Below are 56,659 nucleotides of genomic sequence, written 5' to 3'. Positions count from 1 at the left end.
CCATTGATGCAGTCACGCCATTGGCCATCGATGAAGTTCTGCTCCTTGAGCAGGTCGGTACGGGTAAGAGTCAGAGACATGGTCGAGAGTCCTTATGTAAATGCATGAAGGGACGCGATTACGCGCCGTGTTAACTTCCCGGTAGTGGAAATGAACAGCGTGGTGTTATGTTAGTCCCGCCTGCTCAGCGGAAATTTGCATATAGCAGTGCGGAAAGCAGCAGAAATTGTGTATTTCGTGCGCGTTTGGCATGTTCTGCCGTGCGCGGGAGGAGGGAATTGTGCGGCTAATTCTTGCGCGATCCCGTCCTGCACGGTAGGGATCAAGTGTCCTGATCGTCGTCTGCGATGTGATGCTCAATAACGGTCATTCATGACCGTTGAAGAGCTTTTCGATCGGATAGTGGTTCTTGACGAAGGGCGATTGGATCACGATGTAGCTGAAGTACTTCTCGATGTTGATGCTCTGCCGAAGCACGTCCTCGGCGATGCTGTGGTAATGCGCTACGCTGCGGGTGACGAACTTGAGCAGGTAGTCGAAGCCGCCGCTGACCAGGTGGCATTCGACAACCTCGTCGATGTTGCGGATGGCGGCTTCGAACTTGGCGAAGTCTTCGCGGCGGTGGTCCGACAGCGTCACCTGGGTAAACACCACCTGCATGTCGCCCAGCTTTGCGAGCTGTACATGGGCGCCGTAGCCGGTGATGTAGCCAGCCTTCTCCAGGCGCTTGACCCGGATCAGGCAGGGGCTGGGCGACAGCCCGACCGCATCGGCCAGGTCGACGTTCGTGACCCGGCCGTTGCGCTGCAGGTGACTGAGGATGCGAATATCGATCCGGTCCAGTTTGAGCGCGTCAGGAATCATGGGTGCTTGCCATTTCGTGCATGTCGTCCAATACGAAGCTTATGCTAGCAGGCAATTCCCGATTTGGTACATCGGGATTTCCTGACGTGCCTAGATGATTTTATTTGACAGCCTGACGTACCTCGGTCTGGTCAAGCACCTCGTCCAGTGTCTTCTTCAGCCGATCGAACAGCAGCTCGAAGTCGGCCGCGGTGTAGCACAAGGCTGGCGCGAAGCCGAGGACGTTGTCTCCGAACGCACGAAATATCAGGCGGTTGCGGTATGCCACTGCGGCGATGCGTTCGTGCAATTTGAGCGCGGGGTCGAAGCGATCCTTACTCGACTTGTCGGCCACCAGTTCGAGTGCGCCCAGCAGGCCGCGGCTGCGCGCCTCGCCCACCAGCGGATGCCCAAGCAGGCCGCGCAAGCCTTCCTCGAAATGCGGCGCCTGGGCGATGCCATTGGCCAGCAGTCCGCCTTCGGTGTACAGGCGCAGCACTTCGAGCCCGATCGCTGCGCTGACCGGATGCGCGGAATAGGTATGGCCGTGGCCGACAGGCACGCCGGCGGGCATGCCGTCGGCAATTCCGGCGTAGACCGCATCCGACATCAGGACCGCCCCCATGGGCGCATAACCCGCGGTCAATCCCTTTGCGACTACCATCAGGTCGGGCTCCACGCCTTCCGCTTCGCAGGCGAACATCGGGCCGGTGCGGCCGAAGCCGGTGATGACTTCGTCGACGACGAACAAGATGTCCAGTTCGCGGCAGGCATCGCGCATTGCCTTGAGCCAGCCCTTGGGCGGCACGATCACGCCGCCGGAGCCCTGGATCGGTTCGCAGAAGAAGGCCGCGACGTTGTCCTGGCCCAGTTCGCGGACCTTTGCGCGTAAGGCTTCCACCGACGTGCGAATCACCGTTTGCGCGTCGGAGCCGGCCGGGTTGCGGTAAGGGTAGGGCGAAGCAATCTTGTGCTGATTGGGCAGCGGCACATCGAAATTGTTGTGGAACACCGCCAGCGCAGTCAGGCCGGAACCCTGCGCGGACGAACCGTGATATCCACGCTCAAGCGAGATGAACTGCTTCTTTTGCGCACGGCCGGTCGAGTTGTAGTAATGGGTGATGAAGCGGATTGCGGAATCATCCGCATCCGAGCCGCCGAGCGTGAAATACACGTGACGCAGGGAAGCGGGCGCCAGTTCGACCAAGCGAGCGGCGAGGCGGATCGCAGGCTCGGAGCCATAGTGGAAGTAACCGGTCGCGTAGGGCAGCTTTGCCATCTGTTCGGCTGCGGCCTTGACGACGCTCTCCTGACCGTAGCCGACATTGACACACCACAGGCCGGAAAATGCGTCCAGCAGTTCATTGCCTTGCGCATCGCGCAGGTAGGCGCCGTGTCCCGATTCAAGAATCGTGACACCCCGCTGTTCATGGCTTCGGTAATTGACGAGAGGGTGGATCAGGTGGTCCCGGTCCAGCGCGACGAGAGCGTTATTTTCCATGATTGGAATCCGTTGATATCAAAATGAATATGCGCGATCGAGGCGGGCCGCGGTCATCGGCGGCTAGGCCTGCGCGACACCGCAATGCCAGCTACATCATGGTAGCCACAGGAGCGCAGTGTTAGCTTTCGGACTCGGGGGGGCGAAATCCTCGGAAATTGCGTATTTGGAGGGCATTCGGCATTTTCTGCTGCGAGGCGGTTGACGGGGTGCTGCCGCGTTCGATAGGCCGCCACGATCAGGGGCGGTCGCCCGTCATCTTGCCGCCCAGTCCAGATATGAACTGTTGAAGCTGTTGACGCATGATGGCAAGTGCCGTTCACAAGCGAATACATGCCCTCATGCGATCAATCGTCGGCTAGGGGCGGGCTTTCCGGCTGCGTACTGTGTACAGCTGACCGCCGGGATCGTGGCGCGGATGCCGCGACCGCATGCAAGCCGTTGGCCGGGTTGGTTTCCAAAGCCAGATTGACGACCATCGCGCAGTCGAACGACTGCGTGAGCCAGGTGCGTGCCTTCCCGGCTACCGACAGCGCGTTACGCTTTTCGATGCGGCCGATGCCTTACAGCAGATGGGGGCGGATGACCTCGTAGATGGCCAGCCGCTTCAGGTAGGAGAAGGCGTTCTTATTGAATACGCGTCGAATCTGTTCCAGCGAACGCTGGCGCCCTTCCTCAAGCGTGAGATGGCGGTTTCCCATCCACTGCTCGTAGACCGTCATGAAGATTTTTTCGCCAGCGAGCTTGTCGGCTTGGCGCTTTTGCTTGCGCCCGGTGCGTGGATTGATGCTCCTGGCGACCACTGAGAGCGTTTCGTCACGGAGTTGCCGTGCCTCGCGCAGCGACAGCGCCGGGTAGCGACCCAGGGAGATGCGGACGCGTTGCCCCATCCAGGTGTGGCGGAAGTGCCAAGCCTTGACGCGAGCGGCTGAGATATGAGGGTGGAGACCATCGAAGTTGGCAATGGTGTATGGTTTGCCGGTAGCCTTGGCCTACAGGACCGTCATGTCAGCGAGCATGTGTCCAACTCCCGAGAAGTGAGTTGAATGCCATGTTCGTTCCCGGGCTCTCGCGCTCATCCAGCCAAAATGCGCAACGACCACTTACCGCATTGACGTACCACTTTATGAACCGTTTTGTACCGGCTGTCAGTGGATTTCGCTGGATGTCAATGAATCGGGAAAAGGTAAAAAAGGCTAACCCAATAAGTGACTTACAAGACGCCTTGGATTTCAGCGGAAATCCTCGGAAAGTCGAGGTGGAGCGGGCGATGGGAATCGAACCCACGGCTCTAGCTTGGGAAGCTAGGGTATTACCATTATACGACGCCCGCTCTGGCGTGCTGAGTCGCGAATTCTAGCATAGCTTCGCGACCATGCGTCTATCGCCTGGGTACGATTCTGGGCTGAGAGCCTTGAACCGCGCCGTGAATCGTGGAGGCCCGCCGGAGATGGTACCGAGCGAGTGCTCCGCTCGCGTGCAGAGTGCAAACTGCCAAACTGGCATACTTAACCAAGGTTAGGGTACGGGCCACGTATCCATGTTCTGAAATTTGACCGCGCTGTGCCCCGTCACCTGGCCTGGGCCTGATTCGCATCCGTCTTGAGAGAGAAAGTCATGAGAACCGCCATTGGACAATTCGCCGTTGCCGCAGACGTGTCTGCCAACGCGCAGACGTGCGTGCAATTGATGGCCAAGGCACGTGCTGCTGGCGCTGACCTGCTCGTACTTCCCGAGGGCGTGCTGGCGCGCAATATCGCCGATCCCGACCTGGTGCGCCGCGCCGCGCAACCATTGGACGGCGAGTTCGTGACCACCTTGCGCGAAGCGAGTCGAGGCAACAACCTCACGACGATGATGACGGTACACGTGCCCGCGACCGCCGACGGCAAAGTGTGGAACGTTCTGATCGCACTGCGCGACGGTGAAATCATCGCCGAATACAAGAAGATCCACCTCTACGATGCGTTCTCGGTGAAGGAATCGACGAATGTGGTCCCGGGCAACGAGGTGCCGCCGCTGGTCGACGTCTGTGGGCTCAAGGTTGGACTGATGACCTGCTACGACGTGCGCTTCCCAGAGCTGGCACGACGCCTCACGATCGACGGCGCCGACGTGTTGGTGTTACCGGCGGCGTGGGTGAGGGGGCCGCTCAAGGAGGCGCATTGGGAAACCCTGTGCACCGCGCGTGCGCTGGAAAACACGTGCTACCTGGTGGCGTCGGGAGAATGCGGACCCCGCAATATCGGCGCAAGCATGGTGGTCGACCCGCTGGGCGTGATTGTCGCTCGTGCCGGAGAAGCCCCCGCATTTCTGCTTGTCGACCTCGATCCAGCCCGCATCGCCGAAGCGCGTCGCGTGCTGCCTTGCAACGAAAACCGTCGTTTCGCGGCGCCGCAACTCTAGGGTGTTCCAGGCCGACGGCGCGCGCGGCGTTGGCCGCTACTGGTCGCTATTTCGCTATTTTGTTATCGGCCGCTGGATCATCACCCTGATCCGCACAGCAAGCTGACTGAGGCTGTCGGCCAGATCCGGCAGAGCCGACATTACATCAATCGCTTGCGGGCTTCGACCAGCAACCGTGCCGCCAAGGTGCCCAACGCTGTCGATGGCGCGTGACCATCGGGCACGCGCGGCACGCACGCCATCCACTCGGTCAACTGTTCTGCCGGCATCGGGCGCGCAATCACATACCCTTGGGCGATATCGGCGCCGAGCACTACAACCGCCTCGAGCATTCCCTCGTCCTCGATGCCTTCCACGACGACGGCCTTGTTCAACGAGTGTCCCAACTGGATCAACTGATAGGTGAAGCGCAGTGTCTCCAGAGGATCGCGACCGACGGCGCTCACGATTGTCCGGTCGATCTTGACCAGGTCGAACGGCACTTCGCGCAGGCGCGTCAGGCTGCTGTATCCCGAGCCCAGATCATCCTCGGCCAACTGGATGCCCAGGGCTTTGAATTTCGTCAGTTCCTGCGAAACGTCCACGCCGAGCGGAAAGGCATCGGTCTCCAGCACTTCCAGCGTCAACTGGTTCGGCGCGGCCCCGCTTTTTTTCAGCGCCCGCTCCGTGACCTTGAAATAGCGGATGTCGCCGAGCGCGCTCGATGGCAGGTTCACGGAGACATTCAGCGCGAACCCCGCCTGCAGCCATTGCCGGCTCTGCGACAGCGCTTGCTCGAGCCCTCGCTTGTACAGTGTCAGGAAATCCTCGGAGGACAGCGCGGGGAAAAACTCGCCGGGTGCCAGAAGGCGATCTCCGTCCTGCAACCGCGCCAGTGCCTCGACCTTGGTCACTTGCCCCGTGGTGAGATCCAGCAGCGGTTGGTAGTGCATCTGCAGCGCATCAGACCCGAGAAGCTTGGACCACCGCCGCCGAGCGGTGTAAGGCACAGTGCTCGTATTCCCGGCGAGACGCTCGGTGCCGGCAATGGCGAAGCCCAGAATCGTCTGCAACAGCGAAACGAAGGCAATCTGATCGGCCCCCGTCAGTGCGCCCGGCACGGGGCAGTACAGGTTCAGAATGGCCGCCGTGGGTTCGCCGGGCTGGCGCAGTGGAATCGCAATGCACGAATGAAAACCCACCGGCAAGGCAGCCGCCCGCCAGGGCACCATCTTCGGATCGGTCGCAATATTGAGCGAGCGCACCACATGGCCGCTGCGCCAGGCACGTCCCGTGGGGCCCTGACTGCCGGCCGCATTGCCCACCGTGATGGGCGCCGTTTTTTCGATCCCGGCGAGATAGCGCTCGATCGTGCTGCCGGCCGCCAATTCGAAGCGAAATACACCCTGGCGATCAGGACGACCCACCGCGCAGCCGGCGATCTCGTCGTGTTCCCCCAGGATTTGCACCACCTGACTGATCAGGTCGGTATAGCTCTCCGTCTTCCATGCCAGCAGCGTGATGCGTTGCAGTACCTCATGACGCGAGATCTGCAGGCGCTGATAGGCCTCGGCCTGCCAGGCGAGATCCTGGTTCATGCGCCGGCTCAGCATGCATAGCGCCTCGCCATGTGCCGACGTATCGATGTGCTTGAAGATGGCTTCGCCGAGAACCCCTCTGGCACGAACGAGATCTTCCCAATTCAGTCCGACGATGGCATGCATGCGGCCGTTTCGGATGGCTTGCGCCCGATGATCCGCGGCGGTCAGCTCAGGTGCCGACAGCGCGCAAAGTCGCCGCCTCTGTCGCGACTTGGCATACCGAATTTCTGCCGGCGTCAGGTGATCCAGGATGCGTTTGGATGCCGGCAGGCCAATGAGTCCCTGGTGGAAGTGACTGACGATATCCGTGGCATGGTGCTGCATCGCTGCGCAAAGCGCCGCGAGCTGTGGCGTCCCGGCCAAGCCGTACATCTCCCGTCCCTCGCCCACGGGCGCAGTATCCTGAAGCGGGTGCCAGAACTCCCCGACGTTCGCTGAAACATTGGAGGCGTGCATCTCGTCGTCTTGCGTGATCATGAACGTCGGCGGATCTGTGGTTTGCCTTTTGGGGGGGGATTAACGACCGCCAGTTGAAATTCTGCAGGTCTCGTTCAGCGTCGAGGATACTGTACGGCCGGCCGCCATGCTACCGCAGTTTCACCAGCGGATTCGAAAGCGCATCGTCAACACCTGCCCAATGGTGACCCGCCATGCGAAAGGAAGGTGCATCGGGCACGACAGGCCGATGACGGTAGGGGTATGATGCGCACCCGTTCTTACGCCGACATGCCGATGCGTGGCAGGTCGTGACGTGCGGCTGCGGCGACGAGACGTCGGCGGCGCCGACGTTCGGTCAGCACCAGGCAGGAACGTAGGCGGATCGGCAGTAGGATCTGCCGTACGGGGTCAATTCCAGGCGTTCCCCCACTCGGCAAACCAGCTCTCGCGCGAGCAACGCGTTAATGATGGCATCCGAAGGAAGGTCGTCGTCATTGCGGATGACGCGATAAATGGCAGCCAGGATGGCCTGCTTCGACAGGGTGAGCATTCGTGCTCCTGACATTGAGTGAATCACTGCGGGCCATGAATGCCAGCGCAGATTTCACGAGTGGCGCGGTGGGGACAGGCGCCAGACTTGAACGTCGGTTTGTCACTTATACGCGTGTTCCTCACGTAGCGCAATGCTTTGTGCCGCCGGGCGCCCACCGCCTGAGGCATCCGGCGGCGAGACCGCTCAGTCGATATGCGCGGCAAAGCCAATCTGTCCGGTGGCCACGTCGTCCTTGAGCGTGAGCGCCGGAATATCGTACGCGCCATGATTCTGCCGACGATACGGAATCGGCGCCGTGGTGGCCAGCGTGTCGAGGCGCTCTCCCAGCTCGCGCTGGATCTGCGCGAAGCGCTCGCCGTCGACGCGGCCCGTGCGGAAGGCGACATAGGGCGGCAGCACGTCGAAGCCCGGGTAGAACAACATGCCGTGCTGAATCGGGAACAGCACGTCGTCGATGGGACCGTTGATGCCACGCGCGCTGTAATGCGAGTCCCAGCCGCCCGTCGTCACGACAAGCATCGCGCGCTTGCGCGCCATCGACCCTTCGCCATAGCGGTCACCCCAGTGCGTGTCCGAGTGCTCGCCTACGCCATAGGCGAAGCCGTAGGCATATACGCGATCAAACCATCCCTTCATGATCGCGGGCATCGAAAACCACCAGAGCGGGAATTGCAGAATCACGGTGTCGGCCCAGCGCAGCTTTGCCTGCTCGCGGGCGATGTCGGCGCTCTGCGTGCCACTCGCGAAGGCACGCTTCGAGTCGAGCGATGCATGAAATGGCTCGCTCGCGTTGCGTGCCGGGGCGTCGGCCTCGTCGATGGTGCTCTTCCATTGCATTGCGTACAGATCCGACACCTGTACGTGGTGTCCCGACGCTTCCAGTCGCTGCACGGCAAAGTCGCGCAACGCGCCGTTGAGCGAGCGCGGTTGCGGGTGGGCATAAACGATCAACACATTCATTTTTCAAACTCCGTTGCCATCGGGCACATAGGTTTCAGTGGATGAATGCAGATTAGGCCCGTGCACGGTATATTGGAAATGAATTCCTGATATGCCAGGTATAACCATGAATAATTTGCGTCGTATCGATCTGAATCTCCTCGTCACGCTCGATGTGCTGCTGGCAGAGCAGAACGTGACGCGTGCCGCTGAGCGGCTCTACATGTCGCAGCCGGCGGTCAGCGTGCATCTGGCGAAGTTGCGCGACTTGCTCGGCGATCCGCTGTTGCTGCCCGGGCCGCGCGGCATGCGCCCGACCACGCGCGCCGAGGCGCTGCGCGAGCCGCTGCGTGACGCGCTCGAGTCGCTGTCGCGTGCCGTCTCGCCCGCTGCGGCCTTCGATCCGGTCAACGCTGAATTGACCTGGCGTATTGCCGCCACCGATTACACGGAGTCGACCCTGGTATTGCCTGTGCTTCGCCGTCTGCGAGCGGAGGCGCCCCACACGCGCGTGGCCGTGTTCGATCTGTCGCCGTCGCGCGTTGCGAGGCAGACGGAGCAGGGCATTGTCGATATCGCCTTTCACACGACAGACGGGGCGCCGCAGGGGTTGCGTCGCAAGGCGCTGTTCACCGAGCGCTATGTGCTGGTAGGGCGTCGAGGGCATCCGAAGCTCAAGCGACGCCCCACGCTCAAGCAGTTCTGCGATCTTGAGCACGCCATGGTGTCTCAGGACGGCGGCGGCTTTCATGCGAGCACCGACGATGCGCTCGCGAAACTCGGCGCGTCGCGACGCGTTGTGCTGTCGGTGCCGCACTTTCTCTTTTTGCGATCCGCGCTCGCCAGCACGGATCTGGTGGCCATGGCTCCCGAACGGCTCGTGCGCGACGATTCGGCGTTACAGGCGACGACGCCGCCCGTCGACCTGCCAGGTTTCGAGATCTCGATGTACTGGCACGAGCGCGTGCATCGCGATCCGGCGCATCAGTGGCTGCGGGAGTGCATCGCGAGCGTTGTGTGACGCGCAGTGCGGGCGGACTAGCGAGTGATGCGCGGCATACTCCGGATAGCGCGGGGGCGACCCATCCGGCCAGCCAACGAGCGACACTATTCCGACGACACGCGGTACTGGCCAAGACGGGGTGGGCGGGCGAGCGATGGCGGTGCGGGCCTGTCGCGTTTCGGCGTCGGCCAACCGTCTGCACGCGTCGTCGTCATGATGGCATTGCCCAAAGATGCGGCGGATGCGCTAACGTATGGACTCTGCGTCTGTCCGCATCCCTCACGAGGAAGTCTGGCATGTCTCATCCCTTCGATCCGGAGCGCTATTTTCACCGCATTGGTTACTCCGGCCCGCGTGAAGCGACGCTCGATGTCCTGCGCGCCGTGCATTCGCTGCATCCGCTGGCCATCCCGTTTGAAAATCTCGATCCGATTCGTGACCAGCCGGTCCATGTCGATCTGCCTTCAGTCGTTGCCAAGTTGCTCGACGGCGGACGCGGCGGCTACTGCTTCGAACAGAACGCGCTGTTCGCCAACGCGCTCACGCATCTCGGTTTCGCCGTCACACCGTTGATCGGTCGCGTCGCATGGGGGCGTTCGTTCGACGTGGAAGCACCGCTTACGCACATGTTGCTGCGCGTCGATCTCGACGGCGAGGCCTGGCTGGCCGATGTGGGCTTCGGCTCCGTCACGTTGACTGCACCGCTGCGCCTGCACTCGGCGCAACCGCAATCGACCTTGCTGGAGACGTTCCAACTGGAGACGGTTCGCGCGGATGACGGCGCGCCGCCAAGCGAGTATCGCCTCAGCGTGTGCTCCACGGATAAGTGGTTGCCCGTCTATCGCTTTACGCCGCGGCCGGCCGAGTGGATCGACTACAAGCTGGGCAATTGGTACACGTCGAGCGCACCCGATTCGATCTTCCGGAATCAGCTCATCGTCTGCCGTGTGCTGCCGCAGGGACGCATTGCGCTGCTCAACACGACGCTGACGGAGCGCTCGGCGCAAGGCGATGTCGTGGCGGAAACCGACATTGCGTCGGCCGCGCAACTCGCGCAGGTCCTGCATGAACGCTTCGGCCTGACGCTTGACGGTATCGACACGGAGGCCTTGTACGACCGCGTGCAGGCATGCGCTGCGAAGGCGGCTGGCTGAGCGGTGCCGATGCCATGAACGCACCGTAAGCCCCAAACGACAAGGCCGCCTCCCGAGGGAGGCGGCCTTGTTGTCTTCGTCCCGCCGCTGTCGGGGACAGGCGCCGTGTCAGTGCGCCGAGGTCGTGCCGGGCCACAGGCGCACGGCGAGCGCGGCGAGCGCGGCCAAGGTGGCGAGCGACGCGACCCCCGTCCAGCCCCAATGTGCCAGGGCCTGAGCACCGAGTGCCGCGCCGATCGACATGCCGATGAACACGCCGACGAACAGTACCGCGTTCAAACGGCTGCGCGCGGCGGGCTCGATGCCGTACACGATGGTTTGATGCGAGACCAGCGCCACCTGGACGCCCAGGTCGAAGCCGATGGCGGCCAGACCGATCAGCCACAGTTGGGCATGCGCGCCGAGCATCGGTGCGAACAGCATGGCGGCAAAGGACACGGCCACCAGACCGGCGCCAAGACGAGTGACGATCTGCGGCCCCTTGCGGTCTGCGATGCGACCGGCCAGCGGCGCCCCGAGCGCGCCGGCCGCCCCCGCCAGACCAAACGCCCCCGCGGCTGCCGCGCCCAGATGGAATGGCGCCTGATGAAGCATCACGGCAAGCGTCGACCAGAAGGCGCTGAAGCCGACCGACAGCAGACCTTGCGCCAATGCCGCGCGACGCAGCGCCGGATGACGATGCCACAGGCCGACCACCGAGCCGAGCAACTGACGATAGCTCATCTGCGTCGTCGGATGGAACGACGGCAGGCCGCGCCACGCCACCGCGCCGAAACCGGCAACACTGATGGCGGCAACGACATACATCGCCCGCCAACCGAAGGTCTGCGCCACCACCCCTGACACCACCCGCGAGAGCAGAATGCCAAGCAACAACCCGGTCATCACGGTGCCGACCACCCGGCCCCGGATCGATTCGGGCGCGATCGCGGCGGCGGCGGGCACGATGTCCTGTGCCATCGTCGCGCTCAGGCCGATGGCCAGACTGGCGGCGAGCAGCGTGCCGATGCCGGGCGCCACCGCGGCCAGCAGCAGCGCGAGCGTGAGAATCGTGCTCTTGACGAGCACGATGCGGCGCCGGTCGATGATGTCGCCGAGCGGCACCAGCAGCAAAATGCCCAGCGCATAGCCAAGCTGAGTGAGCGTCGGCACCCAGCCGACGGTCGTGTTGGCCGCGTGGATGTCGTCGGTCATGATGCCGAGCATCGGCTGGGCGTAGTAAAGCGAGGCGACGGTCAGGCCGGTGCCCGTCGCCAGCAGCAGGATCAAGCGGGCGGACAACTCGGGTTGCGGCCGGGCGGCAGCTTGACTCGCGCCGGTTGCGTTGGATATTTGAGCGGAACTCATGAGGCGAGGCTCCAGTAGGAAGGTACGGGGCGTAGTGTCGCGCTTGGTGCGGCGCAACGGTAGACCTATAATCCGTACAACCTTTATACGTGGTGCGTATGACCGAATCCCTTTCACCCCCATCCTTTGCCACCGATGCGCCCGCCGGCCGAAGTGGCGGCGCCGACCGCGTCGAACTGATGCAGACGTTCGTGCGCATCGTCGAGGCTGGCAGCCTGTCGGCCGCGGCGGCGCTGCTCGGCACCACGCAGCCGACCGTCAGCCGGCGTTTGCAGATGCTCGAGCGTTCGCTGGGGCTTCGGCTGCTGCAACGCTCGACGCATCGCATGAAGCTCACCGAAGACGGCGAGCGTTGCTTCGCACGGGCGAAGGAGCTGGTCGCGAGCTGGGAGGCGTTCGAGGCCGATCTGCGCGGCACCGGTAACGACCCGGAGGGCACCTTGCGCGTGCTTGTGCCCCATGCGTTCGGTCAGGACATGATGATCGGGCCGCTCGCGGATTTTCTCGAGCGCTATGTAGGGATGAAGGTGCACTGGTTCTTGCAGGACCGTGAGCCGGATTTCATTGCCGAAGGCATCGACTGCGCGATCCACGTGGGCGAGCTGCGTGATCCGTCGAATGTGGCGATTTCGTTGACCGATGTGCCACGCATCGTCGTGGCGTCGCCCGATTTGCTGCGCGGGCGGGCGCTGCCGTCGCACCCCTCGGATCTGGCGTCGTTGCCGTGGCTCTCGCTCACCACGTTTTATCGCAGCGACATCACCCTCATGCATGAGCAAACGCACGAGACGGCTCGCGTCACATTCGATCCGCGCATGAGTACAGACAACCTCTATGCATTGCGCAGTGCCGCAATATGTGGGCTGGGTGTGGCGGTCTGTTCGGCATGGGTGATGGCCGAAGATGTGGCGCAAGGGCGTTTGATCCAACTGGTGCCGCCATGGCGCTCGACGGCCTTGCCGATGTACCTGATCTATCCATACGCGAAGTACTATCCGGCCCGGCTGCGCCGCTTCATCGAAGCGATGCGCGTGGCGATTCCCGCCGTCATCGACGCCGAACAACGCAAGATTCGCTGATCGCGATCAGGCCAGCCGCAGTTGTCCGGACTTGCCTTGCAGCAAGGCGTCGTTACGCTGGGCGGCGTCGCGCAGGTAGTCCCACAGCACCGTAATGCGCTTGAGCGTGCGCAAATCCTCGTGGCAGTAGATCCAGAAGCTGCGCGTGACGACCACATCCTCAACGAGCAGCGGCACGAGCCGGGCATCCTGTGCGGCCATGAAGCACGGCAGGATCGCCAGCGCTTCGCCTTGCAAGGCCGCCTGGTATTGCGCGATGACGCTCGTGCTGCGCAACACGACGTTGCCGCCGGGCACGACGTCTTCCAGATAGCGCAGCTCGTTGCTGAACGAGAGTTCGTCGACATAGCTGATGAACCGGCGTCCGGCCAGATCCGCGAACGTCGCGACATCGCCGTATTGCGCCAGGTACCCGGGCGTCGCGTACAACTGCAGACGGTAGTCGCACAGCTTGCTGCAAACGTATGGCCCGCGCTGGGGTCGTTCGATGGTGATCGCCAGATCGGCCTCGCGCTTCGACAGGCTCACGAAGCGTGGCACCGGCAGCACGTCGAACGCGATGGCGGGGTATTCGCGTTGAAAGCGCGAGAGGACGGGCGTGACGAAATACGTGCCGAACGCTTCCGTCGAGCCGATGCGAACGTGGCCCGAGAGCGTTTGCCCAAGCCCCGCCACTTGCTCGCACGCCGATTGCAGCGTGGTCTCCATTTGCTCTGCGTACACAAGGAGTTGCTGCCCTTCGTGCGTCAGCGCAAAGCCCGCGTTGCGCGATTTGTCGAACAACAAGGTGCCGAGCGACTGCTCCAGTGCGCGCACCCGTCGGGAAACCGTCGTGTGATCGACCCCCAGGCGCTGCGCCGCCGCGCTCACGCGCTGTGTGCGCGCGACTTCCAGAAAGTAGCGAAGGTCGTCCCAGTCGGGACGCGGCTCCGTGACGGAAGCGCTGGCGATGCCCGACGCTCTTGCTGTGGCGGTGCGAACCATCTCCTTGTCTCCTATGTGTATTTATGCACAAAGTAGATGCAGATATTCGCTATGTAAAGCAAATTCGCACAAATACAATTCATGAGCGCTGCGCATAGCCGGCGACGACGAATGCATATAAGACCTGAAGGAGACGAAGCGATGAAGATCAAGCCGTGGCTGCTCGCGTTGGGACTCGGTGCGGGTTTGGCGTTGGTGTCGATGGCCGGCATGGCGCAGTTGCCGGACCGTCCGGTGAAGGTGGGGGTGCTCACCGACATGTCGGGGCCTTATTCGGCGATGGGCGGCGCAGGCTCGGTCGTCGCCGCGCACATGGCGATCGACGATTGTCTGGCGGCCGAGTGCAAGGGCATGAAAATCGCCCTGGTGTCGGCCGATAATCAGAACAAGGCCGATGTCGCCGCCAACAAGGCCAGGGAATGGTTCGATCGTGACAATGTCGATGCGATTGCCGATCTGACCAACTCGGCGGCGGCCCTGGCGGTGCAGAAGATCGCGATGGACAAGCAACGCGTGACGTTGTTCTCGGGGCCGGCAACCACGCGTCTGACGAACGAAGACTGCTCGCCCACGGGCTTTCACTGGATGTTCGACACTTATTCGCAGTCGGCGGCGACCGCGCGCGCTGTCGTCGGCGACGGCGGCAAATCGTGGTATTTCATCACCGTCGACTATGCCTTCGGACATTCCCTGGAGAAGGACGCCGCCGATATCGTCAAGACCCTCGGCGGCACGGTCGCGGGGCAGTCGCGGCATCCGCTCAACGCGTCCGACTATGCGTCGTTCCTGTTGCAGGCGCAAAGCTCGAAGGCGCAGGTCGTGGCGCTCGCCAATGGCGGGCAGGACACCGTCAACGCGCTCAAGCAGGCGCGTGAATTCGGCATTGTGCAACGCGGGCAGAAGCTGGCGGCGCTGCTGGTCTTCCTGTCGGACGTTCACGCGCTGGGCCTGAATACGGCGCAGGGCCTGATGTTTACCGACGGCTTCTACTGGAACTTCGACGACGCCTCGCGCGCCTGGTCGGCCCGCTTCCAGAAGCAGTACAAGAACCTGAAGCCGACGATGGTGCAGGCGGGCGTGTATTCGAGCGTGCTGCATTATCTGCGCGCAGTGGCGGCGTCCCAGAGCGTGGATGCCAAGGTGGTCGCGCAAAAGATGCGGGAATTGCCGATTCGCGATCCGATCATGCACAACGCCTCGATTCGTCCGGACGGGCGCGTGATCCACGACATGTACCTGTTCCGCGTGAAGTCGCCCGCCGAGTCGAAAGGCCCGTGGGACTACTACACCAAGGTCGCCACGGTACCCGCGACGGAAGCCTTCCAGCCGTTGTCGAAATCGACCTGTTCGCTCGTGAAGACGAGCACGGCGGCGAAGTAAGTCGTGCTTGAGTGGTGCTTGAGCGGTGCGTGAGCGACGCATGATCGTCGCGGCGCACACCTCGCGTCGATTGCCTATCTTGTAATTGCCGGCGGTGTTGCGTGCGCATTCAGCGCAGCCCGCCATCCGACGAACGCGGAAGTCTTTCGAACGGTTTTAGCCCTTTCGTCCTCCAGCCCTTTCGTTCTTTACTTCTTTAGTCCCGAATCCTCGCATTCGTATCGATCAGGAGAGCGTGTCATGTCCCTACCCACCATTCCGCTGCTTATCGACGGCAAGCGCGTCGAGTCGAAGTCCTCGCAGTGGCGCGACGTCGTGAACCCGGCCACGCAGGAAGTCGTCGCGCGCGTGCCGTTTGCCACGACGGAGGAACTCGATACCGCCGTGGCCTCGGCCAAGGCGGCCTACAAGGGCTGGCGCAACACGTCGCAAGCGAACCGCATGCGCGTGATGCTGCGCTTCCAGCAACTGCTGCGCGAGCACACCGGCGAACTCGCCGAACTGATTACGCGTGAGCACGGCAAGACGCTGCCCGACGCCGAAGGCGAAGTCGGACGCGGCCTCGAAGTCGTCGAACATGCTTGCTCGGTTGCCTCGCTGCAGTTGGGCGAGTACGCACAGAACGCGGCAGGCGGTGTCGATGTCTACACGCTGATCGAGCCGCTGGGCGTGTGCGCGGGGATCACCGCGTTCAATTTCCCGGTCATGCTGCCGTGCTTCATGTTCCCGCTGGCGGTGGCGACCGGCAACACGTTCGTGCTCAAGCCCTCGGAGCAGGATCCGAGCGCATCGCTGCGTCTGGCCGAACTCGCACTCGAAGCCGGCCTGCCGCCGGGCGTGCTCAATGTCGTGCACGGCGGACCGGACATCGCCAACGCCATCTGCGATCATCCGGACATCAAGGCCGTGTCGTTCATCGGCTCGACCCATGTCGGCACCCATATCTATCGTCGTGCCTCGGAGGCGGGCAAGCGGTGCCAGGCGATGATGGGCGCGAAGAACCATTGTGTGATCCTGCCGGATGCGGATCGCGAGCAGGCCATCAATCATCTGCTGGGGGCGGCATTCGGCGCGGCGGGGCAGCGTTGCATGGCGACGTCCGTGGCGGTGCTTGTGGGCGAAGCGCGCGAGTGGGTGCCCGAGCTGGTGGCGCGGGCGCGCGCCCTCAAGGTCGGCCCCGGCACCGACCGCACGGCCGATCTCGGCCCGGTGGTGTCGAAGCAGGCGCGCGCGCGCGTCGAGCGGCTGATCGGTGCTGGCGTGGAAGAGGGCGCGAAGCTGTTGCTCGACGGTCGCGGCCATGCCGTCAAGGAAGCGCCAGAAGGCAACTTCGTCGGCCCGACGATCTTCGACGAGGTGACGGCGGAGATGTCGATCTACCGCGACGAGATTTTCGGACCGGTGCTGTGCATGACGGGCGTCGATACCCTCGATGAAGCGATTGCCTTCGTCAACGCCAACCCGAACGGCAATGGCGTGGCGCTGTTCACGCAGGACGGCGGGGCGGCGCGTCAGTTCCAGAACGAGATCGACGTCGGACAGGTCGGGATCAACCTGCCGATTCCGGTGCCGGTTGCCTGGTTCAGCTTCACCGGTTCGCGTGCGTCGAAGCTCGGCGATCTGGGGCCGAACGGCAAGCAGGCGATTCTGTTCTGGACGCAGACCAAGACCGTGACCGCCCGCTGGCAAGCGCGCGGCACCGGGCCTGCGGGCGTGAACACGACGATCACGCTCAAGTAACGCGCACGTCGCTTTCTGAGATTCGGAGAATCGGAGACACACGATGGCTACGCAAACGCAACAAGCCGCTTGGCGCGTCGCCTTCATCGGGCTCGGCAACATGGGCGGGCCGATGGCGGCGAATCTGGTGAAGGCCGGGCACACGGTGCGCGGCTTCGACTTGTCGGGCGAGGCGCTCGCGCGACTGACGGCGGCGGGAGGCGTGGCGGCGACGTCGATTGCCGACGCCGTGCGCAACGCCCAGGTGGTCATCACGATGCTGCCGGCGGGCGAGCATGTCCTCGCGGCGTACGACGGCCCGGACGGTGTGCTCGCGCATGCCGCGCCGGACGCCGTGCTGATCGACAGCAGTACGGTGCCGCCAGAAATTCCGCGCCGGCTGGCGACGCTCGCGCGCCCGGGCACGGCGCTGCTCGACGCGCCGGTCTCGGGCGGCACGGCGGGTGCCGCGGCGGGCACGCTCACGTTCATGGTCGGCGGCGATGCCGCGCTCGTCGAGCGCATGCGGCCGCTGCTCGGCAACATGGGACGGGCGATCCATCACGGCGGGCCGCTTGGCGCGGGGCAGACGCTTAAGCTGTGCAACAACATGCTGCTCGGCATTCTGATGGCCGGCACGAGCGAGGCGTTGCGTCTGGGCATCGCCAACGGGCTCGACCCGAAGGTGCTCTCGGCGGTGATGCAGCAAAGCTCCGGGCGCAACTGGACGCTGGAGGTGTACAACCCGTGTCCGGGGGTGATGGAGAATGCGGCATCGTCGCGCGGGTACACCGGTGGCTTCGCGACCGATCTGATGGCGAAGGACTTGCGCCTCGCTCACGGGGCGGCGACCGCCAGCGACGTGGCGACCCCGCTCGGCGACCTGGCGCGGCGCATCTTCGAAGTGCATCGGGCCAACGGTCATGGCGCGCTCGACTTCTCGAGCATTTTCCAGGACCCGGTCACCCTGGCGCAGGCATTGGCCGTGACGTCATGAGCGTGCCGCATGGTCAATGAAACACCCGTCGGCTTCGCGGCCGACGGGCGTTTTCTCGGGGGCGTGGCGAGGATGACGGGCTGATGGCGGGCGCGCGCCTGCGGCTAGGCGCAACGTTGCCATCGCCATCCGCCATTTCAAACCGGCCGATATGGGCGTATCATCCCGGCGCAACGGCTTCCCCCACGGCCAGTCTTTGCGCGCTTGCGAGCGCCTTTGTCCCTCATGATCGTCCGACCCAATCTGAACTGGCTGCGCATGCTCTTCGTCGTGCGCGGCTCGATCGTTCCCAAGATTGCCCCGCAGCTCATTTTCACTACGATCATCTCGATCGCCGTCACGCTGGCCCACGGACGCATCTTCGAATGGAAGATTCCGCTCACGTTCGTGCCGTTCTCGCTGATCGGCATCACACTCGCAATTTTCCTCGGCTTTCGCAACACCACGAGCTATGCCCGTTACTGGGAAGCCCGGGTGCTCTGGGGCAGTGTGCTCAACGAGACGCGTGCCCTGGCTCGCCAGTCGATGACGCTCGTGTCCGACACCTCGGAATCGCCGCGCTTCGTTGCGTATCTCATCGCTTTCGTCCATGGCATGCGGCATCAGTTGCGCGGGACCGACCCGCAAGCCGACTTCGAACGGCTGCTCGACAAAGTGGACGTCGCGTGCCTGGCGCGCAAGCAGTTCAAGCCGATCGCGATCCTGCTCATGGCGGGGGATTGGCTGCGAGAGCGTCGTGCGCGCGGGCAGATCGAAGCGCCGCTCGCGCAGGTCATGGAGATGCACCTGGATCGGCTTGGCGAAGCCATCGGCGGCTGTGAGCGGATTGCCACTACCCCCATCCCGTTCACGTACGGCGTGATCCTGCACCGCGTCACGTATCTCTACAGCGTGCTGCTGCCGTTCGGACTGGTCGATTCGATCGGTCCGATGACGCCGGTGGTCGTGGCCTTCATCTCGTACACCTTCTTCGCACTCGAAGCCGTCAGTGCCGAAATCGAAGAGCCGTTCGGGCTGGAGCCGAACGACCTGGCGCTCAACGCCATGTCCGAGACCATCGAACAATCGCTGCGGGAAATCCTCCATCGTCAGCACACGGCCCGCCTGCGCCCGCGCAACGACCATCACATCATCACCTGACGATTCGATACTAAAGTACTTGCTTTACTGTTGTGAGCGTCTATACTCAAGCACATGCTTGACCATGACATCGCCCTCGATCTGACCTTTCAGGCGCTGGCCGACGCGTCGCGCCGCGCGATGCTTGCGCGGCTGGCGCAGGGGCCAGCGTCGGTGAGTGCGCTCGCGCAGCCGCTGGCGATGTCGTTGCAGGCGGTCATGCAGCACCTGGCCGTGCTCGAGAGCGCGGGGCTGGTGCGAACGGAAAAGGCCGGACGCGTGCGAACGTGCCGGATCGAACCCCAGGCGCTGAGCCTTGCCGAGCGATGGATTCACCAGCGCCGTCACGAGTGGGAGGGTCATCTCGACCGTTTGGGCGAGTATCTGGCCAGCCTGCCGCCAGAAGGAGGAGTTCATGAGGACAGCCAGTGAAGCAGCACCTGCGCAGCCGCGCCCGTTGAGCGTTGGTCGGACCTACGCGGCCACCCGCGAAACCGTATTTCTCGCCTGGACCCGCACCGAGGCCGTGAAGCGCTGGTTTTGCCCGACCGGCTACACCGTGCCCGAAGCGCAGATCGATGCCCGCGTGGGCGGCGCTTTCGACCTGCGCATGCAGTCGCCCGAAGGGGAATCGCATTGGATTCGCGGGCGTTTCGTCGAGATTGACGCCCCGGCGCGTCTCGTGATCGACATGGAAGTGACCGACGCCAAGGGGCAGGCGCTGTTCGGCGCGCGCACGACGGCTGAATTCACGGAGGTGGCGCAAGGCACGCGGTTGGATGTGGAGCAACGCTACACCGTTCACGATCCCGCGTTCGCCTGGATGCCCGCCGGGGCCGGCGAGGGCTGGGCGCAGACACTCGACAAGCTGGGCCGCGAGGTCATGCGCGAGGCCGAGGCGCCCACGCAACGCAGCGTTGTGCATGCCACCTTTCGCATCGAGCGTCAGTACGCCGCGTCGCCTGCGCGCGTGTATCGTGCGCTGACCGAGCGCGACGCCAAGGACCGCTGGTTCGCCAGAAGCGATGGCCTGACCTTGATCGAGCGCTCGATGGACGTGCGCCCCGGCGGCCGCGAGGTGGCGAAAGGGCGCTGGGCAAGCGGCATGGTGTCGACGTTCGACGCGCTGTACTTCGATGTCGTGCCCGATTCGCGGCTTGTCTACACCTACGAGATGCACCTGGATGCGCGCAAGATCTCCGTGTCGCTCGCAACGATCGACCTACGTGCGCGTGACGGTGGCACGCACCTCGTCATGACCGAGCAGGGCGCCTTTCTGGACGGCTACGACGACGCGGGCTCACGCGAACGGGGCACGCAGCAGTTGCTCGATGCCCTCGGTGCCTCGCTCGGCGACTGAGCCCCCCGCATCGACGTTCCCCTTCCTCCTCCAAGGCCGCTGTACCCCGGTTTCCGGGGAACAGCGGCGCTTGACGCGCCTCGGTGATTCCCCGGTCGCGCCGCGCGCGCGGTCTGTTTGCACCGCTTCGGTGCGTCGATTCCCATCGAAAGCCGCAATAGTTCCTCGACAAATATCGTGTTTTTCATCTCGGCGGCGAGTTCTAGACTTCCTTCCATCGACGGCGCAATTGAAAACAAAGTCGTCGCAAACTAGACAGGAGTTAGGAAAATGAACCGCAAGAACATCGCAATCGCCCTTATCGCCGCCGTGGCTTCGCTCGGTGCCGTTGCCAGCAACGCTGCCGAGAACGGCAACAATTATCCCGAGATCGCCTCGCAAGGTCAGCCGCTCACGCGTGCCGCCGTGCTGGCCGATCTGGCACAAGCCCGCACGCAAGGGTTGATCCCGAACGGTGACGCCGACTATCCGGTCTACGTCGCTTCGGCTTCGACCAAGAGCCGCGCCGATGTCAAGATCGAACTGGCCCAGGCACGTGCGCAAGGGCTCGTACCGCAGAACGACGTGGACTATCCGATCATCGCCTCGCAAGGCCCGAGCACCTCGCGCGCCGACGTGAAGCAGGAGCTGGCGCGCGCCCGCGCCGCCGGTGAACTGAACGTCAGCCAAGGCAGCTGATCGCCGGCCGGCTGACGCCGCAGGCTGAAAAGCCGTCCCGAGGGAAATCCTCGGGACGGCTTTTTCGTGTGTCCGATAATTCTCGCCCATCGCCCATCGCCCATCGCCCATCGCCCATCGCCCATCGCCCATCGCCGCTCAGACGCGTCGGTCGTCGGCTGCGGGTGTGTCCGGGGCGACGGGCGCCGATGCGTCAGTGGAGGTCGGTGCCGGTGCCATGTCGGGCACTCGCTCGCTGTCCCAGCCGAACGTGACCTGTCGCTGCGCATGACGTTGTGCGCGCTCGCGTGCCATCTGTTCCTCGAACTGACGGCGGCCTTCCTTGGCCGTGGCCACCATGGCCTTGCGATCCTGGTAGGTGGGATACATTTCGTCGGTCAACTGCCGATTGGCGCGACGAAATGCCATCGCGGCCTCTCGCGCCTCGGCCGCCGGCCAGCCCAGGGTTTCAAGCACCGAACGCGCACTGCGCAGCGATGACTCGAAGAGTTCCCGCTCGATGTGCTTGACACCGCGCTCGCGAAGTTGGAACAGATGGCCGACGTTGCGCGCCCGCGCCACGATCGGCACGTCGGGAAAGTGTTCGCGCAGCAGGTCGACGATTTCCAGCGACTGATCGACGTCGTCCACCGCGACGACCACCGCGCGCGCATGCGCCACGCCGGCAATGCGCAGCAGATCGAGTCGCGTGGCGTCGCCATAGAACACCCGAAAGCCAAATTGGCGCAGGCTCTCGATGGTGTCGGGATCGTGATCGAGCACGGTCACCGACACGCCCTGCGGCACCAGAGTGCGGCCGACGATTTGCCCGTAGCGTCCGAAGCCGCAGATCACGACGCTGGCCGACTGGGGCTCGGCGATCTCGGCCATGCGCGGCGATCCTTTCACGCTGTAGCGCGGCAGCACCCATTTGTCGATGGCCACAAGCAGTAGCGGTGAGACCAGCATCGACAGCGCAACGGCGCCGATCAGGAACGACGATACCCCTGGCGGCAGCACCTGCGGGCCCGCCGATTGGAACACCACGAAGGCGAATTCACCGCCCTGTGCGAGCAACAGCGTGAAGATCGGTCGCTCCTGGTAAGGCAGTTGCATCCACCGGGACACACCGTAGATGGCCAGTCCCTTGAGCGCCATGAAGCCGACGACGACGGCGATCATGCGCAGCGGTTGCGCGAGCAGCACACCAAAGTCGATGCTCATGCCCACGGCAATGAAGAACAATCCGAGCAGCAGCCCCTTGAATGGTTCGATGTCCGTTTCCAGCTCTCGCCGGTATTCGCTCTCGGCGAGCAGCACGCCTGCAAGGAACGCGCCGAGTGCCATCGACAGGCCGACCCATTGCATCAGCGCCGCGATGGCGACTACGAGCAACAGCGACGCGGCGGTGAAAATCTCCGGCGTGCGACTGTTGGCGATCCAGCGCAACAGCGGGCGCAACGCCAGCCGGCCGCCAAGGATAATCGCGGCGATCACGCCGACGATCTTCAGGGCTTCGAACGCGCGCGCCGTCCCCGTCATGACCTGGCTGTCGAACGAATTGCCGAGCAAGGGCAGCAGCGCGAGGATCGGGATCGCCGCAACGTCCTGGAACAGCAGAATCGAAAAGCCCGCCTGACCGCTCGGGGTGCCGAGCAGATTGCGCTCGGCCATCACCTGCAAGGCGATCGCCGTTGACGAGAGCGCGAGGCCGAGGGCGGCAACGAGGGCGATGCGCCACGGGGCGCCGAGCGCCACGCCCGCCGCGAAGAGCAGCACCGCGCAGCCGACGACCTGCGCCGATCCCCACCCGAAGATCGGGCGTCGCAGATTCCACAGGCGGCGCGGTTCCAGTTCGAGGCCGACGAGGAAGAGCATGAGCACCACGCCGAACTCGGCGAAGTGCAGTATGTCTTCCACGCGCGCGACAAGACCGAGCCCCCAGGGGCCGATGGCAATCCCGGCGGCGAGATAGCCGATGATCGCGCCGAGTCCCAGCGCACGCGAGAGCGGCACGACGATGACCGCCGCGGCGAGGTAAATCAGGCTGGCTAACAACCAGGCCGGCACGTGTTCCATCAGGCGACCCTCCCGGCGTTGGCGTTGGCGCTCTCGTTGCTGTCGCCCGCGACCTCGACTGCGCCGGTGGCGCAGCGCGGCCGGTCCGTGACCGGAATGTCCGGACACTCGGGCGCGCCTGCCATCGCGATCAACTCAGGCCATTGCGGGTAGGTGACCAGCTTGCCGGCGAACGCGCTCACGTGGGCGTCGAGGGCAGCGTCGTCGCTGCGTCGCGCGCCATAGAACACGTGCGGCGGCAGGAATCGCATGTTGCACAGGCGCGCCATCTGCTCGTAGGCGGGCAGGAACGCCGAAAACTCGTGCTGGTTGTAGCCCTCGGGGCGATAGCTCGCCTGTGGCCCGCCGGTGCTTGCCACCAGCCAGAGGTCCTTGTTCGCGAGCGCATGTCCGTCGTGGCCGTACGCCCAGCCCCACGACAACACGTCGTCGAGCCAGAGCTTCTGCAACGGCGGCATGCTGTACCAGTAGATCGGGTGGACGAGCACGATCAGGTCGGCACGCGCCACCCGCCGTTGTTCGGCGGCGACGTCGATGCTGAAGTCGGGATAGGTCGAGTAGAGGTCGTTGACGTCGACCCCCTCGATGCCGCGCGCGGCGTCGAGCAGGCGACGATTGACGCGCGAGTCGCGCCAGCGCGGGTGCGCCACGATGACGTAGACGGCTCGCGTCGGCACGTCGTGGCGGGAGGCGTCATCGGTGTCCGGGGCTGCCGCCAGGGCAGAGGTCGGGACAGGGGTGGCAAAACGGGAAGGCGCGCGGGCAGTCATGCGGGGGAGCATACCGCATTCGTCCGGCGCCTGACATCACGGCGGGCACGCCCTTCGGCATCACGTCGGCATCATGTCGGGCATGACGTCCCACGCCGCGTCCGATGTTTCCGCACATTGCGCGCGGACGCCACGCAACGTTAAAGAGTGCGATGGCGAAAGCCGTTAAGACTGGATAAGCTCAGCGTAGTTGTCGTGGCGCGCGGCAAGCCGGCCGGCGTGTCGCATGTCAACGGACGAACCCCCCATAACCTTCGCGCCGGTGAGGCATTCGTGCACACGCCGGCGCAGCATCGACATGTCGCCGCAATCCTTTCGTACTACCGTCAATCTGATCTATCACGGCCGCAACGTCGCGCTCGCGCTGTTGCTCGTCGCGCTGATGTACAACCAGACGTTCTGGATCGTCGTGAGCGTTGCCGCGGCGGCGCTGTGCACCGGCGCGTTGCGCGAGGCGGCGCGCATGCCGGAGCAGGACGATCTGCCGCCGCGTCCGCTGGTCATCCAGGTGCTGCGCATTTCGGTGCCGTTGCTGCTCACGATGTTCGCGCTCGGCTACGGCGCCGTGTGGCTCAATCGCAATCTTGGCTGAGTCAGGCGCGCTCAGCCGGTCCCCGCGCTCGCGTGGGGTGCGAGGCGGGGCGGTCGGCGATGGCATTTACCGCGGCGTCGGCTGCGCGGCGCCCGGTTGGTGCAGCAACGCATTGCGTCGCGCATACAGGAAATAGATGCCCAGGCCGATGACGAGCCACACCACGAAGGCGATCCATGTGGTGGCTTGCAGGTGCGCCATCAGAAACAGGCACAGGCCGGCGGAGATGAGCGGCACGACCGGGGCACCGGGCACGCGGAACGCGCGCGGCAGGTCCGGACGCGTGCGACGCAGTACCAGCACGGCGACCGACACCAGCGCGAACGCCGACAGCGTGCCGATGTTGATCAGCTCGGCGAGCACGCCCAGCGGCACGAAGCCCGCAATGACGGCGAACACCACCCCGATGATCCACGTGCCGGCAAACGGCGTCTTGTGCGTCGGATGGATGTGTGAGAGCAGCGGCGGCAGCAGACCGTCGCGCGACATGGCATACGTGATGCGGGTCTGGCCATAGGTCATCACCAGGATCACGGTCGTCATGCCGAGAATCGCGCCCAGATCGACGAATCCCGCGATCCAGTTCTGACCGGCGTATTGCAGTGCCAGCGACACGGGGTGATCCACGCCCGCGAACATCGCGAAGGGCACGATGCCGGTCATGATTGCCGCGACCGCCACATACAGCAGCGTGCAGACGATCAGCGAGCCGATGATGCCGATGGGCAGATCGCGGCCCGGATTGCGCACCTCTTCCGCCGCCGACGTCACGGCGTCGAAGCCGATGAAGGCGAAGAACACGAGTGCGGCGGCGTTGAACATGCCGCTGGTGCCGAAAGGCATGAACGGTGTCCAGTTGGCCGGCTTCACGTGCCAGACGCCCACCGCGATGAACAGCAGCACGACGCCGATCTTGATCGCCACCATCAGGTTGTTGATGCGGGCGGACTCACGCACGCCGTACGACAGCACCCACGTGATGAGCAGCATGATGACGACGGCCGGCAGGTTGATGAAGGTCGTGACACCGGGCACGCTGCCGGGGGCCGCCGTGATGGCCGCGGGCAGATGCAGGCCGAAGCCTGCCGCGAGCGACTGGAAGTAGCCCGACCATCCGACCGAGACGGCCGACGACGCCAGTCCGTACTCGAGCATCAGGTCCCAGCCGATGATCCACGCGACGATCTCGCCGAGCGTGGCATAGCTGTAGGTGTAGATCGATCCGGAGACGGGAATCGTCGAGGCGAATTCGGCGTAGCACAGGGCCGCGAAGCCGCAGGCCGTTGCCGCGATGATGAACGAGAGCGTGAGCGCGGGGCCGGCGGTGAGGGCGCCGGTGCCCGTGAGGACGAAAATGCCGGTGCCGATGATGGCGCCGATGCCCATCAGGACCAGATCGACCGGGCCCAGCACCTTCTTGAGACTGCCGGTACGGCTCGCGACCAGCATGTTCTCGATGTTTTTGGTTCGAAAAAGACTCATGACCTGCAAAAGGTTCCTGCAACGTATGCCCTTGGCGTACGCGGGGCGCGCGCCATCGGGGAATCCACGGGAGATGCCTCCCGCGACCTGGCTGCAAGGGCACCCTGGGCTTGTGGCCGCGCGTTCCCATGCCTGGCGGAACGCCACAGGGCGGGTCGTTCGCCCTCGTTGCGCTAACGTTGCCGGTGCACACGGCACCGGCATGTCGGCCATCGGCGGCGCGCCTGGGTGGCGCGCACCGGATGCGGCATGACGATAGGCAACCACGGCGCGCGCTGCGCGCACCGGGGCGGGACGAACACGATCGAGACTTACGGAGGATCCTGCCGGACTGCCGAGTGCACTGCGACTGTCGACGCGGCACACCGGAGAAGGGTGGGTCTGCAATGTGGGTGCCCGTTCGACGCCGGGGCGTCGTTCGGGCGAAGGCTCGCTGTCCTGCGGTCCGGCCATCGGCGCCTGATCGGCACCTCCGCCTGGCCGGAATTGCTCGCATTTTAAGCGCTTTTCACAAAGTGCGTGCAGTGATTGCTGAATTTGGGGTCATATCGCCGGGGCAACGGGGCAGCGAGGTAACGGGACAACGGGGCAACGGGGCACGGCCGCCGCCGCGCCGCGAATGGGCGACGCATGCGGCCTGCCGCATCAGCGATTTTGCCCTCCGGGGCCACCGCCCCCGGGACCACCGCCGGGCGGACGTCCGCCATGACCACCGCCATGTCCTCCCCCCTGTCCACCAGCGCCGGGCAGACGCGCGCCAGGCCCCCCGCCGCCGCCGGGCGGTCGCGGGCCGGGACTCGCACCGTGGCCCGGTGGACGCGGTCCCGGTCCGTATCCGGGGGGACGGGGGCCTGGGCCTGCGCCGTGTCCTGGCGGACGCGGGTTGGGGCGGGAATCGTGCCCCCCGGGCGGGCGAGGGCCCGGACCGGGCGAATAGTATCCCGGCGGGCGCGTTCTGGGCGGCGGGCGATTCCAGTAGCGCTGATCGTGATACCAGGGCCGGCCGCGGTAATAGTTGCCCCAGTAAGCGCCGATCGAGAACGTCACGATGGGCAGCCCGATCATCGGGCCGTAGTTGAGCACGGGCACCGGATTGCCCTGATACGGGTAGCTGAGCAGCGCCGCGTAGATCCAGCCGCGCGCGCCGGGCAGGCCGATGTCGCACCACGAGTAGTCGGACAGACAGCCGTAGACGGTCACCGGCGTGCCCGCGCCGGCCTGAGCGACGACCGGGTAATCGATCGCCGGGCCCGCCCGCACATTGGCCGCGGCGTTGGTCACCGCCTGCCCCGACTGCGCCGAGGCCGCCTCAGGCAGCGCGACCAGCATCGTGGCGCCCGCGAGCACGAGCGATAAAGTCCATGTCTTCATGTCCGTCTCCTTGTCGTGACGGCGGGGCGCCCCGCACCGCTGGCGCGCGGGCGGGATGGCACCTTCAAAACGCGTCGATCAGTACAGCACGACCGAGCGGATCGATTCACCGCGCTTCATCAGGTCGAAGCCTTCGTTGATCTGGTCCAGACGCAGCGTGTGCGTGATCAGGTCGTCGATATTGATCTTACCCTCCATATACCAATCGACGATCTTTGGCACGTCGGTACGACCGCGTGCCCCGCCAAACGCCGACCCCTTCCATTCGCGCCCCGTCACCAACTGGAACGGACGCGTGCTGATTTCCTGACCCGCGGCGGCCACGCCGATGATGAACGACTGGCCCCAGCCCTTGTGGCAGCATTCCAGCGCCTGACGCATGGTCGTCACGTTGCCGATGCACTCGAACGAGTAATCGGCGCCGCCGTCGGTCAGTTGCACGAGGGTGTCGACGACGTTCTCGACCTCGTTCGGGTTGAGGAAGTGCGTCATGCCGAACTTCTTGGCGAGTGCCACGCGCCCCGGGTTGATGTCGACCCCGATGATCTTGTCCGCACCGACCATCTTCGCGCCCTGGATCACATTCAGCCCGATGCCGCCGAGGCCGAACACCACGACGTTCGCCCCTGCTTCGACCTTCGCCGAATAGACCACGGCGCCCACGCCGGTCGTCACACCGCAACCGATGTAGCAAATCTTGTCGAACGGTGCGTCCGAGCGCACCTTCGCGACGGCGATTTCCGGCACGACGATATAGTTCGAGAACGTGGAGGTGCCCATGTAATGGAAGATGGGTTTGCCGTCGAGCGAGAAGCGCGAGGTTGCATCCGGCATCAGGCCGCGGCCTTGCGTGCTGCGGATCGCCTGGCACAGGTTGGTCTTGCGCGACAGGCAGAACTTGCACTGGCGGCATTCGGGCGTGTACAGCGGAATGACGTGATCGTCTTTCTTCAGCGTGGTGACACCCGGTCCGACATCGACGACCACCCCCGCGCCCTCGTGGCCGAGAATGGCGGGGAAGATGCCTTCCGGATCGGCGCCGGAGAGTGTGTAGTAGTCCGTATGGCAGATGCCGGTGGCCTTGACCTCGATCAGCACCTCGCCGGCGCGCGGCCCTTCCAGATCGACTTCCTCGATGGTCAGGGGTTTGCCGGCTTCCCAGGCAATGGCGGCTTTGGTTTTCATGGCGATATTCCTCGTTGCAACGTCGTTCGGGGGAGCTCCTTCGCGACGTACCATACCGCGTTCTCACGACACGTGCGAGTCTTGACACGCCACGTCAGCGGAAAAAGCGGGGCCGGGAGCAATAATCGCGGCTTGACGGCGCGTGTCAGCGTCGGGCACCGCTGCCCAGCGGCGCCACGATGTGATAGAAGCCCCCCATGTCGACCGGCCGTGCGAACCAGAATCCCTGCGCTTCGTCGCACCCCAGTTCGGTGAGCCGCTGGGCCTGCGCCTGGGTCTCCACGCCCTCGGCCGTCACCCGCAGGCCGAGCGAGTGAGCCATGGCGATGACCGCGCTCACGATGGCATGGCTGGGAGCATGCGTGAGCATGTCGCGCACGAAGGTCTGGTCGATCTTGAGGCGATTGACGGGGAAGCGGGTCAGGTAGGCCAGACTGGCGTAGCCCGTGCCGAAGTCGTCGACGGCGATCTCCACGCCCATGTCGTGCAGCGAGCGCAGACAGCCGACCGCGGCGCGCGAGTCGCCGAGCAGCACGGTCTCCGTGATCTCGATCTCCAGGTGGCGCGGCTCCAGCGCGTGCGCGTTCAGGGCGCGCTCGACCATTCCCGCGACGTCCTGCCGCGCGAACTGCTGTGCCGAGACGTTCACGGAGATACGCGGCAGATGGCCGCACCGTCGCAGCAATCGGCTTGCTTCGCGGCAGGCCGTTTGCATCACCCATTCGCCCAGCGGCAGGATCAGCCCGGAGGTTTCCGCGATGGGAACGAATTCCGCCGGACTGACGGTGCCCAGCGTCGGATGACGCCAGCGCAAGAGGGTTTCTGCGTGGCGAATCTCGCCATTCGACAGGCTGACCTGGGGCTGGTACACGAGATGTAGTTGCGCGCGCGCCTGATCGTTCACCGCGACGCGCAGCAGACTTTCGAGTTCGTTGCGCCGCCGCGTCTGCGCGTCCATCTCGCTGCTGAACACGCGCAGGCCGCCACCGGCGGCACTGGCAATGCCGAGCGCGATGTGGGCGCGGCGCAACAGCGTCTCGGGCGTATGGCCGTGTTCCGGGTAGCTGACCGCGCCAATGCTTGCGTCGAGCGCGACGGTGTTCTGGTCGACGTCGGCCCACTGGGCCAGCCGTGCCTGAATCCGGGCGGCGAGCAGACGCGCGCCGTCGCCCGTTTCGTTCGTCACGATGACGAAACGGCTGCCGCCAAGGCACGCGAGGGCGTCTTCGGGACCGCTGGCGTCGCGCAGGCGTTCGGCGGCGATGCGCAGTGCCAGCTCCGCGGTCGGCGGGCCGAAGGTGCTGCGCAGTTGGCGCAGGTGATCGAGTTCGATCAGCAAAACCGTCAGGCCGACCTGCTGACGCGCACAACGATGGATTGCCAGTTCGAGCCGTTCGTTGAGCAGGGTCTGGTTGGGCAGTTGGGTGACCGGGTCGTGATGCGTGACATACCAGAGCCGGGACGCCACCTGGACCTGTTGCGAGAGGTCGAGCACGATGCCCACCCAGCGGCGCTCTCCGGGCGCATGTTCGACGCAGGAGAGCGCCAGGCGCACGGGCAGCCAACTGCGCACATGCGTAAGCAGATGCCATTCGTCGTCGTACGGTACGGCTTCGGTGGCCGACAGACTGGCTAGCGCGGGCAGGCGGCGACGCGCCAGCTCCGAGGGGTCGAGCAACGACAGGAAGCTGCGCTTGCCCAACAGGTCGTCCGGCCGATAACCCGTCAGACGCGTGAACGCACCGTTCATCCGCTCGAGCATGCCGTCGTCCGTGCAGACGAACATGGCATAGGGGGCGCTGTCGAGCGCGGCACGGCTCAACTCGGCTTGTACGTCGGAGACCCGGCGAGGCACGGGATCGTTCATGCCCGGATCTCACGAAAGCCGACCGGGCCGCAATGCTGGCACGTCATGCAACACCTCCCTGGCGTCGCGATTTTTCTCTCGAAAATCGAGGGATCGGATCGCCAAAATTCTTTTGATTTTCAAATGGTTGTGCATAACATTCTGCCACGACGAAAGGGCGCGCGGGCAAGGGAAAACGTGGGGGGCGGAGGGGTTCCGAAAACGCGCGGGCACGCGCATGCTATGGGCTTGCGGCCACCCGAGTGCGAGCGATGAGCGGCGACGGCGAGCGACGTTGACGTGATCGTCGCGGCGGGGATCGACGGCGCGTTGATGTGGCCTGCGACCGATCCGTTCGGTATGATGCGGCCTGATTCCAGCGGGCTTCACGCAGCGTCGGTCGAGCATGGCGTGATACCCCCGCAACCCCTGACATTTCGGCAAAAGGACGACAGCGTTGCATAGCGTCTCGACATCGACGAGCGGCATGGCCCGGGGCTTCTGGCGAAAACGTCGGATGCCTCAACGACTGCGCGCGCTCCTGGCATGCCTGCCGTGGCTCGTGTGCTGGGCCGCGTTCGGCAACGCGCTCGCGCAGACACCGGAAGCGGCCGTCGCGCCCAACGCGCGGGACGCCAACGTCCGCCAGGTGGTGCTGGGCATCATCAGCTTCACCCGCTGGCCGACGGCGCCGGCCAAAGTGCGGCTTTGCGTGGTCGGCAACACTGACTATGCGCATGATCTGCTTGCCGGACCGTTACCGAGCATTGGCGCGCCGGTCGAGGCGACCCGCGTCCTGGCGACGGAGCCCGCCATTGGTTCGTTATGCGACGCGTTGTATCTCGGCACCGTGAGCGACGCCGAACGCCGGCAACTGCTTGCGAACCTCGCTGGTCACCCGGTTCTGACGATCAGCGAGCGCAACGACTCGTGCACGCTCGGGGTCATGTTCTGCCTGAACGTCGATCCCGAGCGCGTGACGTTCGACATCAACCTCGACATCGTTGCGCGCAGCGGTGTGCGTGTGCACCCGAACGTGCTGAAGTTGGCGCGAAAGCCGGGGACACCATGACGACCCAACGCCCGCCATCCCCCCCTATGCCTCCCGGTTCCTCGTCTGTTGCCGGCCTGCTGCCCGCCGACCTTTCGGCCGATGTATCGACCGAAGGCGAACGCGAGCCGCCGCTCGCGACACCTCACGTCGCGGCGTCCGCCCCCGCGCGCGATCGCCGGCCGTCGCTGCAACGGATGTTGCGTCGTACCCACCTGCGCCTGGCCGTCTCCGCCGTCGTGCTCGCGGCCGTCTCGCTGTCACTGGTGGCGTGGATCGCGTTGCGCGTATATGCCGAGAACAATTTGCAGCTCATCGGACGCTCGCTTGCCTATACGACTGAAGCGGCCGTCGTGTTTGGGGACCGCGTGGCGGCGCAGGAGGCGATCGCGCTCATCGCGAGCGACGAGGACCTTGCGCAAGTGCGCGTCCTGGATGCGAACGATGCGCAGTTCGCGCTGTGGCGCCGTCCTGACGGCGGCGCCCTGACGCAGGTCGAGCGTGCGGTCGCGAGTGTCGCACTCCCCGGCCCCGCGACGCTGCCGATTCGGCATGACGGAAAGGTCGTTGGCAGTATCGAGGTGCAGGGGCAGGGACATCAATTTTTCCTGTTCCTGCTGACCGGCATCGGCGGCGTGCTCGCTTGCCTGCTGGTGACGTTCGCGGTGGCGAACGTGCTTGCCAAGCGCATGCACCGCGACATCGTCAAGCCGCTGCGAGCGTTGGCGGAGGTAGCCCACGCGGTGCGTCGTGAGCGTGCCTTCCATCAGCGGGTTGCGCCGACACCGCTGGCCGAATTGAAGGAACTTGGTGACGACTTCAACGCGCTGCTCGACGAATTCGAGGGTTGGCAGAACCATCTTCGCGCGCAGAACGCCACGCTTGCGCATCAGGCCAATCACGATCGGTTGACGGGACTGCCTAACCGGGCGTACTTCGAGTCGCGCCTGGCACAGGCACTGACCGACGCGCGCGAGATGGGCACGCACGTCGCGCTGCTCTATCTCGACAGCGACCGCTTCAAGGAAATCAATGACCAACTGGGGCACGGCGCGGGCGACGCCGTGCTCGTGAGCATTGCCGAGCGTCTGCGCCAGCCGTTGCGCGAGGGGGATCTGGTGGCGCGTCTGGGCGGGGATGAGTTCGCTGTCATGTTGGTGGGAGTGCGGCAAACGTCGAACGCCGTGCGACTCGCGCAGACCCTGCTCGCGGCGATGGAAAAGCCGATCACCCTGCCCGATGGCCGTGAAATCGTCACGTCGATGAGTATTGGTGTAGCGTTGTACCCGACTCACGCCGTGGACGCCGCCGCGTTGCTGCGCACCGCGGACGCGGCCATGTATCAGGCCAAGCGGGCGGGGGTCGGCACCTGGCATGTGGCGGACATTCCCAAGGGAGACGCCGAGGTGCAACGGGCAAGCTGACGGGCCACCATAACGATAATTGACTACCGGATGACACAACGCCATGGGGAATTGCTTTGGACTTCGATGTTAGTAAGCACGATATGTCGTCTCACCTTGCGCACCGCGCATTCGCGGCTCAGGGCGCTCGCGTTGCGCGCACCCTCATTCGATGCGAGGGGTTGGCTCGCCGACTGATAGGGTTGGTCTGCCTTCTGACGTTCGCCGCACTGGCGGGCTGCCAGACCACGCCGGTGCATGGCCTGACAGCCGAGCAGGTCGCCGCCTTGAAATCGGAGGGCTTTACGCAGACCGATGAGGGCTGGGAGTTCGGCTTATCCGACAAGGTGCTGTTCGATACCGACGAGTTCGTGATACACGATGCGGCGCGCGAGACGGTGGCGCGAATCGGCCGCACGCTCGTGAAGGTTGGCCTGAATCGCGTGAGCGTCTACGGTTATACGGATTCGGTGGGCAGTGACACCTACAACGAGCAGCTTTCGGCTCACCGCGCCGACGCGGTGGCCGACGTGCTGGTCGAAGCGGGCATGCAGCGCGCGGGCATCCAGACGATCGGCGCAGGCAAGCGCAATCCGGTTGCCGATAACAGCACGCCTGCCGGCCGCGCTCAAAACCGGCGCGTTGCCATCGTGATCTCAACGCGCTGAGCGACGACATAGCGCGTTTCGTTCTGCCAAACCCCGGCGGTGCCACGGCACCCCCGGGGTCACGTCAACCGTTTGCCAACGGCCACAATCAGGCACAATGGCGGCTGCCGCCGGACGATTCCGGCCGAATTGCCCACGTTGTCCCGATGCTCCCGACGTTTCTGATTCCCCGCGCTTTCTCTGCCGACGGTATGCCCCGAGTACCCCGTGCGCTACCTGTTGCCCTGATCCGTGTGCTGCTTGCCGTCGTGGTGATGGGGGCGGCGGCGATGGCCTTCGCGCAGAACGCGCGTGTCGGCGCGTGGGCGACGGCACCGCAAGCGGTGGCGCAACACCCGGGGGCGCCGTCGTTCAATCGGGCGCCGGCCGTGGGCGGGCGTACGGTGCGTCAGATTATTTACCCGACGCTCTCGGGCAACGACGTTCGCGTGCGGTTTTCCAATGCTTATGGCACGCAACCGCTGGTGATCGAGCGGGCCAGCCTCGCAGTGGCGCTGCGTGGCGCAGCCGTCGATGCTGCCAGCCTGCGCGCGATGACGTTCGGCGGTCAGCCGATGGCGCGGATCGCGCCGGGCGCCTCGCTCGAGAGCGACCCGTTGCCGTTCGTGGTTCGCGCCGGCACGCCGCTGGCCGTCAGCGTGTTCACGCGTGAAGCCAGGCCGCCGACGACGTGGCACAAGATTGCGCAGGAGACGGCGTTTTTGAGTGGCGCTGGAGATTTTGTCGAGGCGACGCAGGCGTCGGCGTATCCCACTCGCTTTACGAACACGTTATGGCTGGCCGGCGTCAGCGTGGTGCCGGATCGGCCCGCGCAAGCCATCGTTGCCATCGGCGACTCGATCACCGACGGCATGCGCAGCACGTTGAACGCCAACCGGCGCTGGCCCGATGGATTGGCGCGGCGGCTCGCGAATGCCGGACGCTCGGATATTGCCGTGCTCAATCTGGGCATCAGCGGCAATCGTCTGCTCCACGATTCGGCCTGCTACGGCGAGCGGCTCGTCGCCCGCTTCCGGCGCGACGCGCTGGAGCAGCCGGGGGTGCGCACGATCGTCGTGCAAATCGGGATCAACGACATCAATTTCGGTTATGTGCCACCCCATGCCGGACTCGACTGCGACGTCCCGCACGTGATCGTGAGCGCACCCGAAATGATCGCGGGGTATCAGTCGCTGATCGCCGCGGCGCGCGCGCGCCACGTCCGCATTCTCGGCACGACCATCCCGCCAGGCAAACTGCCGCCCGAGCGCGAAGCGGTGCGTGAAGCCGTCAACCAATGGGTGCGCACGAGCGGGGCGTTCGACGGTGTCATCGATTTCGACGCCGCGCTGCGCGACCCCGCCCAGCCGACGCGCATGCAGCCGCGTCTCGATAGTGGCGACGGCACCCACCCCAGCGATGCCGGCTACGCCGTCATGGCCGACGCCGTGCCGCTGTCGCTGTTGTTCGGCGCCACGAAATGATCGCAAGCCCGTGCGTGGTCAGCGCTCGCGTCGTACGCCGACGGTGATCTGCTGCAAGCGCTCGACGTCGGGCGAATGCAACCAGTCAGGATGCGCGAGGCAGTGGCGGAACAGCGCTGTCGCGTCGTCGCCCCAGTACAGCGCGCCGTCGAATGCGAACGTCGGCACACCGAACACCCCGGCGGCAATCGCCGCGTCGGTGTTCTCACGCAAGGCGGCCTTGACCGCGGGGGCTTCCGCGAGGGCGATGGCCTCGTCGGCGCCCAGCCCGAGGCGTTCGCTCAGATCCTGCCAGCCCTGCGCGTCGGTCACGTCGCGCCCTTCCGCCCAGATGAAACGGTAAATCGTGCGCACGACGTCATGCGTTGCACCCAGGGCTATCGCCAGGCGCAGCACACGGATCGGATGAAATGGATGCACGGGCGGCATGCGGTAGGCAATGCCGTCCTGCTCGGCGCGGAACTGCGCCATGCGATAGGTGAAGAGGCGTTTGTGCGGTGTTTCCGCCGGCCCCTGCGTTTGCAGATGCGCGAGGATCGCACCCAGCACGATCGGCTTGAGTTCGATGTCGAGCGAGCGCGGCAGCGTGTCGAATCGCTCGAATTGCAGGTACGAGAAAGGGGAGGCGAAATCGAAATACCACTGGGCACGGCGGGTGGGGGTGTCGGCAGTTTGCGACATGAGGCACGGTCTCCGGGGTAGAGGTTCTGATCGACGCTTCTCGGTGGCTTTGCAGAGTGTAGCGGTCCGGCGCCGAGGCTTGCATGGGAGACATCGTCCACGAACCGACCGGAAGCATGCCTAGTACAGGCTCTATCACGGGCCTAACGAGGGCCTAACGAGAGCCTAACGAGGCTTAACGAGGCTTAACGAGGACTCAACACGGGGACCTAATATGGACCTAACACGGACCTAGGGCCCTAACACGGCGCGGACGCGGGGCGAATGTGGGTCGAAGGCTAGCCCAAAGCGGATCGGACACGGTCATCGATTCAGGGTGTTCGGTGCGCACGGGTAAATTATCGTATTTTTGGATAATTCGTATCTGATATAGCGATTTTTATTATTGAAGCGACGTTCGTAGACTTGTAGTCATTCCAGAGGAGTGGCCGCAATGACAACGAAAACCGATACGACTCACCCCCCCACGGCCAGCCGTCATAACGCGTTGGTGCCGGACCGGCAGAATCCGTGGGCCGGTCTGATCCTCTCGACCGTCATCGCGTTTGTCGCCCTGTTGCTCGGGCGCCAGATGCCGCTGGTCGGCGGTCCGGTGTTCGGCATTCTGCTCGGCATCGTCGTTCGCAACGTGTTCGCCCCCGGTGCACGTTATGAAGCGGGCATCCGGTTCGCTTCCAAGTACGTGCTTCAGTGGTCGATCATCGCCCTCGGCTTCGGCCTGAGCCTGTCGCAAGTGGCGCATACGGGGCTGGAGTCTCTGGCCGTCACGGCCGTGACGGTCACCGCCGCAGGGTTGTCGGCCTGGGGGCTGGGCCGCGCGCTGGGTGTCGGCGGCAAGCTCAAGCTGCTCATCGGCATTGGCACGGCCATCTGTGGCGGATCGGCGATTGCCGCCGTCACCCCGATCGTCAAGCCGGACGACCACGAAACGGCGTTCGCGATCTCGACCATCTTCCTGTTCAATATCGCGGCCGTGGTGCTATTCCCAATGCTCGGCCACCTGCTGCATCTGTCGGATCTGGGGTTCGGCATGTGGGCGGGCACGGCGATCAACGATACGTCGTCGGTGGTGGCGGCCGGCTACAGCTACAGCAAGGCCGCGGGTGATTACGCGACCATCGTCAAGCTCACGCGTGCCACGCTGATCATCCCGATCTGCCTGACGCTGGCCGCGATCGTGGCGTACCGCGCCAAGCGTGCCGGGGCCGGCAACTTCAGCCTCGCCCGCATCTTCCCGTGGTTCATCCTCGGCTTCCTGGTCGCCTCGGGGGCTCGCACAGCGGGCTTGGTGCCGGCCGAGCTGCAACCCTGGATTCACGACGCCGCGGAGTTCCTGATCATCGTCGCCCTCACGGCCATCGGCCTGTCGTCCAACCTGCGTCGCATGGCATCGACCGGTGTGCGTCCCATCTTGCTGGGACTCGGCGTGTGGGCCGCCGTGTCGGTGAGCAGCCTCGTGGTGCAACTGATGATGGGCCAGCTCTGACGCGCCCAGCGGTCGACGGTGGACGTCGTGCCCGGGTAGGGCCGATCCGGCGGGCAAGCCGGGCTCCGTCGCCTAAAATGCAATCACGGACGGCCGACGGTCGTCCGTGATGCCTTTTCGGGAGGCGGTCATGACAACTTCATTCGGTGAGATGTGGTACACGATCGGCGCGCTGGCCGTGATCCTGCTGCTGGCCGGGATGGTGTGGGAGCTCGGCCTGTGGTGGACGCGCCACCCCGATCATCGCGCGGTGCAGCGCGTCGAACACGCGTGGGAGAGGATTCGTCACCCGCGACACTGATGCGCTGATGGCTGGATATCCGGCATCTCAGCGCAGTCGAGCGAGATTCAAGCACGGCGGCTGACGCGCGTCAGCCGCCGGAGTGGCGTTGACCGGGCGGCTCAGTCGAGCTTCAGGTGCCGCGGCACATTCGCGTCCCAGCGCTCGAGATCCTCGAGCGGATAGGGCTTGCTGCCATGCAGCGCGCGCTTGATGCGGCTCTTGCCGCTCGGGCGGGGGACGTTGGGGAGCGAGGCGCCGGCCGGCGTGCCGGCCAGATCGAGGTAGTCGCGCTTGAACTCGGCCTGGGTCATGCCCCACTTCATCAGAAACTCGCGACTGCCGCGATTTTTCACGACACGGCCTGTCGAGCGGCAGCCGAAGTGATAGACGACGCTCTTGCCCACGATGCGGAACGTACGGCAGCCGACGAGCCACAACTTCATCAGGAAGTCGTCGTCGCTGCTCATGCCCGGCCCGAATTCGATGCTGTAGCCGCCCACCAGATGCCACAGACTGCGGCTCACGAGCGTGGGTTGCGTCGGCACGCCATTGACGTCGTCGCGGTTCAGCGAGGCGGCGAAGGCGAGCAGGGCGGCTTCGTCAAACGTTTGTGTGGTCGTGCCGAAATCCTGCGATACGACCTGTTTGCTGGCCCCGGCGTTCGGTTCGATCATCACCGACGAGAGGTAATAGATCGGCGTGTCGAGGGCTCGCGCGGCGTCGATGAGCGCGGTGTCCCAGCCGGGGGTGACGAACATGTCGTCGTTCAGGAAGAGCAACTGGTCGTGCGATGCCAGCGGCGCGAGCTGATTCAACGCCAGGCAGACCCCCACGTTGCCGACGCTGTGGGTGTGACGCAACCCCTGTTCCCGAACCCATGCCAGCGTGCCGTCGCTCCCGTCGTTGACGTGAACGAGGATCTCGTGCGCTTCGCCGGAGTGACGGCGAACGCTATCGATGCACAGCTTCAGAAAAGGCAGGTTGTTCCAGGTGGGAATCAGGATGCTTAGCATGAGGGGGCGGCGGGCGGTTATTTGCGCTCAGGTGAGGTGGCCGCAGTTTCTGCGCTTTTCGATCTCGCCGGGCAGGCAATGGCGGCGAATATCGCCAGCATCGTCGCATAAAACGCGGTCGTGACCTTGAGATTGAATGTCTCCACGGTCAGCCCAAAGATGAAGAACGCCACGGCGGTGAGCAAGCCGAGCAGACCGGTGCGGCGGGCTCGTTTGTCTCCATGGCGAATACACAGGATGAAGAACCAGGCCGGCACCAAATACACGGCAAGCATGGCGATAAGGCCGCCGATGCCATAGTCGACCGTGTAGGCAAGGATCTGGTTGTGGACTTCGCCACGTCCCAGTTCAGCCGCCGTTGGCGTGATGATGCCTTTTTCTGCCATCGGCGCCATGGCATCGTGGAAGCCGTGCGCGCCTAATCCCATGGCGGGGTTTTGGCCAATGAGGATAAGGGCTGCCTTGTACAATTCCAGCCGGATGCCAACCGATGAATCGGGTTGCCCCTTTGCCATGTTCGACAAATCGAGCGAAATATCCGTGAACATTCGAGTGCGAACGGTCTGCGAGAGGCCGATGGGCAACACAATTGCGGCACACAGCACGACGATCGCCGCCCAGCGTGCGTTTCGATTCAGCGCTTTACCGCCGATCCAGATGCACAAGATGACCATCACCGGTAGCGCAATCCAGCCCCCCCGCGACAGACTGGCCCACGACGCATAACCGCCTGCCAACGCGCCGGCCAGTTTGATGATGACCCCCATCACGTGGTCGCGTTTGAGCCAATTGATCGAGAGCGCCGACAGCACCCCCAGCAGCAAGGCAATGTCACCGAAATGAATCGGATTCAGGAAGCTACTCTCTGCCCGAGCCGCGAATTCGATGACCGTATACGACGCCATCACCGCTGCCGCGAAGGCTCCGATGGGCAAACCGAACGACACCCAGGCGGGTAGGTTCTCACTCAAACGCCGCAACGCGAACATGAGCACGATCGCGATCAGAAACCGGGAGGGCGAGTCAAGCGTGTTGCCGGCGACATGCCCGTGGATCAACTCGCTCAGCATCACGGCAGCAAACGGCAGGCAGAGCGCGATGGTGAGGGCAGTCAGGGCGTGACGCGGCACGACCGTCGCCGAGGGCCTGGGCAATGGCGTTCTCGCGTCGGCGACAAGCACGTAAAGACTGCACGCGAGCAGAAGGAACATCACGACGTTTCCCCCGCGAGGTACGACTAGCGTCGCAGCGGGAAAGAGAAGAAGCAATGCACCTAGAATCGATGTAACCGCTCGCCGTCGAATGCTGGACGGCAACGTCGAAGTGAGGGGCATGAGGTACTGAGGGCAGCTCTGCTAAAAATTAGCGAGAAGTATGCCAGAAACAGTCCCCGACGGTCGGGTTTTGCGTCCTCCGCCTGAAATCGGGTTGCGAGCGACGCTTGTCCCGAAGACTACAGATTCATTGCCCCCAGCACGCCGCACAGATGCAGCGCCACGTGAGTCCAGGCGGCTTCGTCGTACGACTGCCCTTCGCGGGCCAGTTGCTGTGCCTCGTGAAACGCGCGCCAGAGGGCGGCGGCGCTCGACGGGGTACCGCCGCTCAACTGATATTGACGTTGCAGGGCCTCGGCCAGCCACGGTTGCTCATGGGCACAGGCCTCGGCGTAGGCTTCGACGGCGACCCGGGCATACGGGTCGCCCGCAGGGTCCAGCACGACTGGCTGACGGGCAACCGAGCGCGGGACGGCGGAGAGAACATGGCGCTCGGCGGCGCTGTGGCGGGTGGCGTAATGTTTCATGAATGAGGGTCTCGTCTCGTTGGCCGCGCCAGGGCCGCTGGCGCGGAATCGCTTACGTGGACTCAGTCGCTTTCCATCTCGCGGATGAACAGCATGGCGGCGTGCTTGGCCTGATCGATGCTGGTGAACGTCCGGCCATCCATGGGCCACACATCGACCAGCACCGCATAGTTGCCCGGCTGATCGGCCTGCATGATGCGTATGTAATGCTGCCGGAACACACAGCGCGCGAGTTCCACGGTCGGATGCGGTCGGCGGAAATGGGCGGTTGCCATGACAGTCTCCAGAAATTCGGCCCTCCGGCCTCGTCGGGCCGTTGCAAGAGATCGAGCAAATCCCATGCCAATCCTTCTGGGCTGATTAAGTCCATGATTTGTAAGGGCCTGGGCAATGCTCGCCGTCGACACACGGCGTAAAACGTTACGGAAACGAAACACGACGGGAACGCAAGGACGTAACAACACGTCCCAATGCCAGCCACCAGCCACCAGCCACCAGCCACCAGCCACCAGCCACCAGCCACCAGCCGCCAGCCGCCAGCCGCCAGCCGCCAGCCGCCAGCCACCCGCTGCTCGCACTGCCCTTCCGCATGCGGTTTTTCTGTTCCCGCTAAAATCGGGGCAGCGCCAGCCCTCACGCCCCCAGTTACCGCCGTCTTCGCCCCCTGTCACGCCGCATGAATCTTCGCTTTCTCGAAACCTTCGTCTGGCTTGCCAAGCTGCGTAACTTCCGTCTCACGGCCGAACGTCTGCACACCACGCAGGCAGGCGTGTCCAGCCGGATCGCGTCGTTGGAGCAGAGCTTCGGGGTACGGCTGTTCGATCGCAGCGCCCGGGAGGTCACGCTCACGGCGGCGGGGCAGAAGGCGTTGGCGTACGCGGAGCGCATCGTCATGCTCGGTCAGGAAATGAAACGCGAGCTGACCGACCCGGACATGCCGCCGGGCGTGCTCAAGATCGGTGTGGTCGAGTCGATCGTGCATAGCTGGTTCCCGGACCTGGCCGCGCGGATTCACCGCGAATATCCGCAGCTCGAGATCGAGGTCACCAGCGAGACGACTATCAATCTCTGCAAGCAGCTCGAAGCCGGCACGCTCGACCTCGTGCTGCAAACCGACGTGCAGCACGGTGCCGGCATCGAGAATTTGCCGCTGGCCGAATTCCCGATGCGCTGGGTGGCGAGCCCGAAGCTCAATCTGGAGGGCGAAACGCTCGACGTGGCCGATCTGGCGGCGTACCCGCTGGTGAGCTTTTCGCGCAACTCCGGCCCGCACAAGACGCTCGAGCGCATGTTCTCGGTCGCGGCCGAGCGGCCGGTGCGCGTGAACTGCATGACGTCGGTCGCGGCCATCATCCGGCTGGTCGCGGACGGCTTCGGCGTGGCAATGTTGCCGCCGGCCATCATTCAGCGCGAACTCGGCGAGCACAGCCTGCATCTGCTGCGCGTGAACGCCAATTTCCCCAATTTACCGCTCGTCGGCTCATTCCGAACCGGCGCGCTGCTCGCCGAAAACGTGGCGCGTCTGGCGCAACGCACGGCCAGCGAATTCGCCTTGAACATGGGACCGGACATCGCCATCCCGCCCGCCGCCGCCATGACCGCCCCGGCCTGGGGGGCCGCCGAGTCCTGAGCCTTCGGCGCGCGATCCTTTCTCGGCACCGCTGCCACCTACGCGCAAACCCAGCGCGGCAACGGTTTGGCGTCGCTCATAAGAATTTTCTGTCGCGGCGAATTTGATTTCTTGTTGGACGCGTTTTCCCTCGTTTTGCACACTCGGCAAGACGGTCGACCCGCGCGCATGACGTGTTGTTCGGCCTCCCGATTGTCAATACCGATGGAATGCCTCATGACTGTGACTGCCCCCCGCGCCCAACTCTGCATTTGGACGAATATCGATCCGGCCTTCGAGGCGGACTTCAACCGCTGGTACGACCGCGAACACATGCAGGAGCGAGTGGCGATTCCGGGTTTCCAGTTCGCCCGTCGCTTCAAGGCCCTGCACGACTGCGCGCGCCCCTACCTGGCGCTTTACTGCACGCGGGATGCCGGCGTCTTTACCAGCGAACCCTACGCCCAGGCCTTCCAGCATCAGACCGAATGGTCGCTGCGCAACTTCGCGCGCATGCAGGGCACGCAGCGTCGTGTGGGCACGCTCGATATCGAGGCGGGCGAAGGCCAGGGCGGCATGCTGGCCATGTTCGTGCTGAGCGAGGCTGTCGTTGCCCAGGCGCATGCGCGTCTCGGCGCGCAGCTTGCCGAACTCGCCCAGGGCGACGGCATCGTGCGCGCCACGCTGCAGGTCACCGTGCCGACGCTGTCCGTCTCGCTCACCGCCAAGGACGCGCCGCTGCCGCCCGCCGATGCCGTCGTGCTGATCGAAGGCACAGATCCCGATGCCGTGCACACCGCTGCGCAAACGCTCGCCGCTGCCTACGGGGTGCCGGCCGGCGAGGTCACCCGCTTCGCCATGCTGTGGCGTCTCGGCGCCAACGACGACTGACGTCCCGCCATCCTCTTGCGGGATCGGGCCATCCGGTCGATCTCGCGCCCCCCTGGAGACCTCCATGACCACCTATTCCGATACGCGCGACGCTCGACCAGCCGACGTCGCCTCTTCCGCCACCTCAGCTACCGCGAATCCGCGCGCGAACAAGGGCCGCCTCGCGACGGCCAGCATGGTGGGCACCACGCTCGAGTGGTATGACTTCACCGTCTACAACACGCTGGCCGCGCTGGTCTTCAACCATCTGTTCTTCCCGTCGGTCGATCCGTTGGTCGGCACCATCCTCGCGCTGTCGACCTATGCCGTGGGTTATGTCTCGCGACCGCTCGGCGGCTTCGTGTTCGGCAACCTGGGCGACAAGATCGGGCGGCGCGCGGTGCTGGTGCTCACGCTCGTGGTGATGGGCCTGACCACCGGCCTGATGGGCTTGCTGCCGACGTACGCGTCGATCGGCATCTGGAGCCCGGTGCTGCTCGTCGCCCTGCGCTTCGTGCAAGGCGTCGCGCTGGGGGGGGAATGGGCCGGGGCGGTGCTGCTGTCGGTCGAGCATGGCGATCAGCGCAAGCGCGGTCTGAATGCGTCGTGGACGCAGGTCGGCCCGTCGTTCGGCACGCTGATCGCGACCGGCCTCATCGCGCTCATCACGCTATCGATTTCGCCCGACGACTTCCTCGCATGGGGCTGGCGCCTGCCGTTCCTGCTGAGCCTCGTGCTGGTCGGCTTCGGTCTGTGGGTGCGTCGCGGCGTGGAGGAGACGCCGATGTTCGAAGCGATACAGCACTCGGCGCGTCAGGCGGACATGCCGATTGCCGACGTGTTCCGTTCGCACTGGCGCAACCTGCTGGTGGCCGGCGGCTCGCGCATCGGCTCGGACGTGCTTTATGCGCTGATGGTCGTCTTCACGCTGACCTATGTGACGGGCACGCTGCACCTGTCGCGTCCGCTTGCGCTCACGGCGGTGCTGGTGGGCACTGCATGCAACGCGCTGACGGTGCCCCTGTTCGGCGCGCTGTCCGACAAGCTCGGCCGTCGTCCGGTGTATGGGTTTGGGGTATTGTGCGCGGTGGTCTGGGCCTATGGGTTCTTCGTGCTGCTCGATACGTCTCATCCCGTGCTGATCGTGCTGTCCGTGGTCATCGGGCTGGTGATTCACGCGGTCATGTACGGGCCGCAGGCTGCCTTCGTCACCGAGCAGTTCCCGACCCGGGTGCGCTACGCCGGTTCGTCGCTGGCCTACACGCTCGCCGGCATTCTCGGCGGTGGCTTTGCCCCGCTCATCATCGTGACGCTGTACAAGGAATTTGGCACGACCATCTCGGTGTCGCTATACGTCACGGCGGCGCTCGCCGTCACGGCCATCGCGCTCCTCGCCGCGCGCGAGACCGCACACCTGCCGCTCAGGGACTAACGACGTAGGGATCGGTCTCCCTGGCCGGCAAACGGCACGCCGTCGGGCGTGCCGTTTGCTTTGCGCCAGACGTTGCGCCAGACGTTCAGGCGGAAGCCGGTACCGCAGGCGTCTGGCACACCTCGGTCAGCCCGGCCAGATCGCCGCGCTGCGCGAGTTGGTGAACGTACCGGGCAAAGCCATCGAATGCCGGGGCCTGATCGCTCAGTTCACGCGCCCACTCCATCAGATCGGTCATGGCGCCCATCGCGATCAACTGGCGGGCCTGGCCCAGATGCTCGCGCGACGGCCGCACACAGGGGGCATCGCGCATCGGGCTTGCCGCGCCGCGATCCGCGTCGCTTGCCGGTGCGTCGGCGCGCGGCAGATCGAGCAGGCGCGCGAGCGTATTGCGCAGGTCGGCAAGTTCGATGGGCTTGAGCAGGCAGGCGTCGTAGCCGCTGTCCGCCACCATCTGCGGCGAGGCGGAGACGGCCAGCACGGGCACGTCGGGCCAGTGGCGGCGCGTGGCCCGGGCGACGGCGAGTCCGTCGGCGTTGGGCATCATGTGATCGGTGAGCACGAGATCTGGCACCGTCTGCTGCGGATTGCCGAGCGCGGCGATCAGCGCCACGCCGTCGGCGAACGTGCGCACCGTGAAGCCGAGACTCGTGAGTTCGTCACGCAGGAATTGCCGGATCTCCGGCGAGTCTTCGGCGAGCCAGACGTGATGCCCGTTGCCATCGATCGGCGGCAGCGCATGGGCCGCTCCGGTGGGCCACTGCGGCACCAGATCGGCCTCGCGTGCCACGCGCAACGGCAACGTGAACGCGACGCGGGTGCCGACATCGAGCGTGCTGTCGACGATGATCGTGCCGTCCATGCGTTCGACCCATTGCCGCACGATGGCCAGCCCGAGGCCCACCCCCGGCAGGCGCCTCGCCCCGTCGAGTCTCGCAAAGGGTTCGAAGACGCGAGGCAGGTCGTCCTTGGCGATGCCGCAACCGGAATCCTCCACGCCGAAACACACCTGCACGATATCGGCACGTGTCGCGTCCGGCGTCGCCGAGAGCGAGAGGGTGATCGTCCCGTTGGCGGTGTACTTCGCGGCGTTGTCCAGCAGATTGCCGAGCACCTGGCGTACGCGCTTGGCATCGAACGCGAGCAGGGGCGGCAACGGGGCACGCACGTCAAGCAGGAAGGCATTGCCGTGCTTGCTCGCGAGGCTCATGCCCTCGTGCGCCATGCCGTCGACGAACGCATGGGTGTAGACCGGCGCGACATGCAGCGGGTCGGCCGCGCCGCCGCTCGCGTACTCGATCAGGTCGTTGATCATGGCGAGCATGTGATGCGCGCTGCGGCGGATGATGCGTCCGCGGTCGGCATCTTCGCGCCCGCCCGACTGCACCAGATCAGCAAAGCCAATGATGGACGTGAGCGGCGTGCGCAGATCGTGACTGATGCGTGCGAGGAAGTCGCTCTTGGCGCTGTTGGCCTCGTCCGCGGCGATGAGCGCGGCCTGCAATTCACGCGTGCGCGCATCGACGGCATTGGCGAGTCGCGCCTGCTCCTCGCGACGCGTCTGCAGGACTTCACGTTGCGCCGCCCGCTGTTCGCGAACGAGTTCGCGCGAGCGTCCCGCCACGAGGATGGTGAGCATGAGCAGCACGGAGATGTTCGTGCTCCACGCCATCGCCGTGTTGGCCAGCCAGTCTTCCGGCAGCAGGCCGTTGATGATCGCCAGCCGCCAGAACAGCACGAGGCAGCCCGGCGAGAACGACAGCAAACACAGCCGCGCATTGGCGAAGCCGCGTCGCCAGCCGTCGACGAGCGATACGATCCAGACGACGTTGAAGACCATGAGCAGTTGCAGGTGTGTGAACGCGGCGCTCCGGTGATCGCCGAACGCCACCCAGACCGCCATCACACCCATGAGGGCGATCATGGCGCGATAGGTCCAGCGCCAGAGCCGCACGCGGTTCAATCCGGCGAAGATGGTCACCATCGCACTGAAGCAGGCCACCGTCAGTGTCGAGAAGAAGCTCGGCGCACGCACGACGAATTCACCGCCTTGCGGCAGGAGGTAGCGATACAGGAAGCCCTGGAACGCCATGTCTTGTGCGACCTGTGTCATCGTAGTGAGCGCGAGCAGCACGAACACGGGATCGCGTCGCGCAATGCCGAGGACAAGGGCGTACATTGCGACGGAAAGCATGGAGCCCACCAGCAGCATGGTGACCATCGCATTGCGTGATTCGGCCAGGCGGAAGTCGTCCGGACGCCAGAGCTGCGGCACCATGCTCACCGACGATCGTGTTTCTACGCGCACGAGGAACGTCAGTCGCTCGCTCGGGGCGAGCGTGATGGGGAAGACGGAGGTCTCCGATGCGATCGGGTGCCGGTCGAGCGGGATGGTGTGCCCGGCCAGCCACTGGATATCCGGCTGCCGGCCGCCGACGGGCATCGTGTAATAGCGCACATCTTCCAGCCGCACGATGCCAATGCTCAACCAGCGCGTGACCGACACGGTGCCGAGATTCTCGACACTGCCCGTCAGCCAGAACGCCGAGCGGCTGTAGCCGGGATTGAGCATGTGCGGGGACACCTCGCGCCAGCCGGGGGCGGCCAGCGCCTGCGCGGCGTCGAGGCGCGCGGATGGGTCTTCCAGCAATCGCAGTTGGGTGTCAAGCTTGAGCGGTGACGCCGCGCTCGCGAGATCGATGGGCGCGCTCGTGAACGCGGAGGCGCTCGCCGGTGCGGCCATGCCGGCCCCGGCGTGCAGCACCAGCGCGAGGAAGAGGGCCGCGAGGGCCCGCCAGGCGATGACCACCCGGCGCAGCCCGTGCGTCGGCAGGCGCGAGGGCAACGCGTTCATGGGGCGGGCGGCGCTCCCACAGCGTCAGTCGGGTGCGGGACTTGCGCGGCATGTTCGCGAAAGCCGCTTGGCGGCATGCCGAAGCGCTCGCGAAACGCGGTCGCGAAATTGGCGGCGCTCGCGAAGCCGACCGCGCTGGCGATGTCCTGCACGTCGAGCGAGGTCTCCGAGAGCAAGCGGCGCGCTTCCTTCATGCGCTCTTCGCGCAGAAAGTCGAACACGGTCACGCCGACGCACCGTCGAAATGCCAGGTTGAGGCGGCGCGTGTTGGTGCCGACCGCGCTGGCGAGACCGGCGAGTTCGGGCGTCGCATCGAGTCGGTCGAGCAGCAGCGCGCGCGTGGCGCGAAAGAGCACGGCGTCGAGCGTGTGCGCCTGCACTGGCAGTGGCGTGAGCTTGTTGTTCTCGCCGGCACCATCCGGCGTTGGCACGGGTGTCGTCGCCTTCAGATGGATCGACAGACGCAGACGCACTTCTTCGAAATCGTAAGGCTTGGTGACGTAATCGACCGCGCCGGCCGACAGTCCCGCCACGCGTTCGCCGGGCAGCGCGGCTGCCGTCAGGAAGATCAGCGGAATGTGCCGGGTGCCGGGGTCGGCCTTGAGCAGGCGGCAGGCGCCAAGCCCGTCGCACACGGGCATGCGGATATCCATGAGAATCAGGTCGGGCTGCACGGTGCGCGCCTTGGTGTACCCATCGCGACCATCGTGTGCGATGTAGACGCGACACCCCTGCTGGCTGAGGAAATCCATCAACAGCATGCGGTCTTCCTGGTTGTCGTCGACGACGAGCACGCGCACGCCCGACAACTGGCGGGCATGCGGTGTGGCCGGCCACGCGTCGCCCGGAAGTCGGGCGCCATGCGCGGCCCGCGGCGGCGGGGGCAGGGGACGATCATTCATGATGGCCGCCATTCTTTCACATTCGCCCGATCGCGCTTGGCCGCGAGGGAGGGGCGTATCGGCCCGCGGGAAATATATTTCCCGCGGGCAAACGTGATATGCCGTTGGGCAAAGGGACGGCAGTGGCTGACGCGAGCGGCTCGGTTAAGGTCGTTTGTCGGGTTCGCCGGGGCGAAGACCGGTGCGGGGCGATCGGGGGGTCGTCCACCGCTGGCGTGTCCCATCTGGCGAGCCCGGCCCCCCGGGGGGGCCGGCCAACGGCGCGAACCTGAGAGCAGGGCGGACTCAGTCTTGCGTCGTCCAGACGACGTTCGCGCCCACCGAGCACAGGTTCTCGACGAAGCGCGGATGCGCGCGCCGGATCGGATCGGCGTTCTTGATCGTCGATTGCCCGTCGATGCTCGCCGCCACCATCAGCAGCGCGATCGCCACGCGGATGATGTACGGACTCTCCACGACGGCCGGCGAGAGCGGCACGCCGCCGAACGTGATCAGGCGGTGCGGATCGGACTGGAACACGTGCGCGCCGAACTTCGACAGTTCTGTCGACCAGCCCATCGCGCCGTCATAGACCTTGTTCCAGAACATGGCGCTGCCTTCGGCCTTGACCCCCAGCGCGATGAAGATCGGCAGCAGGTCGACCGGGAAATACGGCCACGGCGCCGCTTCGACTTTCGTCAGGATGTTCTGCGTGAACGGCGCCTGCACCTTGAGCTTGCCCTGCGCGGTGGCCGTCGACCAACCGTCGCGGTGCTCGACCTTCACCCCGAACTTCGCGAACGTGCGGTCGATGAGCGGGAACTGGTCCGGCGCCGTGTTCTTGACCGTGATTTCGCCGCCGGTGATGGCGCCAAGCGCCAGGAACGTGGTGATCTCATGGAAGTCTTCGGCGAAGCGGAATTCGCCGCCGCCGAAGCGCTCCACGCCTTCGATCGCGAGCTGCGACGTGCCGACGCCCTCGATGGGCACGCCGAGCATTTGCATGAAGCGGCAGAATTCCTGCACGTGAGGCTCGGACGCCGCGTTGTTCAGTTGCGAGCGGCCCCTGGCCGTTGCCGCGCACAGCACGAAGTTTTCCGTGGTGGTCACCGACGCGTAATCGAGCCAGTGATGGATCGCGGGGCGCGTCTCGTCGGCGTGGATGAGCAGCGAGCCTTCGGTGCGCTCGACACGTCCGCCGAAATGCCGCAGCACCTCGATATGCGGATCGATCTCGCGCACGCCGAGCGTGCAGCCCTTGATGTTGTCTTCGATGCGGGCAACGCCGAAACGCGCGAGCAGCGGCGGCACGAGCATGATCGACGAGCGCATCTCTTCGGGCAGATGGTCGGTGCGCGGATCGAAGCGCGTATCGCGATGGTGGATGTCGAGCGTGCCGGTGTCGAAATCGACGCTGACATCGCTGCCGAGCTGACGGAAGATGTCGAGGATCTTGCGAACGTCGGTGATCTCGGGCACGCCGATGAGGCGCACGGGCTGATCGGTAAGCAACGTGGCGCACAGCACCGGGAGAACGGCATTCTTGTTGGCGGAGGGGGTAATGCGGCCGCGTAGCGGCTGGCCGCCGTGGACTACCAGATGGGACATGGGCTTCCTTCGGGCTTCGTGCTTGGGTATATCGGGCGGGGGCGAAAGTGGCTGGCGGGCGCAGACCCGTCGCAAACAGGCGCAATATACCCCCGATTCGGGGGTGTGTGCCACGCGATCCCCCACACCCGTGGTGGGAATGCCGCGCCGCTTGACGGGCGACGGCTTGGTGTATCGCGTGCGTCGTCGGGGCACGGCAGGCAGACGCTTATGACCCCGGGCCCGCGAACGCTTCGGCAAAAATGGCGCGGAAGTCCGGTGTCTCGGCGGCGGCCGCGCGGGTGAGCACCCGCGCTTCGAGTTCGTCGAGGTGCGCCGTGGCGAGCGCCATCGCGGCCTGCGTCTTGCCGTCGCGCAACTGGCCGACGAGTTGGGCGTGCTCGGTCGGCGCGCAATGCATGAATTCCGCCGGATCGTAGAGCGCCTTGTAAAGCTCCGTCTTGGCCACGAGCTGGCGCGCGAACGTATCGAGTTCGACACTCTGCGCCATGCCGATCAATGTCAGATGAAACTCGCCCGCCAGACGAATCGAGCGCTCGTGCGTGCCCTCCGCATGCGAACGGGCTTCCTGCGCCACGTGCGCGTCGAGCGCCGCGAGCTGCGCGGCGCTCAATTGCCCGCAAACGCTCGCGATCACGCCGCTTTCCAGCACGCGGCGCGCGCGGTAGGTCTGCCGGATGTCGTCGAGCGACGGCTGCGGGACGAACGCGCCCCGGTTGGGTTCGAGCACCAGCTTGCCTTCGAAGCCAAGCCGGGCGAGCACCTTGCGCACCGCGCCGCGGGTGCAATCGAGCGCTTGCGCCAGATTGCGCTCGCGCAGCGGCATGCCCGGCCGCAGCTTGCCCGAGAGCAGCGCCTGCGAAATGGCCGCGTAGACGCGTGCCTCGATCTGCTGCCCCGCGCTGCCCGGCATGCCGTCGTCGACGGACGGCAGATCCGGGGCAGCCTCGATGCGGGACGCGTCGGGCGGGGACGTCGGTGCTGCGGTGCGGCTCAAGCCTCATCTCCTTGAAAGACGCGGTTCACGTGGGTGTGGGGCGCATTGTACCCGGCCCCCTTCGCCTGTCGGGGGTGCCTCCCGGAAAACCCTCGGTTTTGACCCTCCCGCCATTGCGACCTTGCATTTCGGCACATCGTTGCCGATAATGGTCAACAAAAATGGTTAACCATTTATGTGTGTTTGGTTGATGATGTGACAAATCGAGGCGATGCGTCATGCCGCCGGACACGGTTGAAGTGGTCAAGCCATCGAGTGGGTCGCGCGCGCTGTCGAGCGGCCGAACGTTGTATCCCCTGGGGTCTGGAGACATCATGAAATCTGTACATTGCCTGGCCGCACTTCCCATTGCGGCCTTTTACAGCGGCGGTTGGCTGGCCGAACACGTGGGCACCCGTCTGGCGGGGCTGCCGTTCCTGATGGCGTGGAATATCGTCTGGTTGTTGCTCACGTCGGTGGTCATGGGGGTGATGTTCCGTTTCGACGGTTCGCGTGAGGCGGCGCGGGCGTCGACGAACGATGCGCGCGAGCGCGACGGAGCGACATCATGAACGCCGCCCTGACCGTCATTGCGGCGTTTCTCGCCTTTGCGCTCTTCATCGGGTTGCGCGCCCGGCGCGGACGCACCATGAGCCTGGAGCAGTGGGCCGTGGGCGGGCGCGGCTTCGGCACGCTGCTCGTCTTCCTGCTGATGGCGGGCGAAGCGTTCTCGACATTTACGTTCCTTGGCGCGAGCGGATGGGCGTACAGCAAAGGGCCGCCCGCCTTTTACATCCTCGCTTACGGGGCGCTTGCCTATCTGCTCGGCTACTGGATGTTGCCGGCGGCGTGGCGTCATGCGACGCGACACGGCTGTGTGTCGTTCTCCGACTTCTTCGCGACGGCCTACCGCTCGCGGGCACTGGGTGTCGTCGTCTCGCTGGTGGCCGTGCTCGGCATGAGCGCGCTGCTCATCATTCAGTTGCGCGGCCTGGGCATCATCGTCTCGGAGGCGTCGTACGGCACGATTCCCCCGGTGGTCGCGATCTGGTGCGGCGCCATCGCGATGGTGGTCTACATCACGGTGTCGGGCATTCACGGCTCCGCGAGCATTGCGATCTACAAGGACATCCTGATTCTCGTGATCGCGGTGTTCCTCGGCCTCTACCTGCCGCTGCACTACTTCGGCGGTTTCGGCGCCATGTTCGACCGCATCGAGGCGGCGCGACCGGGCTTTTTGCAGATGCCCACGAGCGGCCTGACACTGTCCTGGTACAACTCCACGATTCTTCTCACGTCGCTTGGCTACTACCTGTATCCGTACGTGTTCACCTCGGTGTACGCGGCCAAGACCGAAAGTGCGGTGCGCAAGAACACGATTCTGATGCCGCTCTACCAGATGGTCATCGCGTTCATGTTCTTCGTGGGCTTTGCGGCGATCCTGCAAGTGCCGGGCCTGAGCGGCGCGGATTCGGATCTGGCGCTGCTGCGCATCGTCAAGCAGACGTTCTCGCCGTGGTTCGTGGGCGTGATCGGCGGCGTCGGGGTGTTGACCGCGCTGGTGCCCGGTTCGATGATTCTGCTCAACGCGTCGACACTGATCGCGAAGAACATCTACCGCGACGGCTTTGCGCCGCGCGCGAGCGACGCCTTCGTGGGTAAGCTCGCCAAGCGCGTGCTGCCGGTCTTCGGGCTGGTGGCGGTGGGCTTCGTGCTGCGTGGCGGGGCGACGTTCGTGGCGCTCGCGCTGTTCGCGTCGAGCCTGCTCACGCAACTGTTCCCGTCGTTCGTGTCAAGCCTGCTGCCGCGTCCGTTCGGCAACAAGTACGGCGCGTTCGCGGGGATTGGGGCCGGGGCGCTCGTGCTGGCGGCAGCAGTAGGGCTCGACGTCAACCTGCGCACCTTGATGCCCGGCGCATCGGATACCGTGGGATCGATCAACATGGGGCTGGTGGCGCTCGCGGTGAATGCGCTGACGTTCGCGGTCGTCAGCTTGCTCACGCGCTCGCGCAACGTGGCGGCAGGCGTTCCGCAGGGCACCTGACGCGGAGATTGAGGAAGACATGACAACACTGGAGATTCGCAATGCACGCGGCCTCGATGGCGCGCCGGTCGACGTGCGCGTCGAGCACGGGCGGATCGCCGCACTGGCGCCGTCGCTGCCGGGCGAGGTGAGCGGGGCGGGCGGCGGCGTTCGCCAGATCGATGCGGGCGGCGCATTGCTGCTGCCCGGGCTCGTGGAGTCGCACACCCATCTGGACAAGACCGTGTGGGGCATGCCGTGGTACGTCAATGCGTGCGGCGCGCGGCTCATCGACCGCATCGACAACGAACGCCAGTGGCGTGCCGAGAGTGCACATGACGCGGGCGTCGCGTCGCTCGCGCTCGCTCGGGCGTTCCTCGCGGCGGGCACCACGCGGTTGCGCACCCACGTCGACATCGATACCGACGCGGGCCTGCGCCATCTCGACGGCGTGCTCGGCACGCGCGACGCGCTGGCGAACACCCTCGACATGCAGATCGTCGCGTTCCCGCAGTCGGGCGTGCTCGAACGCGCGGGCACTGCGGCCTTGCTCGACGACGCGCTCGCGCGCGGCGCGGACGTGCTCGGCTGGCTCGATCCGTGTGCCATCGACCGCGACCCGAAGGCCTCGCTCGACGCGATGTTTGCGCTGGCCGACAAGCACGGGTGTCCCGTCGACATCCATCTGCACGAGCCGGGCGAGATGGGGATCTTCTCGCTCGAACTGATGCTCGAGCGTATCGCCGCGCTTGGCATGCAAGGCAAGGTCGTGGTGTCGCACGCGTTTTGTCTGGGAGAACTGGATGCCGCGCGCACCGAGGCGTGGCTCGCGCGTCTGGCCGATGCCGGCGTCGCGCTGATCACCACGGCGCCGCCGTCGCGTATCGTGCCGCCGCTCATGGCGTGCCGCCGCGCTGGCGTTGCGCTGGCGGGCGGCAACGACGGCATTCGCGACACCTGGACGCCCTACGGCTCGCCCGACATGCTCGAGCGCGCCATGATGATCGGACTGCGTTACAACCTGCGTCGCGACGACGAGCTGGAGATCGCGCTCAATTGCGTCACCTATCAGGGGGCGAGGGTCTGCGGGTTCGACGACTACGGCCTGCAGGTGGGGGCGCGCGCCGACCTGGTGCTCGTCGATGCGGTGAATGCCGCGCAGGCGATCGTTACGCGAGCGCCGCGTCGCTGGGTGGTGGCGAACGGCCACCTCGTGGTGAGTGAAGGCGTGGCCGTATGACCCTCTGGCTGGCCATCGTCGCGGTCGGGCTGACGCTGCGGCCGACGCTCACGTCCATCAGCCCGCTGCTGCCGCAAATTCGCGCGGCTACGGGAATGACCTATCCCGTGGCGGCATTGCTCACGTCGCTGCCGGTGCTCGCGATGGGCGCGGGCGCGTTTGCGGCGAGCGGACTGACGCGCCGCGTCGGTGAGCGTCGTGGCGTGCTGGCCGGACTGGCGGCGCTCGCCCTCGCGTGCGGTGTGCGTTTCGTGGCCGATGACACCGCGACGATGATTGCCACGGCGCTTGCGTCGGGCATCGGCATCGCCATCATCCAGGCGCTGCTGCCCGGTATCGTGAAGGCGAACTACAGCGCTGCGCGCATGACCGCGATGATGGGGTTGTACTCGGCGGCGCTCATGGGCGGTGGCGGGCTTGGCGCCGCGATCAGCCCGTGGGCGGCGCGCGACGCGGGTGACTGGCGCGTCGGGCTGGGGATATGGCTCGGGGTCGTCTGCGCCGCCGCGCTGGCCTGGTGGCGCGCGCCGCTGGTTCGCACGGCGGTGACGTCAGCGACCTCGCCGGCGACGACGGCGAAGGACTTGCGAGCGGCCTCCCAGGCGGCAAGCGAGTGTGTCGCGTCGCCGGCCGACGGTGTGCCGTCGATGCGCGACCTGCTGCGCAAGCGCCGCGCCTGGACGCTCGCCGTGTACTTTGGCCTTATCAACTGCACCTATACGACGATGGTCGCGTGGCTGCCGCCGTTCTATCAGCAGCACGGCATGAGCGCGACGCGCAGCGGTGCGCTGCTGGCCGCACTGACGGCCTGTCAGGTCGTCGCCGCACTGACGCTGCCCTGGCTGGCGCGCCGTCGTGTCGATCGCCGTCGCTGGCTCACGCTCGCGCTCGCGGCCACCCTCGGCGGACTCGTCGGGCTGGCGCTCGCGCCGGTGACCGCCGCGTGGGCGTGGATCGGCGCCATCGGCTTCGGGCTGGGCGGCACCTTCTCGCTTGGGCTCGTGCTCGCGCTCGATCACCATACGCACCCGCGTCATGCGGCAGCGCTGGCGGCGTTCATGCAAGGCGTGGGTTTCTGCATCGCGGCGCTCGCGCCGTTCGTCGCCGGGGCGGTGCTCGATCTCACCGGCAGTTTCACGCCGTCGTGGATCGGGCTCATCGGGCTCAACGTCGCGCTGATCGCACTGACCTGGCGCTTCGACCCTGCCGGCTATGCGTCGGCGCTTCGCCTGTCGCGCGACGCACCCGGCGGCCGTCCACTGCGCGTCTGACTTGCCCGCGAAGTGCGCTTGAAGTGTGCTCGAAGTCCGGTTAACGTGCGGGCCTGATGTGCGTGCGGCACGCCGTGTGCGTTGCGCACGCGAGACACGTATTCCTTGGGCAAAATTCCTGCGGAGTCCCTACGCAATCCGCGCTAAGATGGATCGTCGTGTGATGTCGCAGCAGGCCTTTGGCACGAGACCTGGGGGCTGGCCCGTCGGCCGGCTTGGCGTGCTTGGCCGGCGCACCGCTGGATACCAAGGGAGAACGGATGCTCGGAATGTCGCGCAGGGCCGTGGGTCGATCGTTCGGGACGATGCTCGTCGCGCTCGGTGCCTGCAGCGTCGGCGCGACGTTGTTCGCAGCATTCCCCTCGCTCGCCGCGGCGGCCGACACGATCTTGCCGGAGCGTCCGGCGGTCGGTGCCGCGCCGGTTCCCACCCCGATCGCACCCGCAACGTCGAAGGCCGTGCCGCCGACCGGCGTCGACCAGCGCGCGCCGCGCAGCGATGGCGCGTATGCCAACCTGCATGTCTTCCGGCCGCCATCGGTCTGTCGCGGCGTGGCGGTACTGAGTCCCGGTGCGGGTGACGACCGCGATGCGCTCTCCTGGTTGGGGCGCGCGCTCTCGCAATACGGTTGGCTGACCGTGACCATGGCCCACAAGCAGAGCGGGCACGAATCCTTGCGCGATCGCGTGCGCAGCGGTGGGTTGCGCGACGGTTTGCTGGCACTCACTACGGATCCCGAAGCGTATGACGACCGACTCGAAGACACTGGGGCGGCGCTGCATTGGGCGCGAACGCAATGCCGGTCCGGGCCGGCCGTCTTCGCTGGCCACTCCATGGGGGCGGCCACAGTGATGATCGAGGCGGGCGCCAGGAACAAGCTCGGGCTCGGCAGCGACGACCGTTTCGACGGCTACATCGCCCTCTCCCCGCAGGGGCCCGGTCCGATTTTTCCGTCGGACGCATGGCATGACATCCGCAAGCCGGTGCTGCTCGTGACCGGCACGCGCGACGCGCCGCTGGACGGCAAATGGCAGTCGCGCACCGAGCCCTACGCGGACCTGCCGGCCGGGTGTCACTGGCTCGCCGTGGTCGACGGCGCCACGCATTTCAACTTCGCCGGTTTCGGCTACGGGCACGGTGATATCGAGGCCAAGGTGTTGCCGTTGATCCAGCGTTTTCTCGATAACCTGCGCATGCAGCGGTGCGCTGTCCCCACGCCGGCGGCCGGTGTGAAGTTCGAAGCCAAGTAGCTGAGCGGATGCAGGGGATGCAGGCAAGGCGACGCCTGGCCGACCGAAGGCGAGCTGCCAACATGTGTCGTCAGCCATCAGCCATCAGCCATCAGCCATCAGCCATCAGCCATCAGCCGCCGGGCCGGTACCTCATCGGCACGGCGCAGAGGGAAATCGGTAGAAAAGGCGGTGAAAAAGGCGGCGAAATCTTTCCCATTTGCCGATCGGTCACAAATCGTCACAAATTTGTGACGCGCTTGGCGTGGTGTCCCGGCGGATGATTGAGATAATGTGAGTGCCCGCTTCGAAGGTTTTGCCGATGCATCTTTAGTCAATCGGTAATTGAACGGGTAAAATTGCGCGTTCGGCGCACGCTGACTACGGTCGGCACGCGCGTTACACGCTATCTCCACTGCCGATGGAATTCCTG

At 65.2% G+C, this 56,659-nt stretch carries 51 protein-coding genes and 1 tRNA gene (1 of these 52 running past the window's edge); 26 read left to right on the top strand and 26 right to left on the bottom strand.

Annotation, left to right across the window (positions count from 1 at the left end):
• From PEP31012_RS02800 to PEP31012_RS02780, 5 genes are all read right to left on the bottom strand, one after another.
• A protein-coding gene (locus PEP31012_RS02800) for an NAD-dependent succinate-semialdehyde dehydrogenase (RefSeq protein ID WP_150587796.1) crosses the window boundary here: on the bottom strand, window positions 1-80 show its 5' end (the start). Its footprint begins 1,402 nt before the window's first position; 80 of the gene's 1,482 nt are visible here — the first part of the coding sequence; the start codon lies at window positions 78-80; its stop codon lies off the left edge, out of view.
• A gap of 286 nt (window positions 81-366) precedes the next feature.
• Window positions 367-864 carry an Lrp/AsnC family transcriptional regulator gene (locus PEP31012_RS02795; RefSeq protein WP_174978081.1) on the bottom strand — a complete coding sequence of 166 codons (498 nt, stop codon included), beginning with the start codon at window positions 862-864 and terminating at the stop codon, window positions 367-369.
• A gap of 100 nt (window positions 865-964) precedes the next feature.
• Entirely contained in the window at window positions 965-2,344 is a 1,380-nt protein-coding gene (locus tag PEP31012_RS02790; RefSeq protein WP_150587795.1) for an aspartate aminotransferase family protein, read from the bottom strand.
• Between the two features lie 563 nt (window positions 2,345-2,907).
• On the bottom strand, window positions 2,908-3,309 hold the full coding sequence (locus PEP31012_RS23860) for an integrase arm-type DNA-binding domain-containing protein (RefSeq protein WP_281355410.1): 402 nt from the start codon (window positions 3,307-3,309) through the stop codon (window positions 2,908-2,910).
• A gap of 294 nt (window positions 3,310-3,603) precedes the next feature.
• Window positions 3,604-3,677 (bottom strand) — tRNA-Gly (locus PEP31012_RS02780).
• Between the two features lie 284 nt (window positions 3,678-3,961).
• Between PEP31012_RS02780 and PEP31012_RS02775 the strand changes: the two genes are divergently transcribed.
• Window positions 3,962-4,750 (top strand): deaminated glutathione amidase, encoded by a 789-nt coding sequence (locus tag PEP31012_RS02775; RefSeq protein ID WP_150587794.1) that lies wholly within the window; start codon window positions 3,962-3,964, stop codon window positions 4,748-4,750.
• 140 nt (window positions 4,751-4,890) lie between these two features.
• On the opposite strand, the gene PEP31012_RS02770 is transcribed toward PEP31012_RS02775, so the two are convergent.
• The 3 genes from PEP31012_RS02770 to PEP31012_RS02760 all read right to left on the bottom strand — a co-directional run bounded on the left by PEP31012_RS02770 (window position 4,891) and on the right by PEP31012_RS02760 (window position 8,281).
• Window positions 4,891-6,807: an EAL domain-containing protein gene (locus tag PEP31012_RS02770; protein WP_150587793.1), complete on the bottom strand. Its 1,917-nt coding sequence runs from the start codon at window positions 6,805-6,807 to the stop codon at window positions 4,891-4,893.
• A 316-nt stretch (window positions 6,808-7,123) separates the two neighbouring features.
• Entirely contained in the window at window positions 7,124-7,318 is a 195-nt protein-coding gene (locus PEP31012_RS02765) for a hypothetical protein (RefSeq protein WP_150587792.1), read from the bottom strand.
• A 186-nt stretch (window positions 7,319-7,504) separates the two neighbouring features.
• Entirely contained in the window at window positions 7,505-8,281 is a 777-nt protein-coding gene (locus tag PEP31012_RS02760; protein WP_150587791.1) for an NAD(P)H-dependent oxidoreductase, read from the bottom strand.
• A 106-nt stretch (window positions 8,282-8,387) separates the two neighbouring features.
• Here PEP31012_RS02760 and PEP31012_RS02755 point away from each other — a divergent pair, with 106 nt between their 5' ends.
• A complete protein-coding gene (locus PEP31012_RS02755; RefSeq protein ID WP_150587790.1) occupies window positions 8,388-9,281 on the top strand; it encodes a LysR substrate-binding domain-containing protein in 894 nt (297 codons plus the stop codon).
• Between the two features lie 278 nt (window positions 9,282-9,559).
• A complete protein-coding gene (locus tag PEP31012_RS02750; protein WP_150587789.1) occupies window positions 9,560-10,417 on the top strand; it encodes an arylamine N-acetyltransferase family protein in 858 nt (285 codons plus the stop codon).
• A 108-nt stretch (window positions 10,418-10,525) separates the two neighbouring features.
• On the opposite strand, the gene PEP31012_RS02745 is transcribed toward PEP31012_RS02750, so the two are convergent.
• Window positions 10,526-11,764: an MFS transporter gene (locus PEP31012_RS02745; RefSeq protein WP_150587788.1), complete on the bottom strand. Its 1,239-nt coding sequence runs from the start codon at window positions 11,762-11,764 to the stop codon at window positions 10,526-10,528.
• Between the two features lie 98 nt (window positions 11,765-11,862).
• Between PEP31012_RS02745 and PEP31012_RS02740 the strand changes: the two genes are divergently transcribed.
• Window positions 11,863-12,843, top strand: a complete 981-nt coding sequence (locus tag PEP31012_RS02740; protein WP_150587787.1) for a LysR family transcriptional regulator — start codon at window positions 11,863-11,865, stop codon at window positions 12,841-12,843.
• Between the two features lie 6 nt (window positions 12,844-12,849).
• Here PEP31012_RS02740 and PEP31012_RS02735 read toward each other — a convergent pair whose 3' ends face one another.
• Window positions 12,850-13,827: a LysR family transcriptional regulator gene (locus tag PEP31012_RS02735; protein ID WP_150587786.1), complete on the bottom strand. Its 978-nt coding sequence runs from the start codon at window positions 13,825-13,827 to the stop codon at window positions 12,850-12,852.
• A gap of 141 nt (window positions 13,828-13,968) precedes the next feature.
• Between PEP31012_RS02735 and PEP31012_RS02730 the strand changes: the two genes are divergently transcribed.
• The 7 genes from PEP31012_RS02730 to PEP31012_RS02700 all read left to right on the top strand — a co-directional run bounded on the left by PEP31012_RS02730 (window position 13,969) and on the right by PEP31012_RS02700 (window position 21,080).
• A complete protein-coding gene (locus PEP31012_RS02730; protein ID WP_150587785.1) occupies window positions 13,969-15,207 on the top strand; it encodes an ABC transporter substrate-binding protein in 1,239 nt (412 codons plus the stop codon).
• 240 nt (window positions 15,208-15,447) lie between these two features.
• Complete coding sequence (locus tag PEP31012_RS02725; RefSeq protein ID WP_150587784.1) at window positions 15,448-16,947, top strand: CoA-acylating methylmalonate-semialdehyde dehydrogenase; 1,500 nt, start codon at window positions 15,448-15,450, stop codon at window positions 16,945-16,947.
• A 43-nt stretch (window positions 16,948-16,990) separates the two neighbouring features.
• A complete protein-coding gene (gene mmsB / locus PEP31012_RS02720; RefSeq protein ID WP_150587783.1) occupies window positions 16,991-17,923 on the top strand; it encodes a 3-hydroxyisobutyrate dehydrogenase in 933 nt (310 codons plus the stop codon).
• 225 nt (window positions 17,924-18,148) lie between these two features.
• Window positions 18,149-19,063 (top strand): bestrophin family protein, encoded by a 915-nt coding sequence (locus PEP31012_RS02715; RefSeq protein WP_150587782.1) that lies wholly within the window; start codon window positions 18,149-18,151, stop codon window positions 19,061-19,063.
• 54 nt (window positions 19,064-19,117) lie between these two features.
• Entirely contained in the window at window positions 19,118-19,474 is a 357-nt protein-coding gene (locus PEP31012_RS02710; protein ID WP_150587781.1) for an ArsR/SmtB family transcription factor, read from the top strand.
• Window positions 19,458-20,402 carry an SRPBCC family protein gene (locus tag PEP31012_RS02705; RefSeq protein WP_150587780.1) on the top strand — a complete coding sequence of 315 codons (945 nt, stop codon included), beginning with the start codon at window positions 19,458-19,460 and terminating at the stop codon, window positions 20,400-20,402. Before PEP31012_RS02710 ends, PEP31012_RS02705 begins: the two co-directional genes overlap by 17 nt.
• A gap of 270 nt (window positions 20,403-20,672) precedes the next feature.
• Complete coding sequence (locus PEP31012_RS02700; protein WP_150587779.1) at window positions 20,673-21,080, top strand: DUF4148 domain-containing protein; 408 nt, start codon at window positions 20,673-20,675, stop codon at window positions 21,078-21,080.
• Between the two features lie 138 nt (window positions 21,081-21,218).
• On the opposite strand, the gene kefC is transcribed toward PEP31012_RS02700, so the two are convergent.
• Window positions 21,219-23,138 carry a glutathione-regulated potassium-efflux system protein KefC gene (gene kefC / locus PEP31012_RS02695; RefSeq protein ID WP_150587778.1) on the bottom strand — a complete coding sequence of 640 codons (1,920 nt, stop codon included), beginning with the start codon at window positions 23,136-23,138 and terminating at the stop codon, window positions 21,219-21,221.
• Window positions 23,138-23,920 (bottom strand): glutathione-regulated potassium-efflux system oxidoreductase KefF, encoded by a 783-nt coding sequence (gene kefF, locus PEP31012_RS02690; RefSeq protein WP_150587777.1) that lies wholly within the window; start codon window positions 23,918-23,920, stop codon window positions 23,138-23,140. Before kefF ends, kefC begins: the two co-directional genes overlap by 1 nt.
• Before the next feature lie 286 nt (window positions 23,921-24,206).
• Here kefF and PEP31012_RS02685 point away from each other — a divergent pair, with 286 nt between their 5' ends.
• The gene (locus PEP31012_RS02685) at window positions 24,207-24,500 is read left to right on the top strand and encodes a hypothetical protein (RefSeq protein WP_150587776.1); all 294 of its coding nucleotides are present in this window, start codon (window positions 24,207-24,209) and stop codon (window positions 24,498-24,500) included.
• Between the two features lie 66 nt (window positions 24,501-24,566).
• Here PEP31012_RS02685 and bcaP read toward each other — a convergent pair whose 3' ends face one another.
• The 4 genes from bcaP to PEP31012_RS02665 form a co-directional block, all read right to left on the bottom strand.
• Window positions 24,567-25,982, bottom strand: a complete 1,416-nt coding sequence (gene bcaP, locus PEP31012_RS02680) for a branched-chain amino acid transporter BcaP (RefSeq protein WP_150587775.1) — start codon at window positions 25,980-25,982, stop codon at window positions 24,567-24,569.
• A gap of 645 nt (window positions 25,983-26,627) precedes the next feature.
• A complete protein-coding gene (locus PEP31012_RS02675) occupies window positions 26,628-27,353 on the bottom strand; it encodes an SH3 domain-containing protein (RefSeq protein WP_150587774.1) in 726 nt (241 codons plus the stop codon).
• 78 nt (window positions 27,354-27,431) lie between these two features.
• Complete coding sequence (locus tag PEP31012_RS02670; protein ID WP_150587773.1) at window positions 27,432-28,538, bottom strand: S-(hydroxymethyl)glutathione dehydrogenase/class III alcohol dehydrogenase; 1,107 nt, start codon at window positions 28,536-28,538, stop codon at window positions 27,432-27,434.
• A 145-nt stretch (window positions 28,539-28,683) separates the two neighbouring features.
• Entirely contained in the window at window positions 28,684-30,405 is a 1,722-nt protein-coding gene (locus PEP31012_RS02665) for a putative bifunctional diguanylate cyclase/phosphodiesterase (protein ID WP_150587772.1), read from the bottom strand.
• Window positions 30,406-30,901: 496 nt separating this feature from the next.
• Here PEP31012_RS02665 and yfiR point away from each other — a divergent pair, with 496 nt between their 5' ends.
• The 4 genes from yfiR to PEP31012_RS02645 all read left to right on the top strand — a co-directional run bounded on the left by yfiR (window position 30,902) and on the right by PEP31012_RS02645 (window position 34,969).
• On the top strand, window positions 30,902-31,456 hold the full coding sequence (yfiR, locus tag PEP31012_RS02660; RefSeq protein ID WP_150587771.1) for a regulatory sequestration protein YfiR: 555 nt from the start codon (window positions 30,902-30,904) through the stop codon (window positions 31,454-31,456).
• Window positions 31,453-32,859 (top strand): diguanylate cyclase DgcN/YfiN, encoded by a 1,407-nt coding sequence (gene dgcN, locus PEP31012_RS02655; protein ID WP_484549312.1) that lies wholly within the window; start codon window positions 31,453-31,455, stop codon window positions 32,857-32,859. Before yfiR ends, dgcN begins: the two co-directional genes overlap by 4 nt.
• A gap of 182 nt (window positions 32,860-33,041) precedes the next feature.
• Window positions 33,042-33,506, top strand: a complete 465-nt coding sequence (gene yfiB / locus PEP31012_RS02650; protein ID WP_343039876.1) for an outer membrane lipoprotein YfiB — start codon at window positions 33,042-33,044, stop codon at window positions 33,504-33,506.
• Window positions 33,507-33,697: 191 nt separating this feature from the next.
• Window positions 33,698-34,969 (top strand): SGNH/GDSL hydrolase family protein, encoded by a 1,272-nt coding sequence (locus PEP31012_RS02645; protein WP_150587770.1) that lies wholly within the window; start codon window positions 33,698-33,700, stop codon window positions 34,967-34,969.
• Between the two features lie 18 nt (window positions 34,970-34,987).
• Here the strand turns inward: PEP31012_RS02645 and PEP31012_RS02640 are convergent, their stop codons facing one another.
• Window positions 34,988-35,650 carry a 2-hydroxychromene-2-carboxylate isomerase gene (locus PEP31012_RS02640; RefSeq protein WP_150587769.1) on the bottom strand — a complete coding sequence of 221 codons (663 nt, stop codon included), beginning with the start codon at window positions 35,648-35,650 and terminating at the stop codon, window positions 34,988-34,990.
• A gap of 433 nt (window positions 35,651-36,083) precedes the next feature.
• Here PEP31012_RS02640 and PEP31012_RS02635 point away from each other — a divergent pair, with 433 nt between their 5' ends.
• A complete protein-coding gene (locus PEP31012_RS02635) occupies window positions 36,084-37,136 on the top strand; it encodes a YeiH family protein (RefSeq protein WP_150587768.1) in 1,053 nt (350 codons plus the stop codon).
• A gap of 130 nt (window positions 37,137-37,266) precedes the next feature.
• The gene (locus PEP31012_RS23540) at window positions 37,267-37,437 is read left to right on the top strand and encodes a hypothetical protein (protein ID WP_174978080.1); all 171 of its coding nucleotides are present in this window, start codon (window positions 37,267-37,269) and stop codon (window positions 37,435-37,437) included.
• Between the two features lie 101 nt (window positions 37,438-37,538).
• Here PEP31012_RS23540 and PEP31012_RS02630 read toward each other — a convergent pair whose 3' ends face one another.
• The 5 genes from PEP31012_RS02630 to PEP31012_RS23530 form a co-directional block, all read right to left on the bottom strand.
• A complete protein-coding gene (locus PEP31012_RS02630) occupies window positions 37,539-38,432 on the bottom strand; it encodes a glycosyltransferase family 2 protein (RefSeq protein ID WP_150587767.1) in 894 nt (297 codons plus the stop codon).
• A 17-nt stretch (window positions 38,433-38,449) separates the two neighbouring features.
• A complete protein-coding gene (locus PEP31012_RS02625) occupies window positions 38,450-39,643 on the bottom strand; it encodes an O-antigen ligase family protein (protein ID WP_174978079.1) in 1,194 nt (397 codons plus the stop codon).
• A 242-nt stretch (window positions 39,644-39,885) separates the two neighbouring features.
• On the bottom strand, window positions 39,886-40,233 hold the full coding sequence (locus PEP31012_RS02620; protein WP_150587765.1) for a hypothetical protein: 348 nt from the start codon (window positions 40,231-40,233) through the stop codon (window positions 39,886-39,888).
• Between the two features lie 62 nt (window positions 40,234-40,295).
• Window positions 40,296-40,508 carry a hypothetical protein gene (locus PEP31012_RS23535; protein ID WP_174978078.1) on the bottom strand — a complete coding sequence of 71 codons (213 nt, stop codon included), beginning with the start codon at window positions 40,506-40,508 and terminating at the stop codon, window positions 40,296-40,298.
• Window positions 40,509-40,653: 145 nt separating this feature from the next.
• The gene (locus PEP31012_RS23530; protein ID WP_174978077.1) at window positions 40,654-40,824 is read right to left on the bottom strand and encodes a hypothetical protein; all 171 of its coding nucleotides are present in this window, start codon (window positions 40,822-40,824) and stop codon (window positions 40,654-40,656) included.
• 85 nt (window positions 40,825-40,909) lie between these two features.
• Here PEP31012_RS23530 and PEP31012_RS02610 point away from each other — a divergent pair, with 85 nt between their 5' ends.
• The 3 genes from PEP31012_RS02610 (at window position 40,910) to PEP31012_RS02600 (ending at window position 44,144) form a co-directional block, all read left to right on the top strand.
• Entirely contained in the window at window positions 40,910-41,863 is a 954-nt protein-coding gene (locus PEP31012_RS02610; protein ID WP_150587764.1) for a LysR family transcriptional regulator, read from the top strand.
• A 216-nt stretch (window positions 41,864-42,079) separates the two neighbouring features.
• The gene (locus tag PEP31012_RS02605; RefSeq protein ID WP_150587763.1) at window positions 42,080-42,733 is read left to right on the top strand and encodes a DUF4286 family protein; all 654 of its coding nucleotides are present in this window, start codon (window positions 42,080-42,082) and stop codon (window positions 42,731-42,733) included.
• A complete protein-coding gene (locus PEP31012_RS02600; RefSeq protein WP_425494908.1) occupies window positions 42,627-44,144 on the top strand; it encodes an MFS transporter in 1,518 nt (505 codons plus the stop codon). The genes PEP31012_RS02605 and PEP31012_RS02600 overlap by 107 nt, the downstream gene beginning before the upstream one ends.
• A gap of 85 nt (window positions 44,145-44,229) precedes the next feature.
• Here the strand turns inward: PEP31012_RS02600 and PEP31012_RS02595 are convergent, their stop codons facing one another.
• The 4 genes from PEP31012_RS02595 to PEP31012_RS02580 form a co-directional block, all read right to left on the bottom strand.
• Window positions 44,230-46,998, bottom strand: coding sequence for a hybrid sensor histidine kinase/response regulator (locus PEP31012_RS02595; RefSeq protein ID WP_150587761.1), 2,769 nt, complete (start codon window positions 46,996-46,998; stop codon window positions 44,230-44,232).
• Window positions 46,995-47,759, bottom strand: a complete 765-nt coding sequence (locus PEP31012_RS02590; protein ID WP_246171133.1) for a response regulator transcription factor — start codon at window positions 47,757-47,759, stop codon at window positions 46,995-46,997. The genes PEP31012_RS02595 and PEP31012_RS02590 overlap by 4 nt, the downstream gene beginning before the upstream one ends.
• Window positions 47,760-48,185: 426 nt before the next feature.
• Window positions 48,186-49,487 (bottom strand): UDP-N-acetylglucosamine 1-carboxyvinyltransferase, encoded by a 1,302-nt coding sequence (locus tag PEP31012_RS02585; protein ID WP_150587760.1) that lies wholly within the window; start codon window positions 49,485-49,487, stop codon window positions 48,186-48,188.
• Between the two features lie 208 nt (window positions 49,488-49,695).
• The gene (locus PEP31012_RS02580; RefSeq protein ID WP_246171110.1) at window positions 49,696-50,484 is read right to left on the bottom strand and encodes a GntR family transcriptional regulator; all 789 of its coding nucleotides are present in this window, start codon (window positions 50,482-50,484) and stop codon (window positions 49,696-49,698) included.
• A gap of 314 nt (window positions 50,485-50,798) precedes the next feature.
• On the opposite strand from PEP31012_RS02580, the gene PEP31012_RS02575 reads away from it, so the two are divergent.
• From PEP31012_RS02575 to PEP31012_RS02555, 5 genes are all read left to right on the top strand, one after another.
• Window positions 50,799-51,035, top strand: a complete 237-nt coding sequence (locus tag PEP31012_RS02575; RefSeq protein ID WP_150587759.1) for a DUF3311 domain-containing protein — start codon at window positions 50,799-50,801, stop codon at window positions 51,033-51,035.
• Complete coding sequence (locus PEP31012_RS02570; RefSeq protein ID WP_150587758.1) at window positions 51,032-52,507, top strand: sodium:solute symporter family protein; 1,476 nt, start codon at window positions 51,032-51,034, stop codon at window positions 52,505-52,507. The genes PEP31012_RS02575 and PEP31012_RS02570 overlap by 4 nt, the downstream gene beginning before the upstream one ends.
• Before the next feature lie 19 nt (window positions 52,508-52,526).
• The gene (locus PEP31012_RS02565; protein ID WP_150587757.1) at window positions 52,527-53,726 is read left to right on the top strand and encodes an amidohydrolase family protein; all 1,200 of its coding nucleotides are present in this window, start codon (window positions 52,527-52,529) and stop codon (window positions 53,724-53,726) included.
• Entirely contained in the window at window positions 53,723-54,997 is a 1,275-nt protein-coding gene (locus PEP31012_RS02560; protein WP_150587756.1) for a cyanate transporter, read from the top strand. The genes PEP31012_RS02565 and PEP31012_RS02560 overlap by 4 nt, the downstream gene beginning before the upstream one ends.
• Window positions 54,998-55,266: 269 nt before the next feature.
• The gene (locus PEP31012_RS02555; RefSeq protein WP_150587755.1) at window positions 55,267-56,247 is read left to right on the top strand and encodes an alpha/beta hydrolase family protein; all 981 of its coding nucleotides are present in this window, start codon (window positions 55,267-55,269) and stop codon (window positions 56,245-56,247) included.
• Window positions 56,248-56,659 lie beyond the last annotated feature (412 nt).

The sequence above is a fragment of the Pandoraea eparura genome (assembly GCF_902459725.1).
In the GTDB taxonomy this organism is placed as follows: Bacteria; Pseudomonadota; Gammaproteobacteria; order Burkholderiales; family Burkholderiaceae; genus Pandoraea; species Pandoraea eparura.
This window is presented reverse-complemented; position numbering and strand designations above follow the sequence as displayed.

Bases quoted from the DNA above. Each gene is read 5' to 3' on its own strand.
- PEP31012_RS02795 (WP_174978081.1), bottom strand. From the start codon at position 864: ATGATTCCTGACGCGCTCAAACTGGACCGGATCGATATTCGCATCCTC.
- PEP31012_RS02790 (WP_150587795.1), bottom strand. From the start codon at position 2,344: ATGGAAAATAACGCTCTCGTCGCGCTGGACCGGGACCACCTGATCCAC.
- PEP31012_RS02775 (WP_150587794.1), top strand. From the start codon at position 3,962: ATGAGAACCGCCATTGGACAATTCGCCGTTGCCGCAGACGTGTCTGCC.
- PEP31012_RS02770 (WP_150587793.1), bottom strand. From the start codon at position 6,807: ATGATCACGCAAGACGACGAGATGCACGCCTCCAATGTTTCAGCGAAC.
- PEP31012_RS02765 (WP_150587792.1), bottom strand. From the start codon at position 7,318: ATGCTCACCCTGTCGAAGCAGGCCATCCTGGCTGCCATTTATCGCGTC.
- PEP31012_RS02760 (WP_150587791.1), bottom strand. From the start codon at position 8,281: ATGAATGTGTTGATCGTTTATGCCCACCCGCAACCGCGCTCGCTCAAC.
- PEP31012_RS02755 (WP_150587790.1), top strand. From the start codon at position 8,388: ATGAATAATTTGCGTCGTATCGATCTGAATCTCCTCGTCACGCTCGAT.
- PEP31012_RS02750 (WP_150587789.1), top strand. From the start codon at position 9,560: ATGTCTCATCCCTTCGATCCGGAGCGCTATTTTCACCGCATTGGTTAC.
- PEP31012_RS02745 (WP_150587788.1), bottom strand. From the start codon at position 11,764: ATGAGTTCCGCTCAAATATCCAACGCAACCGGCGCGAGTCAAGCTGCC.
- PEP31012_RS02740 (WP_150587787.1), top strand. From the start codon at position 11,863: ATGACCGAATCCCTTTCACCCCCATCCTTTGCCACCGATGCGCCCGCC.
- PEP31012_RS02735 (WP_150587786.1), bottom strand. From the start codon at position 13,827: ATGGTTCGCACCGCCACAGCAAGAGCGTCGGGCATCGCCAGCGCTTCC.
- PEP31012_RS02730 (WP_150587785.1), top strand. From the start codon at position 13,969: ATGAAGATCAAGCCGTGGCTGCTCGCGTTGGGACTCGGTGCGGGTTTG.
- PEP31012_RS02725 (WP_150587784.1), top strand. From the start codon at position 15,448: ATGTCCCTACCCACCATTCCGCTGCTTATCGACGGCAAGCGCGTCGAG.
- mmsB (WP_150587783.1), top strand. From the start codon at position 16,991: ATGGCTACGCAAACGCAACAAGCCGCTTGGCGCGTCGCCTTCATCGGG.
- PEP31012_RS02715 (WP_150587782.1), top strand. From the start codon at position 18,149: ATGATCGTCCGACCCAATCTGAACTGGCTGCGCATGCTCTTCGTCGTG.
- PEP31012_RS02710 (WP_150587781.1), top strand. From the start codon at position 19,118: ATGCTTGACCATGACATCGCCCTCGATCTGACCTTTCAGGCGCTGGCC.
- PEP31012_RS02705 (WP_150587780.1), top strand. From the start codon at position 19,458: ATGAGGACAGCCAGTGAAGCAGCACCTGCGCAGCCGCGCCCGTTGAGC.
- PEP31012_RS02700 (WP_150587779.1), top strand. From the start codon at position 20,673: ATGAACCGCAAGAACATCGCAATCGCCCTTATCGCCGCCGTGGCTTCG.
- kefC (WP_150587778.1), bottom strand. From the start codon at position 23,138: ATGGAACACGTGCCGGCCTGGTTGTTAGCCAGCCTGATTTACCTCGCC.
- kefF (WP_150587777.1), bottom strand. From the start codon at position 23,920: ATGCTCCCCCGCATGACTGCCCGCGCGCCTTCCCGTTTTGCCACCCCT.
- PEP31012_RS02685 (WP_150587776.1), top strand. From the start codon at position 24,207: ATGTCGCCGCAATCCTTTCGTACTACCGTCAATCTGATCTATCACGGC.
- bcaP (WP_150587775.1), bottom strand. From the start codon at position 25,982: ATGAGTCTTTTTCGAACCAAAAACATCGAGAACATGCTGGTCGCGAGC.
- PEP31012_RS02675 (WP_150587774.1), bottom strand. From the start codon at position 27,353: ATGAAGACATGGACTTTATCGCTCGTGCTCGCGGGCGCCACGATGCTG.
- PEP31012_RS02670 (WP_150587773.1), bottom strand. From the start codon at position 28,538: ATGAAAACCAAAGCCGCCATTGCCTGGGAAGCCGGCAAACCCCTGACC.
- PEP31012_RS02665 (WP_150587772.1), bottom strand. From the start codon at position 30,405: ATGAACGATCCCGTGCCTCGCCGGGTCTCCGACGTACAAGCCGAGTTG.
- yfiR (WP_150587771.1), top strand. From the start codon at position 30,902: ATGCCTCAACGACTGCGCGCGCTCCTGGCATGCCTGCCGTGGCTCGTG.
- dgcN (WP_484549312.1), top strand. From the start codon at position 31,453: ATGACGACCCAACGCCCGCCATCCCCCCCTATGCCTCCCGGTTCCTCG.
- PEP31012_RS02645 (WP_150587770.1), top strand. From the start codon at position 33,698: ATGCCCCGAGTACCCCGTGCGCTACCTGTTGCCCTGATCCGTGTGCTG.
- PEP31012_RS02640 (WP_150587769.1), bottom strand. From the start codon at position 35,650: ATGTCGCAAACTGCCGACACCCCCACCCGCCGTGCCCAGTGGTATTTC.
- PEP31012_RS02635 (WP_150587768.1), top strand. From the start codon at position 36,084: ATGACAACGAAAACCGATACGACTCACCCCCCCACGGCCAGCCGTCAT.
- PEP31012_RS23540 (WP_174978080.1), top strand. From the start codon at position 37,267: ATGACAACTTCATTCGGTGAGATGTGGTACACGATCGGCGCGCTGGCC.
- PEP31012_RS02630 (WP_150587767.1), bottom strand. From the start codon at position 38,432: ATGCTAAGCATCCTGATTCCCACCTGGAACAACCTGCCTTTTCTGAAG.
- PEP31012_RS02625 (WP_174978079.1), bottom strand. From the start codon at position 39,643: ATGTTCCTTCTGCTCGCGTGCAGTCTTTACGTGCTTGTCGCCGACGCG.
- PEP31012_RS02620 (WP_150587765.1), bottom strand. From the start codon at position 40,233: ATGAAACATTACGCCACCCGCCACAGCGCCGCCGAGCGCCATGTTCTC.
- PEP31012_RS23535 (WP_174978078.1), bottom strand. From the start codon at position 40,508: ATGGCAACCGCCCATTTCCGCCGACCGCATCCGACCGTGGAACTCGCG.
- PEP31012_RS23530 (WP_174978077.1), bottom strand. From the start codon at position 40,824: ATGCGGAAGGGCAGTGCGAGCAGCGGGTGGCTGGCGGCTGGCGGCTGG.
- PEP31012_RS02610 (WP_150587764.1), top strand. From the start codon at position 40,910: ATGAATCTTCGCTTTCTCGAAACCTTCGTCTGGCTTGCCAAGCTGCGT.
- PEP31012_RS02605 (WP_150587763.1), top strand. From the start codon at position 42,080: ATGACTGTGACTGCCCCCCGCGCCCAACTCTGCATTTGGACGAATATC.
- PEP31012_RS02600 (WP_425494908.1), top strand. From the start codon at position 42,627: ATGCCGTGCACACCGCTGCGCAAACGCTCGCCGCTGCCTACGGGGTGC.
- PEP31012_RS02595 (WP_150587761.1), bottom strand. From the start codon at position 46,998: ATGAACGCGTTGCCCTCGCGCCTGCCGACGCACGGGCTGCGCCGGGTG.
- PEP31012_RS02590 (WP_246171133.1), bottom strand. From the start codon at position 47,759: ATGCTGTTGATGGATTTCCTCAGCCAGCAGGGGTGTCGCGTCTACATC.
- PEP31012_RS02585 (WP_150587760.1), bottom strand. From the start codon at position 49,487: ATGTCCCATCTGGTAGTCCACGGCGGCCAGCCGCTACGCGGCCGCATT.
- PEP31012_RS02575 (WP_150587759.1), top strand. From the start codon at position 50,799: ATGAAATCTGTACATTGCCTGGCCGCACTTCCCATTGCGGCCTTTTAC.
- PEP31012_RS02570 (WP_150587758.1), top strand. From the start codon at position 51,032: ATGAACGCCGCCCTGACCGTCATTGCGGCGTTTCTCGCCTTTGCGCTC.
- PEP31012_RS02565 (WP_150587757.1), top strand. From the start codon at position 52,527: ATGACAACACTGGAGATTCGCAATGCACGCGGCCTCGATGGCGCGCCG.
- PEP31012_RS02560 (WP_150587756.1), top strand. From the start codon at position 53,723: ATGACCCTCTGGCTGGCCATCGTCGCGGTCGGGCTGACGCTGCGGCCG.
- PEP31012_RS02555 (WP_150587755.1), top strand. From the start codon at position 55,267: ATGTCGCGCAGGGCCGTGGGTCGATCGTTCGGGACGATGCTCGTCGCG.